Origin of the sequence: Flavobacterium sp. (genome assembly GCF_040402835.1) — a bacterium.
Classification (GTDB): domain Bacteria; phylum Bacteroidota; class Bacteroidia; order Flavobacteriales; family Flavobacteriaceae; genus Flavobacterium.
The window spans coordinates 1-45025 of sequence record NZ_JBBALW010000001.1; the positions used below are offsets into that span (position 1 = coordinate 1).

The window sequence follows — 45025 nt, forward strand, 5'->3', positions numbered from 1 at the left end:
TTTCTATCCGCCATAAGGCAAAGATAATTAATTGCGACCTAAACGCCTATACCTACTTAAATAATTACTTTTATTTCGTTTGAAAAGCAAAAATAATATTTTTATTCTGATTTAAATTCATTAATTACTAAAAAATTATTTTAAGCGTTTGATTTGTTTTTTATCGTACGTTTTTATCTTTTAACAGTAAGTTAAAAAATAGTAGTTCAAAAAAGGCAAAGATGTGTGATTTAATTAATTTCTAAATAGTGTATTCCAAAGTATCTTGACATCTCCAAATAGGGAATGATTGTAAAAATACGCCAAATTCATTTTAACTTTATCTGGAAAAAGTACCGTGTCGTTGTAAAGTAATGGATTTTCTTGATGTTCTAATATCTTGTCTTCATTGGCATATTTAATACTCGCTAAGCTGGTTAGCCCTGGTTTTAATTCCAATATTTTCCTGTTTTCTCCTTCCAAAACATCGTAATATCTGGCAATGTCGGGCCTGGGCCCTACGAAACTCATATTTCCCAGTAGCACGTTCCACAATTGAGGCAGCTCATCTAGTTTTGAATTTCTCAAGAAAGCGCCAATTTTAGAAACTGGTTTTATTTCTGAAAGTCCGAAGGTTCGGATTTTATAGATTGTAAATGGCAGACCAAATTGACCAATTCTCTTTTGAGAGAAAATTCCATTTTGTTTCGTGTCAATTGAAGCGATTAGGTATACAGGTAGTAGTATTGGAAAGGTTAATATCAAACCAAATGTTGCAAAAAAAAGATCAAAAATACGTTTTGGCATTGGGAAGAATTAATTTGGTAATTTGAAAATTTGAAAATTTGAAAATTTGAAAATTTGGTAATTTGATAATTTGGTTATTCGGTTAATCGTAATTAACAACTAAACGGTTAAACGGTTCAATTTTTTCAACTCTCAACTTCGGAAGTGTGGATTTGATTATTCGGTTATTTTAAAAACCGTTATTTACTACTTGCTACCGAAATAACAATTAAACGGTTAAACGGTTCAACTTTTTCAACTTTCTCAACTTATAACCTACAACTTTTTCAAACTCAATACAACAAACCAAACATCCATAAAGGTATAGTTTTCAGCATTGGATATTCAATATCATCTTTAACAACCCAAGCATTTTCTATTGCTTCAAGCTGTTTTTGCCCTTTGCCTTTGCCTCCTACTTCAAAAGTATAGCTATCATTAACATAAAAATCTCCTTGTTTAGGCAGTTGTACTTTATGCAAGGGTTGCAGCTGTGAAAGAAAAAAAGTTTCGCGAACAGTTCCTATATTCGGTTTTTGCTCCGCTAGTGCAGCTAATAATGTAGTATTGTTTAAGAATATTTTTTCGGGTTTTTGCAACACGGCAGTACTGTTTCCGGCTGGAAACAATAGCGATAGTATCTTGGCTTGCTCCAAATAATACAAATAATTGTTTAATGAATTTCTGTGAATACTTGTTTTAATAGCTAAGCTTGAAATATTAGGTTTAAAAGGTACTTGTTGTGCGATTACATAAACGAGTTGCAATAATTTCTTGGCATTGCGAATGTCAAAATCTTTTAATTCGGCCATATCTACTTCAACAACAGTTCGTATCAATTGATTGATTCGTTGGTGAATAGAAGAACTATCAACTATTCCGAAGGGATAATACCCGTAATTCAAGTACTTGTTAAAATGTTCTAGTGGACGAAAAGTATGCGGAATTTTTTTTTTGATTTCAGCACTGTTAAACAGTAATTCTTCTAATCCAATCACAGGAAGATTTATGATACCTAACATGGATAAGTATTCTCTGTAGGACAACCCTGGAAGTTCATACATTAAGGCTCTTCTACTTAAATCCCCTTCTTGTTTACTGATGTCAATTATTGAAGAACCTGTAAAGATGATTTTTAATTCAGGAAAAAAATCATAAATATTTTTAATTTCTATTGACCAATTTTTATATTTATGCACCTCATCTAACACTAAAACCAAACCTCCATTTTTATAAAATTGAGTTACTGTGTCTTTCAGTGAATGTTCCAAAAAATACAAGTCATCCAATGAAAAATAAGCTGCTTTTTCAGTGGGAAGATTTTGTTCCTTAATCCATTGTAACAAAAGCGTTGTTTTGCCTGTTCCCCTTGCCCCTTTTACACCAATTAAGCGACTATCCCATTGAATAGTATCAAATAAATAGCGTTTAAAGTTAAGGTTTATACTGCTTATTAAGCGTTCTGATTGTTCTAATAAAATATCCATTTTGCATTTTTTATTGTGCAAATATACAATTTAATTGCATATCTTAATGTTCATTTTTTATTTATTTTTTGATATTTGATAATCAAACAATTAAACGGTTCAACTTTTTCAACTCTCAACTTCGGAAAAAGTGGATTTGGTTATTCGGTTATTTGTTTAATTAAATATTGAATAATTTAAAAATTAATTTAACCGCAAAGAACGCAACGTTTTTCGCAAAGAACGCAAAGAGAAACGGTTAAAATCAACTTACAACTTACCACCTACAACTTACAACTTCCTCAACCTTCAGCTTTTTCAACCCACAACTTATAACCTGTAACTTCCTCAACCAAATACCCTACCTACCACTTTGGCAATTCTATCCCGGTCTTCGTTTGTTAGATTAGATCCCGAAGGCAAACACAAACCATTTTCAAATAGTGTTTCCGCTACTTTATTCCCGTAAAAAGGGTACTTTTCAAAAACAGGTTGTAAATGCATGGGTTTCCACAATGGGCGGGATTCTATATTGGCAGCTTCCAATGCCAACCGCAGGGTTTCTTGGGTGATGCCGTTGGTTTTTATTGGGTCTATTAAGATGGTACTCAACCAATGATTAGAAAAATAATCCGTATTAGGAGCTGTAAAAACAGTAACTCCTGAAATATCTTTGAATAATTCAACATAAAAATCATGCATCGCTCTTCGTAAGGCAACATGAGCATCTAAGACTTCCATTTGTCCCCTACCTATTCCTGCGCAGATATTACTCATACGGTAATTGTAACCAATTTCTGAATGCTGGAAATGGGGCGCATGGTCTCTAGCTTGGGTAGCATAAAAAATAGCTTTCTCTTTTTGGGCAACGGTTTTGGTAACGATGGCACCACCACCTGAAGTAGTAATAATTTTATTCCCGTTAAAGGATAAAACACCAATATCTCCAAAAGTACCACATTTTTGCCCTTTGTAGCTACTCCCTAAAGCTTCAGCGCTATCTTCTAAAATAGGAATTTGGTACTTATCTGCAATTGCTCTTACGGCTTCTATTTGATACGGCATTCCATACAAATGTACAGCAATAATGGCTTTGGGCTTTTTCGCTTTCTCGATTCTGTCTTTAATTGCTTTTTCAAGAGCTATAGGACAGAGGTTCCAAGTTTCTAATTCACTGTCGATAAAAACTGGGGTTGCTCCTTGGTATAATATTGGGTTTACCGATGCATTATGGGTATGGGTTTGCACCAATACCACATCGCCTTTGGAAACTCCTAAAAGTATTAATCCCAAATGAATGGCAGAAGTTCCTGCACTGAGTGCCCCAACAAAAACAGTTTCTTCAAGATAAGTCTCTAAATCCAATTCCAATCCATCTACGTTAGGACCCAAGGGAGCAATCCAATTGGTATCAAAAGCTTCTTGAATATATTTTTGTTCGGTGCCTCTCATGTGGGGCGAGGAGAGCCATATTTTTGAGTTAATCATTTTTACATCTATTTTTATTTAGCTACAAAAGAAAAATTTGCAACTAAATACTATTTAATCTTTTATCTCTGAATCTTTTATCTCTGAATCTATTGTCTAATTTCTCAACCAACACTCCAAATCCCACTTCTAATTCCCCCTTCGGGGGTTAGGGAGATTTTACCCTTCGGAGGTTATGGGGACAACTTCCTAAACAACTAACTCATGATTGATGACCGCAAAAACCATTTTAATCCAAATCTATTAAAATTGAAATATTTTCTTTAATTGTGTGAATTAATTCATTAGGTAGCATCCCCACTTTTTTCATCAAGCGTTTATTATCAATCGCTCTTAATTGATCAATCATTACATCACAATTTTCATGCAAATTTGCCATTCCTTTTTTTAAATGAACTCTTAGAATGCCCGAATCAATATGTACATTGGTTGTGATAGGACAAACAATAGTGGAAGGGTGTGGTATTTTATTAAGTAAATTCGACTGGACCACTAAAACAGGTCTTGATTTTCCAGCTTCAGTTCCAATTTGAGGATTTAAATCGGCAATCCAAATTTCATATTGATTAATTTGCATATGCTAAATTTTCAAATTCTTTCAATGTTTTCATTGAATCTTCTCCTACCATTTCGGATTCTACTTTTAATTTTTGTTCTAAAAGGTGCCTTTTTTGGGCTTTATTATAGTACGCTATAGCTTCATTAATATACCTGTTTCTAGGAATATTAATTCCGGAAAGAATTTTTTCGGTTTCTCCAAATATGGAATCGTCTATTTTTAGTGATACTGTTTTCATAAGTACATTTTTAATTCTTAAATAAGATATCACAAAGGTATGTCTTTTTGGTATATCAAAAATAAAATAATTGTTAAAATTGCTCGACACTATTAATTGAGAAGCAACGTTTTCAACCCACAACCTCCGCTGTAAAAAGTGGATTTGGTTATTCGGTTATTTGATTATTTGGTTAATGGTGATTTACTACTATTCTCGAATTAACGATTAAACAGTTAAACGGTTCAACGTTTTCAACATACAACCACCGCTGTAAAGAGTGGATTTGGTTATTCGGTTATTTGATTAATCGAATTGAAGTAGTTGGTGTTTAATTAAATATTGAATAATTTAAAAATTAATTTAACCGCAAAGAGCGCAAAGTTTTTCGCAAAGTTCGCAAAAAAAACGAATTTTTTTATTCGGTTATTCGTGTATACTAATCGGTATCGAATTAACGATTAAACGGTTCAACGTTTTCAACACATAACCCACAACTTCCTCAACCTAAAACTTACAACTTTCCCAACTTCCTCAATGCCCCACCCCATCACTTTTCAATACACTTGTAAACGTTTGTAAAATAATCTTCATATCAAACCAAAACGATTTTCGAGATAAATATTCTTTCTCTAACGCCACTTTTTCTTCCAATGAAATTTCATCTCTACCATTAATTTGAGCCCAACCCGTAATGCCCGGTTTTAATTTCTCAACGCCTGCTGAAATTCGAAGTTGCATTAAATCATCCTGATTGTATAATGCGGGGCGGGGGCCAACAAAAACCATTTGTCCTTTGATGATATTGATAAGATTGGGTAATTCATCTAAACTTAATTTTCGCAAAACCCTTCCGATTTTTGACACATACTGCGCTGGGTTATATAACAAATGGGTCGCCACATTAGGAGTATTCTTTTTCATACTTCTAAACTTGTAGATATCGAAAAAAGTATACTTTTCACCCACTCGCTTTTGAGTAAAAAATACAGGAAATCCATCTTCAAATAAGATAGATAAAGCAACCAAAATAAAAATGGGAGAAAGAACCACTAAAAGTACTATTGCAAAAATTCTATTGACCATTTGAGAACGATTGAAAGGTTTTTTTGAATCCTTCTTCAGCGGAAAAAGGAAGTGGCTTTCCTAATGCTTTAACTATTTTCTGATTGCTCACCACATAATTCTCGGTCAACTTTTGCAAACGTTCTGAGTTTAGGGGTAAATGTAAAATATCTCCAATTCTAGCCAAAAGAAAGATTATTTTTTTAGGAATCGCCAAAGTCTTTGGGAGTTTATTTTGAGATTTAGAAATTAAAGTTATCAATTCGTTGGTTGAAAGCGCTGCATCATCTGCTACATTGTAAACCCCGGATGGTATCGATTCCTTTTCCAACAATTGCTTAATTACAAAACATAAATTATCAATACTCAAAAAGGAGCGTTGATTTTCGAATGCACCCAAAGGCCACGGAAAACCCTTGCTGACCAAGCTGTATAACAAATTAAGATTTCCTTTATTTCCTGGACCATGAATCAGGCATGGCCTCAAAATATATACTTTTTTATCTCGCGGCAAATTGGCTAAAATATAGTTCTCAGCCAGTATTTTTGATTTTCCATAATGCGTTACAGGATTGGGAACTACTTCTTCCGTCAAAATACCTACAACAGTATCGGCAACCGCTTTCACGGAACTGATGTAAATAAACCGATGGGCATCCGATTGTAAGAACTGGTCATACAAACGTTTGGTTAACTCAAAATTAGCCTCGTAATAATCAGCATCGTTTGCTGTTTTCTTCAAGTCGTGGGCTTTACCTGCAAGATGAACTATGGCGTCGTAATCTCGCTTTTCCTGAAAGAAATTTTCATAATTTAAGCTAATTGAAGTTTCCCTTCTTGAAATTCCTTTCACATCAAAATCCTTGGCTAAATAAAGTGTGAGATTTTGACCGACGAAACCATTGATTCCTGTAATAAAAACTATGGAACGACTCATTTAAATATGTTTTTTTTATAGATTAATCGTGAGTAATCAGTCATCACGAGCATTCAGGCATTAGAAAGAATTTCAGTAGCTATTGAAATAACACAAATAGCGCTTCGTTATCTTTTAGCGATTGAAACAGTTAATCAAGTAAACGATTAAACTTTTAAACCCTTAACAAATAACCAGTTAACCCATACCTATTCTTCCAGCAAAGGCATATCCCTATAAATTTTAAACAAGGCTATAGCTTCTATCCGCAGTTTTGTTTTTACAAACTTCTTCAAATCTTCATCTAACAATTCGCCTAGTCCTTGAAGAATATTCCTGTCCGACATATTTTCTAAATAAACGATACAATCCTGAAAATAATCTGGTAAAGGTTTTTTCATTCTTTCCTCCACAATTTGTTTATTTATTGCTGTTTGCTGTTGCATAAAAAACCAACAATCGAACAAATCCCGATTAGTAAAAGAACTTCTATCTAAAAGTGCACAAACTTTGTGTGCAAACATATCAGGCCCAGTCATAACCCTCATACTGATTCCCAATAGATTTTTTATCTCATAATGATTATCAAACGGCCGGTTAGAAATCTCTACCTTCAACTTTCGCTCTCCAGAACCATAGTCCAGAACAATGATAAGTCCGAAATGTTTAACTGCTTCATCGTGAATTTTTCCATATTTCAATACGAGGGAACGAATTTTATCAAACGCTAAACCTTGCTGCTCCGGTTGAATGAGATGAAAATCTAAATCAACTGAAAATCGAGGCAACCCATAAAAAAACATCAAAGCAGTTCCTCCTTTGAAACCTAGCATATTTCCCAATTCGATATCATCGTAAATATCTTTTAAGATCCGTATTAGGTAAGATTTATGCTTAGTTACATTCATATTTCCAACAGTTTCATTACTCGTTTTTCAAGTGCCTTACTCTCATAAATAGGAAGTAATTCCTGCACTAATTTTGTATTTATGGTGTTTATGGAATCAAAATGCAACTCGCCCTTCAGGTAAAGTAAATCTAAAAAAGCCCTTTCTGTAGTGGCAACATTTAGACCATTGGGATTAGACAGAACACCAGTGGTATTGAATAAAATAGAGTCCTTTATTTTGCTATACTTAATTTTCCAACCATCAATTTCCAGAGCCCTACTCAAATAACTAACCGCCGTAATCGTACTATCGTATTGAAAAATGACACCTTCTTTTTGAAGCACATAATCTAACGATAAATAAGAGGGAGTGTATACCGTACAAGCTAAGACTGAGGGTTCATAAATGGGTTTAGTGTACAATCCTTTACGTGGATTTTTTAAGTTACCATTACCTACTTGATAATGTAATTTCTTGGTTAAAGAAATAGAATTTGTCTCCCCAGTAAGCAAGGCAACATCCGCCAATCCAAATACTGAACGAGGACTTTGGTAGATTTGCAAAAGCCAATTATTTTTTTTAATAAGTGAACTCATTATACGAATTATTAGTATGTTTAGTTCCCAAAGATATAAAAAGAATTAAAAGAAACAAATACAATTCCAAAAAAATAAAGATTAAATAGCGTGACAAATGAAACGATTAACGCTTTATACTGTCTTTTTACCTAAAAAACATTGTATGAAATCAATTCGTCACCCTTTTTTCTTGAAATGCCTTGTATCTCAAAAACCTCCGCTAAATAAAGTCGTAGATTTTGACCTACAAAACCTGAAGTACCCGTAATTGTTATTTTCATTTTTTATGAATTTATTCCCCTATTTCACTCAACCTTATCCTTAACCTCAACCTTAGTCTCATCCTCAAAAATTATTTCCTCAAAAAACCCACCATTTTCCAAACCCAACGCAGCTTAATTTTTAATGTTGAAAAAAGGATGCCATTCATTTCAAGTGCTTTTTGAATTTCTTTGGTAATTAATTTATAAGAACTGCTTCCCGAACTGCTCAAGCCACCAACTAACATCGCTGTAGTTGTGATACCCGAATAGTTCCAATTGATTTTATTTTTTAGAAAAAATCGAATAATCAATTCATAATCGGCACCAATAATGAATCCTAATTCGTAATTACCAAATTTGTCAAACAATTCTCTTTTAAAAAAAATAGACGGATGAGGTGGCATAAAGCCAATTTTTAGTTTTTCTGGAGACCAATATTTGGAGGAATATACCCGAACTACCTTGCCATTTTCCTGGTGCTGCATAATGTTTCCCACCGAAGCATCTATAGCATTCGCAGTATGAAATGCGGCAATTTCTTCTAGAATTGTATCGGAATAAAAAGTATCGTCTGAATTTAATATCCCAACAATATCTCCAGTCGCCATGGCAATTCCTTTATTCATGGCATCATACAACCCTTTATCCGGTTCCGATATCCAATGGGTGATTTTGTCTTCATGATTTTGTATTTTGCTTAATGTTTCATCATTAGAATTCCCATCAACAACAATATATTCAATGTTAGCATAGGTTTGTGCCGTTACCGATAAAATTGTTTTTTCTATCGTTGCAGCGCTGTTATAACATACGGTGATTAAACTTATTTTCATTTAAAGATTGTGAGACTGTGAGACGTGAGACTGTGAGACGTGAGACTATGAGACTGTGAGACTGTGAGACTGTGAGACGTGAGACTATGAGACTGTGAGACTGTGAGACGTGAGACGTGAGACTATGAGACTATGAGACTGTGAGACTGTGAGACGTGAGACTATTAGACGTGAGACTTTTAGACTTGATTATTGTTGGGGGGAAAGTTTTTTCATAAATGATCTTATCATTGAATTTATCTCGTAGGATTCTTGAATCAAATCATCTAAAGGAAATTGATTGTATTTTCCGGTATTTTTAACCAATGTCAATTGAGTTTCAAGTTCTGCTGCCGATCCACTTGAATATTCCAAAAAACGTCTGAATTCTTTATCAGAGCCTCTATCTGCTCCTTCTGCAATATTACTAGGTATTGAAATACATGAACCAGCTAATTGTTCTCCTAGTCGGTAAGGTCTTATTTCATCAACCAATGTCAATACATCGGAAGCCAATTTCATACTTCTTTGATAAATCTCTAACTTCCTAAAATTATGTCTGGTATTCATTTTTTTATTTGAGACTGTGAGACGTGAGACTGTGAGACTGTGAGACGTGAGACTGTGAGACTATGAGACGTGAGACGTGAGACGTGAGACGTGAGACTATGAGACTATGAGACTATGAGACTGTGAGACTGTGAGACTGTGAGACGTGAGACTTTTAGACGTGAGACTTTTAGACTTAGTTATTGTTGAGGGATAGTTTTTTCATAAATGATCTTATCATTGAATTTATCTCGTAGGATTCTTGAATCAAATAATCTAAAGGGAATTGATTGTATTTGCCCGTATTTTTAACCAATGTTAATTGTGTTTCAAGTTCTGCTGCCGATCCACTCGAAAATTCAAGGAAACGTCTGAATTCTTTATCGGTGCCCCTGTCTGCTCCTTCAGCAATATTTGAGAGCTCGAGAGGACGAGAGTTTGAGATAATTAATTATATTCTTTTGACAATTTGATCATGAATCCTCTAATCATTGCGTTTATTTCTTCGCACTCTTTAATCCATACTTTTATTGGATATTGATTATATTTTGCTGTTCTTTCTACTAATATTAATTGTGTAAATAATTCTGCTGCCGATCCACTTGAGTATTCCAAAAAACGATGAAATTCTTTATCGGTTCCTCGTTCGGCTCCTTCAGCAATATTTGATGGTATAGATATTGCAGACCCAGCTAACTGCTCACCTAAACGATATGGTTTAACTTCATCAACTAGTGTCAATATATTTTCAGCTAATTTTAAACTTCGTATATAAATTTCAAGTTGTTTAAAATCGTGTCGTCTCTTCATTTTTTTATTAATTAGTTCATATATTTAAACGACTCGCTTCTCGCTCTCTCGCACTCTCATTTCTCGCCCTCTCATCCTCTCGCCTCTCGCCCTCTAGCTTCTCATCCTCTCGCCTCTCATCCTCTCATCCTCTCGAACTCTCGTTCTCTCTAACAATAACACAATTTTCCAAAACCAACATATCCATTTGCGTTCTCAAAAAACAATCTAAGGCTTCTGCTGGTGTATTTACAATGGGTTCATTTTCGTTAAACGAGGTGTTTAGCAAAATAGGCACCCCAGTTTTTTCTCTAAACCTATCAATAAGAGCATAGTATCGCGGGCTTACGTCTTTGCTTACTGTTTGTAATCTACCAGTACCATCTACATGGGTTACTGCAGGAATTTCTGCCTGCTTTTCGGGTTTTATTGGGAATACTTTTTCCATGAATGGAACCTCCTCAACTTTGGTAAAATAGTCGCCCATATACTCTTTAAGAATACTTGGCGCAAAAGGTCGGAAACTTTCTCTGCGTTTGATTTTTGCATTCAATAACTCTTTGGCCTTATTGTTTCTGGGATCGGCAATGATGCTTCTTCCTCCCAAAGCACGAGGACCAAATTCTGCTCTTCCGCTAAACCAACCTACTACGCCAGGTTCTATTAATTTATCGGAAATTCTATCATACAATTCTGTATCTTCGAGTCGTTCGTATTTTATGCCACGTTCTTTCAAATAAATCTCGATTTCCTCATTGGAAAATTTACTACCCGTATAAGCATTATAAATAGCAGGTTGTCTCGGATTTTTTAAAATGTGGTTATAGGCATACAACGCACAACCCATACTAATTCCGGCATCATGCCCCGCAGAAGGAATGTATAAATTATCAAAGTCTGTTTTTTCTAAAATGATTCCATTGGCAACAGAATTTTGTGCCACACCACCTGCAATACACACATTTTTTAAACCCGTACGTTTTTGCAAATGATTCAATATATGAAGTATCAATTCCTCACATACTCTTTGTACGCTGGTTGCTATGTCTTTGTGTTTTTGCGTAAGTTCTTCTCCTTCTTTACGTGCGGGGCCAAATACTTCCACCATTTTTGCTCCAAAAAGAGTAGAAATTAACGGAATATGGGTGTCATAATCCAGTTTTATTTCATTGGGATTCACAAAATAATCAGCATCCCAACTAAATAAACCATCCTTGTTAAAATGTACTATTTTTCTAATTTCTTCCACATAATTGGGTTGGCCATAGGGCGCTAATCCCATTACCTTATATTCATCGCCATAATGTGGAAAACCTAAATATTGGGTAAAAGCCGAATAAAACAAGCCTGCACTCACCGGGAAATCAATAGAATCTAACACCTCAATTTGATTGCCTCTGCCTATTGCTATCATGGTAGTAGTAAAATCTCCGGAACCATCGATTGATAATAGGGCTGCTTCTTCAAATGGACTGGCAAAAAATGCCGATGCCAAATGACTTCTGTGGTGTTCTACATTGATAATTTTACTTTTTATTGCTGCTTCTTTACAATCAAAGTGTGCTGCAAATTCGCTTTCTAAACTTTTTATTTTCCCGCTATTTTTAATACGGTCGAAAATTAAAGTATTTTTTTTGGTAAGGCTTTTAAGCACGTATTTGGCTTTGTTCCAAACCTTGGCTTTTGGGTCGCGACCAATGCAAATGTGGTCTACTTGGTCTATGGTAATACCGGCTTCTTTTAAGCAAAATGCTATGGCCTCACTAGGAAATCCAGCCCAATGCTTGATGCGCCTAAAGCGTTCTTCTTCGGTGGCAGCTATCATTTTACCATCTACAAATAGGGCTGCTGATGAGTCTGCGTGGTATGCGTTGAGTCCGAGTATGATCATTATGAGGTTGAGGTTAAGGTTGAGAATTTGAGAATTTGAGACTTGAGACTTTGAGACTTGAGACTTTGAGACGTGAGACTTTGAGACTTTGAGACTTGAGACTTTGAGACTTTGAGACTGTGAGACTTTGAGACTTTGAGACTTTTGAGACTGTGAGACTTTGAGAATTGAGAATTGAGACTTCGAGATAAGAGACTTGAGACTGATTCTTTAATTATTATTTTTAAGTTTTAAAATTGGCTTTTCAAATAATTCATAAGATAGTATAGCAATGATAAAAACAAACAAAATGTTTAAAGGGTATTTTTGAAAGAAAAATATTTGTTTAGTAGCTCCAATTTTTAATAGAAAAAACTGTTGCCATATATATATTGAATACGATAAAATACCTACATATGAAATAAATTTGAGATTTAGAAAACGATAAATCAAAGTTTCTTTTTCTTGAATACAGTATATTAGAAAAAAAGCAATTAAAATTGACCCAAATCCCTTTAATAAAATAAATAAAGTGTAACCAATATTACCAAAATGTTGTAGACTATACAACAACAATAATGATATTATGGTATATAATACGGGGTGTTTAATACTTTTGTAATAGCCATAAAACCTAGGGAGTTTACCCTCAATAATTAATAAGCTAATATAGGAACCAATTAAAATTCCATCAAGAGAACCAATTAATGGATTAAATATAAAATCACTATATTCTTGATTAAATAATCCAATAAGTCTTAAAATAATAGCTAAGAAAAAAATAGTTAACGCTATTTGTGGTATATATTTTTTAAATTTATAAATAGTAAATGGCCAAATTAAATAAAATTGTTCTTCTACAGATAATGACCAAGTATGCCCTAAAAACCAATGACCTCCAAAAACTGCAAAATTAGAAAAGTAAAACAAAGGCTTAATAAAATCTAGAATTGTTAAATTATAGATATTATTTAAAAATAAAATAAAAATAACATATAAAAAAAACACTGGAAAAATTCTAAGAAATCTTCTGAAATAAAATCTTTTAAAATTAATGTTATCGTTGCGTTTTACTTCCGACAATAAAATTGTACTAATTAAAAAACCACTTATTACAAAAAAAACTTCTACCCCTAAATTACCATAACAAGTCCAACTAATAAGTTTTATTAAAAATTCAGGAACTCCGAAAGTATCTTTAAGGTGTGCAAACAATACAATGAAAATTGAAATTGCTCTTAAACCATTTAAAGAAGGTATATGCTTCATAATTTATTATTTATTTATAAAAACAATCTATACGGTTTTTGCTATTTTGTTAATACATGAAATTATAATCTATAATTTTTAGATTTTTAATTTTTTATTAAACAATTTTCTCTTTATAAATTAATTGAAAAGTGTTAAGTATTGTTTTTCGCAGATTTTTAAATCATCTAAAACTGGAAGTAAATGAATTGACTTATTGGTCTTAAAAATGTTAAAACAAAAATAATTATTATTGCATATTTAAAGGTATGAAAACTAAAACTTAACCATTTATATTTATTTAATTTAGGCTCTATTATTTCATTCGAATAATAAGTAATTAAAACTAATAATAAAATTACACCAGCTATTAAGTAATTATTTTCACGCATTGTAAAATATAAATATTGAGAGGGAGTAATCACTTTTTTAAACATGATAAAAGTATCTTCTAAAGTTTTTGCTCTAAAAGGAATCCAACTTAACATGGCTAACATTAAAGTAATTCCCCATGCTATAATTTTAAAATTTAGAAATTTAATTTTATCTCTCAATGGTTTAAGTTTTCTTTCTAAAAATATAATTGTTGCATGATATAAACCCCAAAATACAAAAGTCCAATTTGCACCATGCCAAAAACCCATTATTGCCCATGTGAGAAACAAAGCTTTTGTTTTAGCACCTTGTGAATTTGTTTTCTCTAAACCTTCGCCAATACCCCCTTTACCTGTAGTTTGTGTAACTTTAACCCCTGCAAGTGGAAGGTATAAATAATCTCTAATCCAAGATGAAAGGGAAATATGCCATCGTTTCCAAAAATCTTTAAAGGAAGTGGCTAAATAAGGAAAATTAAAATTTTCGGGTATATTGATTCCCATCAATTTAGCTGAGCCTACTGCAATATGGCTATAGGCTGAAAAGTCAAAATAAATTTGATAACCAAATAAAAACGCCATCATCCATATATCAATAGCAGAGAGACTATTAGGGTCTGCGGCAAATGCTTCATTTACAAGTGGACTAATGTTATCTGCAAGAAATACTTTTAAAAACAATCCGTATAAAATTCTTTTAATGCCCTCAGCTAAAAATTCAACTTGAAATGCAGGTCTGTTTTTTAATTGCACGAGCAATTCAGATGCCCGTTGGATAGGTCCTGCAACTAATTTTGGAAAAAAGGTAACAAATAACCCATAATTTAAAAAGCTACGCTCGGCTTTAATTAATCCTCTATAAACATCCATTGTATAGCTAATGGTTTCAAAAGTATAAAAACTTATCCCAAAAGGTAAAAGAACCTTAAACAAAGGTATATTTATATCTATGCCTACTAAAGCACCAAATGAATTCATATTATCAGTAAAAAAATACAAATATTTAAAATAACCCAATAAACCCAAATTAACCAATAATGTAATAGCCAATAATAGTTTTCGTTTTCGTTTATTCTCAATTGGTGTTTTTTCAATTTGTATGGCCGTAAAATAATCTGTTAATGCCGAAATAAACATTACACTTAAATATTCCCAACGCCAAAAGCCATAAAAAATACAACTCGCGATAAGGAGCATCCACATTTTAATTTTCTGAGGCAAGACCCAATACGCTAGAACTACAATAAATAAAAACAAAATGAAGGTTACCGAATTAAATATCATAGGTTTAATTTATTAATTTTAAATGATTGAATAAAGAATCTGCCAATATTTGGTGTCCTTTGAATTGAAAATGCATATAATCCATTTCTCGTTTTTCTAATAAATTAGTAGCCCCCTTAAAACCCCAATATCTTCCGGGAATTATGGTGTCAAAATCAGCATAAAATAATTTACTTTTCTCCTTTTTACAAATTTCCTTTATTTTATTTTTAAAATTTGAATATAATTTTTTTTCATAAGGAATAGGGACATCGCTTCGAATTGGGGGAATATATAATAAAACTTTAATGTCATTTTTTTTGCAATCATTCAATATTAATTCAAGTGCTTCAAGATTGTCTTTATATCTTTGAGGAATCATTTTTCTTATTGTGCTTGCATTAATTCCTAAAATCGTATTTCTGAATTGGTATAACCAAACAAAGAAATCTCCTCTTACATTTTCTCGGTTGTTCCAAGATTTACTATTTTTTTCTAAAAACAAGTTTAAATTATTTTCAACATCTTCTTGAACAGTTTCTCTTAATGCTTGATTATCATTTTTTTCAACGGAACTATTAGTTAGTTTTACCTCCTTTTTGCTTGACCAATAACTTTTTAAATTAGTATTTATTTTTTTTCCAATATGACTTAAAGAGTCGGATAATAAAAATCTATCATTAATAAGATTAGTGAAAAAAACATCTCTAATTCCGTCCTCCCTGAGATCATCAAAAAATAAAGGGATTACTAATACTTTGATATTTAATTTTTTTTTCCAATACATATAAGACAAATAAAACTCTTGCATCCCTGCATTAGGCATACTATGGCATAGGATTTCTGAATTAGAGTTGATTAATGTATCATGCAAAATTCTTATAAAATTAACCTCTCCATTTTTCATTTGATTGATACTGTGGGTTTGGGAATTACCCAAAAACAAAGTGACATTTTTATTTCCCCTTGTATTGTAATCATTTACAAAAACACCCTCTTCAGCTTTGTCTATATGAGTTAAATGAATATTTGAACCCGAAATATCTTTAGCCATATATGTTACAGTTTCCGTTCCTAGAGCTAATTCATCGAATTTTCTTTTTTCAGAAAACAATAATTGTACAATTACTAATGCAGTAATAAACCCTAATATTATTTGAACTAAAAGTTTGTTTAATTTCATGGATTCGGTTATCAAATTAATTTAAAGTAAATAATTTCAAATACTGCTGTTTTATTTCTTCTCTATGGATGGCATTTTCAGCATAGGTTCTTACCGCCTTTACTTTTTCATTGTATTCGTTTTGATTCAATGAAGCTGCATTTGCTATGGCTGTTGCCAATGATGCAGGTGATAATTCAACATTGTATCCTGCATTGTTTTCATTTAAAAAATTCCAAGGAGTATTGTAACTGGTTATAATGGGCTTAGCTGCTACCATGGCTTCGTATAAGGCGTGGCCAAAATTTTCACTTTCACTTGGTAGTATAAAAAAATGATACGTATGTAAAGTATGATAAACTTGTGTTGGGTTGATTTCTCCTTTGAATGTAACCGTAATATTGGAAGGTAATTTGTCAATTAATTCTTTACATTTTCCCCAATAATCATTGTCTTTTATGGGTCCATAAATATCCCAAATTACATTACTTTTTACTAAACTCAGTGCTTCTAATACCAAAGTATGGTTTTTCATAGCACTGATTAAAGCTATACTTACTAATTTAAGTTCTCCCGTATTTTTTGGTATAGGCGCTATTATTTCAAAACTTGCTGGAAAATTTTGCGCAATTTTTATATTTGTATTTTCTCCAAAAATAGCTTGTGTGTATTCTTTTTCCTTATTATCACTTACACAAAAAGTAATTTTTTTTTGAAGGCCTAAAAGTTTTATTCCGGTTAAAAACAATTTCTTTTTTAAAGGTTTTTGCGCCAATGCACCCGGGTGCAACATGCCTCTAACATGCATAATTGTTTTTTCTGGAAAGAAAAATGCAGGTGCAATACTGAATGGAATAGAATAAATACCATTTACAAATATTTTAGCTGGGTTTATATTTTCAATGAGCTTTTTGATGTAAAAAGCATTTGCATGTTCCTTACTTAAATAAATGACTTTTGCCTTTCCATTTTCAAAATCTTGCCAAACATTGGGTATTACATTGATTGACTCTTTTTCTCCAAATTCCGTATTGCTTGTGATTACAACTATTTCATAATCTTGATGCACATTCCTAATTAAATGCGCAATGGATTGAATAGGGCCTCCAGCTTTATAAGCAGGTAGAAAATAGTTATATAAAATTACAATTTTGGTTCTCAAAAAGTTACGTATTTTTTGAATCCGTTGCCGATAATAAAAACGTTTTCTTGAAAAAATATATAATAATAATCAAAAAAAAGGTGGTTTTGAATAAATGGTTTAGTGCCGTCACGGTTTCGCAATCAGGGCGCATGGGGAATACAAAAACTAAAACTGCAAAAAGAATTAGAATGGGATATTGCTTAGACCGAACAAAAAATTGATTTAAAATATACCCATACAGTAAGCCAAAAAGGAATGTATAAATAATGGCTCCAAATTGGCCAAATTCCAAGTAAGCATCCGTAAATAATCCCAAAGCAATAGAAGTACTTCCGCCAACGTTAATCCCTGCATATCTTTCTACATATTCATGACCTCCGGATTTTATTTTATCTTCATCAAAAAGCCTAGGGACTAGAGCCGCATAGAAATATCCTACTGTTAGCGCTCCATTGGTATGACCTACAATTCTAGGAACATTGTCAAGTGTACTTGCCAAAACCCACCCTTGGTTGATTCTAATGATATTAGGTCCCAAATTTTCCATACTAAACATTCCTCCATTATTGGAATTCACATCTCTAGTAACGTTTTTTACAATTGAAACGGAAGCGTCTTTATTATTAGTCCAAGTTTCTTCCCTTAACCCCCCTTTTATGGATTGAATAAAAATAGCAAAAATTCCAAAAACCACTAATCCTGTTACTTTATATTTTAAACTTGGCTTGTACCGATACGATAAAATTAGAGCTAGTATTATAATCCAAATCAATAAATCGTGGAACATACCCCCTTGAAAGGAACTAATTAAAATGGAACCATAAATCAATACCATTAAACCCGGTTTAATGGTTCTATAACTCATTAATAAAATGAAAATACCAATATATTTGAAACCCGATACGGAATAAAAAATAAAATCTAAACCACTAGGAAAAATACCCGCTGTAAAAGACACCAAAAAACCAATTATAATAAATGTATAGGGCAATTGAGGATGCTCGGTGACCCATTGGTTTATACTGTCTCGATTGATTATTAGGGCATCCTTTTTAGAAAAAATAGAAAAGCCAAGACAAAAACTAAGAAATACGGGTATGGTGTATATAAAATAAGTGTTGCTTGGAACTTTCATTTGATTTTCAAAGTAGTTGTACTCATCTATGCCATTATACGTCAAGGCAGCGCCAAATAAATACTGTAAACCATACAAACTTAAAAACAGCTCTTTGATTGGTAAGGAATCGTTTCCTCTTATCAGTAAAGCACTAATCCAATAGGCAAAAATACCCACTGCCAGCGCTGATAATAGGTCGTAATTGAACAAGCCACCAAACAATATCATGGTAGCAAGTGCAATAAAATAATTGAGGTGTTTTTTCATTATAGAGAAAATGTCGTGAAATGTAAAATTAAATAACAGCTCAATTTTGGGAACAGTTTATACATTTTGAAATAATTTAGTTAAAAGTGGGTCGTTTTCGGGAGCTTCATAGTTACAATTTAATTGTTTTAAAAATTCTGGAAGTTTGGGATTTTTACTATTGCTAACTTTATTTAATTTATCCGTTGACACTAAATCCTTACTGTACCATACTTCTAAACCACAAGCCAAATACTCATAAACCTTATTTGGCACATTATAAATATAATTGGGAATATGACCGTTATAAATAGTTACGCCAATGTCGTAATTAATTAAAACTTGCGGGAGCTCAAAATAGTTAATAGGTCCCAATAGCCTAACATAATTATTTTGCATGGTATCAAATACAACTTTGGCTTCGCTTGAAATGTTACTGGTATAAAAATCAATAGAATATTTACCTTTTTGCTCCTTAACCCAATCCAACATTTCCTTTACATACATGGTATCTAATCCAATGGCACCAACATGCACTAATTTTATTATACCTGTTTTGTTTTCTTTCTTATTTAACTTGGAAAATTCAATCCAATTAGTTGGTGGTAAATTTGGTACAGCAAAAGTCTTGTCTTTTTTGATATTTGGATAATCCTTTAAGAATAATTGGAGCCTATCGTCATTTGTTTGCGAGATAAATTCACAATTTGAATACAATTTTTTTTCAAAAAAATGCAGGATTTTAAAGTAGGCAGAAGCATTTTTTATTTCTTTTTTACTGGTATATTCATGGTAATGAATAAAAATTTTGCATGATTGAAATAGTTTTTTGTAGAAATAAACAGGCGCTATACTATACGTTTCATAAATAATTATAATGTTGGGTTTCTTAATAAGTAAACTAAAAAAAGTAATGGTATTAAATTGAATATAACACCAATATCTTAAAAACGAATTATTTTTATTGATTCCTATTCTTTTAATATTTACTTTATTGGCAGCAAACCAATTATTATTTTTATGTTTTGTTGTGTAAACAATGCTAGCAATATTTTCCATCGCACTAATGCTATTAATAACATTCATTACTGGCGGATATTTTTCTAAGGGCTGAAAATGAATAACGGCAATTGTAGTCATTTTATAATTTTTCTAAAACTTCCATTACTTGCATAGCCCTGTCTTTATAACTGTGCCTATTATTGATGGCTGCGGCTCGTGCAAAGACCCTAAACTCATTGGCTTTTGCGGTTGATAGTAATAGTAAATAATTTATTTTGGATACACACTCCTCCACATTTTTATATAAAAAAATCTCTTTGCCTTCTTCAAAAAACAATTGATGATCTAGTGTATTTGGTGCCAACTGAATTCCTCCAATACCGGGAATTTCAAAAGTACGCATGTTGTGAGCGTTTAAATTATGAGGACGCATTATGTTCAATTGAATTCTATACTTTCTTAACGTGTACCACAATTCATTATTGGAGACAGTATTAAAGCATTTGATATTTTGATGCTTTACAAATTTCTCCCAACGGTAGCCAAAAACATCAATTTCAATTCCTTTATTTGCAAGACTTTGTATTAACTTAGCCCTGAATTCATCTGGATTTCCTATAAAGCAAACCTTATGTATCTCGTCTTTATTTAAAGCTAAATTATAAACAGATTCGTCAATATCAAAACCAAAAGGCAGTATGGATGTCGGGATATTAAATTGCAAATCAATTTGTTTTTTTATATCCACACTGTAGGTAAAATGGTAGTCATATAAACCAATACTTTTGGTGATATTTGAATTACCACTACCTCTTCCAGAAAAAATAAAAGGATTGTCGGGATTGTAATTAATCAATTTAATTCCTTTCTCTTTAGCTAATAATAAGGATGTTGGAAATACCTCCATACCTTTGAAAATAAAAATTAAATCGGGCTGAAATACATCAATCTTTCTAACTAATTTTTTATTAATCTTATTATAAATAGCACTTATACCTAATTTGAATATTATTTTATTTAAACTATTTTTATTGTAATATTTGTAAAAAATATTCTGAGCTGGGAAGAATTCTACAGTAATGTTCTTTCCATGTGCCGACCAATATTTCAAATAAAAACGTTCAATAGCATAGTTGCTATCTGCTCCAATTACTAGTAATTTCATTTTTTTAGAAAAGAATATATTTTTTGTTTAAAGGTTTTATAAACAAATACCGGAAATAACATCGAAAATAAAGTGAATAAATAGTAAATCAAGTAAATCTTAATTTGAAAATACAAGGAAAGTATTTTTAAATCATTGTTTTTGCTTGGATGCATTCCAACACTTAAACCAAAAGCTTCTGGTAATGCATCATTTTGTTTGTAATCTAATATCCAATGTGGGTAGGTGATACTGTAAATTCTTTTAAAAACTGAATAAACTCTTTGCTGTGTTAATTGATCGGAATCATTTAACGCACCAATTAAAACATGAATAACTGAGGGCAACCCCCCATCTACAACCTTATAATTTTTCCATTTTTTTGCGATAGTATCTTTATAAGAATTGCGATGCTCATTTTCTAAAACAATATCTTTTAAAACAAGAGGCTCATGTATTGAAAATAATTGAGCTCCTGTATTAATTATATATACGCCTAAATACATTTGAGCATAAATACTTCCATCATACTTAGACGTGTTATATTTATCAAAAGTGTCTTTTTTGTATATTAATCCTCCAACAAAACTAAAACAATAATAATTTTTGAGAGCAACATCTACACCGGTTCCAATTAACTTGGTTGTTACAGCTCTATTAATTAATGTCCCTCCAGTACTTTCTTCTATCATATTACAGAAACCAATATCTGGGAAATTATTTTCATTCAAAAAATTCACTAAATATTGAATACTATTATTACCCAAAATACTGTCATCATTTCCAATTACAAATGCATATTTTCCAGATGCGAGCGAAATACAATTTCTATAATTGAAATCATAACCTTTATTTATTTCATTTTTGTGATAAATTATTGGGTATTTGTAAGTAGGAATAATACTTCTTATTTGTTCCTCCGTATCATCAGTTGAACAATCATCACTGATAACTATTTCAATATTTTCGTAACTTTGAAATGCAATGATTTCAAGGCTTTTTAACAAGTATTTTACTCTGTTATACTGAGGAATACAAATAGAAATTTTCATACTTATGGTTTTTTAGCTTCTAAATAAACGGACAAATATGACTCTTTACTCCCTTCTACATCTTTTATTTCATTGATATATTCACTTTCACCATACGATTTAATTTTTATTTGTTGAAATCCATATTGTTTAACTTTAAAAGTCAAGCTTTTATCATCATACATATATTTATGTTGATGAGGATAACCTTGCCACTCTAAAATTAATTTTTTGAAAAATCCAACATTTCCATATTGACCTTCTCTGTGCATATTAATTGCCCACATGATAAATTTAGTGCTTTCTGCTTCAAAACTATTTTGCTCATACTCCGCAATGTACTTTTTAGCAATTTGCAATAAATCAGGCACTACAATTCTAATTACTCCACCCGGCTTTAAAACTCTATTCGCTTCTTTTAAAAACAAATCGGTTGATTTTAAAGTTAAATGTTCAAACAAATGTGATGCATAAACTATATCAATTGAGTTATCATTGTACCTCCACTTTTTATTTAAGTTCATATACACAAAATTTTCACTTTTGTATTCAACGGGGTTGAATAATTTAGCAAAAGATTTACCAATAAAAGGTATCTTTTGAATATTTGCATTTAATGAAGAGTCGGTATTAATCCAACCAATTGGCCTTACTGAACCACAACCAAGATTTAGTTTTATCATGTATTTATTATTGATTTTTTTATTAAAATTTCCTATTAAAACCCCTTATCTGTTCCACCCTTTATGCTGACATCAGAATAATAATACACTTCTAAATCAACTTCTTTGGCTAATTCTTTCAGAAGCGGTGAAATGTATTGAATTGGATGCGAAATGAAGTAAGTGAGTTTTGGTTTCATAATTATTCCCCTTTGAGTTTATTTTTAATATAAATAGCATTTTCAAATCCAATAATGAATGAAAGAAATTTAAAGTATTTACCACCTACAAGGGGAAATTTTTTGTAACCTAAAATTTCATTCATTTGCTTTTTTACATCAAATATAATTATCGGATAATAAGAACCATAACTATATGCAATTTTTGCAAAATTTTTTGCTAGTGTTTTTTTTACTTTTGGAGTATAAATATATTCTAATATAATTTGAGTTTTTAATTCTACCGTTTTTAATGCCCCTTTTGCATGATGAAATGTTTTACCACCTGAAAGTAAATTTAGAGATTTTCTATAATAATTAATGGAGGTTTTGTCATAAATAATTTCATTGGAATGAAGTAATACCCTACAAAAAAACTCACTGTCGTCATCGGGTGACCTATTTAGTAAAGTTGACCAATGACCAGCTTTATTTATTATTTCTTTTGGAGTTAAATATGCATTTGGCTGTACCATTCCATCTTTTCCATTTACACCATTTAGATTGAGTAAAAACTCCATTGGATTAGTAGAAAATGATAAAAATTCAGTATCAATTTCAATTCCTTTATTTGCAAGACTTTGTATTAACTTAGCCCTGAATTCATCTGGATTTCCTATAAAGCAAACCTTATGTATCTCGTCTTTATTTAAAGCTAAATTATAAACAGATTCGTCAATATCAAAACCAAAAGGCAGTATGGATGTCGGGATATTAAATTGCAAATCAATTTGTTTTTTTATATCCACACTGTAGGTAAAATGGTAGTCATATAAACCAATACTTTTGGTGATATTTGAATTACCACTACCTCTTCCAGAAAAAATAAAAGGATTGTCGGGATTGTAATTAATCAATTTAATTCCTTTCTCTTTAGCTAATAATAAGGATGTTGGAAATACCTCCATACCTTTGAAAATAAAAATTAAATCGGGCTGAAATACATCAATCTTTCTAACTAATTTTTTATTAATCTTATTATAAATAGCACTTATACCTAATTTGAATATTATTTTATTTAAACTATTTTTATTGTAATATTTGTAAAAAATATTCTGAGCTGGGAAGAATTCTACAGTAATGTTCTTTCCATGTGCCGACCAATATTTCAAATAAAAACGTTCAATAGCATAGTTGCTATCTGCTCCAATTACTAGTAATTTCATTTTTTTAGAAAAGAATATTTTTTTTGTTTAAAGGTTTTATAAACAAATTATATTGTGCCCTATTTATATTCTACTTTTAATAAATTTAATAGGTGCACCCGCGTAAATAGAATCTTTTAATAAATGACCTTTAACAACACTATTTGCACCAATAACTACCCCATCTTCTATCATAGTTCCAGGTAAAATAATACAGCCTCTTCCAATCCAAACATTATTCCCGATATTAATTTCTTTTGAAATATCCGGATTATATTTCATAGACACTCCTAATTCTGAATAATCATGAGTAGTGTCTCTAATTGAAGTATATTCTCCAATTTGAACATCATTACCAATTGTGACTTTGTTTAAGCAACATAGTATTACACCAAATGAAAAAATAACATTATTTCCTACTGTTAATTTAGAATTCTCACACAATTCAAATTTACAAGCATCGTAAATATTGATGTTTTTCCCCATATTTACTTTTAAACAAAGGCCAGAAAGTTTGACGTTTTTTCCAATTATTAAATCTTTTGAACTAAAATAAAAAAAAACTCTAATTTTTTTTATAATTTTAATATTAATGGTTCTAAATAAAACAAAAATTATTTTTCTCATAAAGTCTACTAGACTTTGAGTTCTATAAAAAGCTATGATTTTATTTTCCATTATAAGTATTTATGATGTTTTATACTAGATTAAACTATATTTAAAAGCGATAAATTGTTTGTTTTCCAATAATTAAGTGTGTTTTTAAATTTTCTATTAAAAATATTTTTTATTAGATTTCTTACCAAGGATTTCTTTTCCCTATTGATTATTTTTATTTGATCCTTTTTTCGTAAACTTGATAAATTTAATTTTTCGATAAGTAGATTTAATGAATACATTAAATACTCATCTTTACCCTTAATTATTTCTTGATCTGGATGTTGTCTCCAATTCACTAAATTCATTTGCATTTCTAATAATGGATATTTTAATGCAATTCTCATAAAAAATTCAGTATCGCTTACACACCTTAATTCTAAAAATCCTTTTTCATTTTCAAAAATATCTTTTTTTATTATTGTTAGAGAAGGACTTAAATCTAAAATTCCTCTTTCAAAAAAATGAGTTCTGTAAGCAGTATTTGGGTAATGAACAGTAACATTGGTTAAACTCCTTGAGCTTATACCAAATGCACAATCAGGATGTTTCTCCATTTCTCCTACCATCACCTTCAAGCAGTTATTACTCATAGCGTCATCACTATCCAAATATTTTAAATATTTTCCTTTAGCATAACTTGCTGCCTTATTTCTATTTGGATAATCTCCCAAATTAGATTCATTAATATATACTTTAATGCGGCTATCTTTTGCTTCATAAGACTTTGCGATATCGACTGTTTTGTCTAATGAACAATCATCCACAATAATCAGTTCAAAATCTTGAAAAATGGATGCTAAAACGCTTTCAATGGCTTCGCCTATATACTTTTCGCGATTGTAGGCTGTCATTAGTACGGATACTATCGGCTTTTGGTTTACCATTTTAGGTTTCTTAAAAATTTAGTACTAAAGTTATGTATATACTTATTATCTAGTCGAGACATTGGCAAAGGGTTGGTGTTTTTTATTTTTCTTTTAAAAGAATCAAATTGCAAAAAAAGTTTAATGTAATTGTCCGCATTTTTTTCAATATCATACGCTTTTTTATATAGATCAAAGCAATTAATTTGCATTTGTTTTAATAAATTTCTATCCTCATGAAGTAACATAATAAAATTTGAAAATTCTTCAATGTCATTTAATTTGCACCTAAATCCAATGTCTTTTGTAACAATGTCTCTAATTCCTCCTGGTAAATCATTTACAATTGTTACTACTCCATTCGCTAAACACTCTAAAATAGAAACTGGTGTTCCTTCAAACGAAGTAGGAAAAATAAAAACATCTTGTTTTTCTAATATTTCATATACTTCATTGGTTGAATCAGGCTCAAAAAACTGAATATTTTTTTTATTTCGCCATTGTGTTTGAAGATTTTCCTTTTGCGGACCCTTACCGATAATCGTCCAATTTACTTCTATGTTTTTGTTTATTAATAACTGTTCTATTTCTAATAAATAATTAACCCCTTTTCCTTCGTCTAATCTTCCTAAAAACACTAAATTTAATTTATTTGATAGGGGTTTATTTATAAATAATGACGACCCCTCTTTTACTCCATAGGGAATGTAAAAGCTCCTGTTTGCAAAATCTAAAGGATTTGAAGCAAAAACAGCATCTGAAAAAAAAGAAGAATGGGCTATCGCAACATCAATTTTATTCCCAAAAGAAATATTTTGATTTACATAAAAAAAATCATGCAATAAATGAAAAATAGTTTTAGGATTATTAAACCTGTCTGCAGCGCTTAAAGTTAATGCGTTATCCGTAACTAATGCCCCAGACTCATTACCTAAAAGTTGATTCAATCTTTTTTGAACATAATATTGATTTTCTTTATCAGAATATTCAAATAAAATAACTTCATCAACCAAAAACTTATCTAAAAATGGCATTCTATTATCTTCTTTTGATTTCAATAAAATAACTTTAGAATGAAAATTATTTATTAAGGCACTGTAGTTGATTATATTGTAGTTGAAGCTAGATACACCTCCCATACAATTTGGAAACGTAAACACTATCGTTGGTTTATTTGGCATTTTTTAATTGTTTAAACCAAGTTATATAATTTGATACGCCATCTTCTAATATAACTTTTGGGCTATATCCTAAACTAATCATTTTATTTATATCCGCTTTCCAATTTAATGGGTCACCAATTTTTGATTTACCCGAAAAACTAATTTCTTTTCCAAGAAAATAGCTTTTAAAAATAATTGCCAAATTTTTAATTGTAGTTTCTTCCCCATTTGCAACATTAAATACATCACATTTAAAGGTGGCTTTTGAAATAATTAAATCTATAATTTGGACTAAATCATTAATATGAATAAAATCCCTACTTTCCATTCCAGTTCCAAAAAGTTCAATGGTATTGTTATTTTCTAATTTCTGACAAATGTCCCATAATAATTGTTTTTTTAGACCATTTCCATATACCGAAAAGGGTCTTATGATAGCAATTGAAATTCCAAAAAGTTGATGAAACTCTTTGCAAATAGTTTCACTCATTAGTTTATGAAATCCATAAGGTGAAAGTGGATTTGTTCCGTCATTTTCGTTAATGGGTAACTTAATAGGGTTGCCATATACAGCTGCACTTGAAATATGAAGGTATTTACATGAAGGTTGGTGTTTTTTTATGCAATCTAAAATTTTAAAAACTGCCAAAGAATTTGCTTCAAAGTCATTTAATGGATTTTCAATAGAATATCCAACATTACCACTGCCAGACGCATTAATGCAGACATCAAAAGAATTACTAATAAACAATTGTTCAAAATCAGAAGACAGAACTGATAATTTTGAATAATGATACTCACTAGAATCAAATTCAATTAAATCGCAGCCGAAAATAATATTTTTACTTTCGCAAAAATGTTTTATTATATGTGAGCCAATAAAGCCTTGAGAGCCAAGAATTAAAATCATATTTATAAAAAGTTTTATAAACTATTTAAGTTAAATTAAGTAAAATACAAAGGAAGTAAACGTTTAATATGTTTAGTACCGAATAAAACTAATTTGTAAGTTTTAAAATAAAATATAACTAAATTTTTTATTGATTTAATTGCACTTATTGGGTTGGTTTTAAGGTAATGTTTAAATGAACCTAAAATTTGCAATATTTCCAACCTTTTTAAGAACATTAACATAAATTCATATTCATTAGCAGTAATTATGCCTATTTCAACTTTTTCTTTCCATATTCCAATTACTTTTTCTACTGCTTTTTTATTCAAGACCTCATTTGAAGTAGCTTGTTTTCCGTGTTTTCTATAAAAATAAAGTTGTTTGTTATGGAAATAAATTTTACTTATCAAAGAAATTTCACAGAATAATAGAACTCCCTCTCCAATATTGCCTTTTCCTAATCCGAAGCGATCATCCCAACCGCTTGTGTTATTATAAATAGATTTGCGTATTAAAACCATTGGCTCAATCATCTTAGACCAGGAAAATATGGAACAAAAAGGCATATTCGGGTTAGTTTCCAATATTTTTTTTAACCAAAATCTTGTAGGATAATATCTTTGGCCATAATTAGGATGAGCTAAAAAAGAATCATATTCGTCAATTAATATATGGTCAGAATAAATCGCACCAATAGTTTGGTCATTTTGCAAAATATTTATTAAATCTTTGTAATATTTTGAATCTAAAATATCATCTGAATCCATAAAATGAATATATGAAGAGTTAATATTTATTAGTTTTAATCCGAATAATCGGGCACTAACATAACCTCCATTTGATTTTTTAAAAACCTTGATTCTTTTATCTTGTTTCATTATTGAATTTAATATTTCAGCTGTGTTATCGGTACTGCCATCATTAACTATTATTAACTCCCAATTAATATAAGATTGATTAATTATTGAATTGATTGTTTTTTTAACAAACAATTCAGAATTATAACATGGCATAACAATGCTGATTACTATTTGTTCTGCCATCTAAATATGTTATAATATATAATTATTCAATTTTCTTGGTTAAAAGTTTGCCTTTCAACTCTAAATATATTCCTTATTTAATCCAATGGTTAATTCACCAGAATTGAATATTAAAAAATTATGGGAAATTAGTATTAATTCCAATTCACTTTTTGACATTACATCTTCATGAACCTCTATGGCAATTATCTTTGTGTATTTTAAAAAACACATATTTGAACCTGATTTGAATAATTCTTTTTCATATCCTTCTATATCAATTTTTAAAAAATCAATATACTTCCATTTTTCATTCAGGATAATTTCATTAATGGTAATTGAATTAATCTTTCCATTGCAATCCTCAATTGTTGTATTTGACCAGTCTGATTTGTCTCGATAGTCTTGCGAATTTTCAAATTTTTTTGTACTATCATTCGAAAGTGCCATTTCTTTAATAGTTATGAAATTTTCCAGGTTGTTCAATTCTATATTCTTTTTCAATATTGCTACATTTTCTGGGCTTGGTTCTATTGCTATTATTTTTACATTCGTTAAGTATTTTGCAAAATATAAAGATGTATAACCAACGTTACTTCCTGCATCAATGATATTAAAGACTGATGTGTTGTATTGACTTAGGATATTTAAAACTATTTTATATTGTTCCTCTATAAAAACTTGGTCATAAACTAAAATATCACTGTGTTTATAATCTCTCATTGCGATTAAAAATTCTGAATCAAACTTTACAATATAAATTCCATCAACCTCTAAATGATTTTCATATTTTGGTTTCCATTGAATTCTTTTCTCAAAGTAATTATTTGTCAATTCATTTATCGGAAATAATACTCTAAATATTTTTTTAAGTTTTATAATATTTATTATTTTTTTCATGAAGTAAGGATTATAATATTTTATTTTCAATACTTATTATCTTTGTTTCCGGAACAATAAATCCAGCATGTTTAGGATAAATAATATTTCTATTTTTCATTGGGTTTTCTGAAATTTCAAATTGAATAATTTCTGGTAAATAATCTAATTCATTAAAATGATCTAATCCTAACCATATTCCAAGCATGTAAGTTCCTGGTATTAAACCAAAAAGATTAATTTCTATTTTAACTTTTTGAGTCATATTTTTTTCTTTGAAAAAAATATTTGAATAACCTGGTATACCTTCCATTAAGGGTTCCGAGTCATACGAGGATATGTATATAGCAAGGAAAGCCCCATTTTGGATACTTTCAATATTAGAAATGAGCAACTCTAATTGTAACACCAAATTTGGTTGATTACCAGTAATGCTTAAATTTACATTACTAATTTGAATATTTTTTTTCTGTTTAACAAACGAATCTAACTGCCAAAATAATGATTTGTTTTTTCCAAAATTATACTGAGCAATAACATTTTCAACTGTGGAAGAAATTTCTATACTTCCTTTTGTTATTAAAATTCCTTTATTGCAAAGATTACTAACAGCTGCCATATTATGGCTCACAAACAATACCGTTCTACCTTCTCCTTTCGAAATATCGCCCATTTTCCCCAAGCATTTTTTCTGGAACTCCGCATCGCCAACGGCAAGTACTTCATCTACTATTAAAATTTCACTTTCCAAATGGGCTGCTACTGCAAAGGCCAAACGCACATACATGCCAGAAGAGTAGCGTTTTACTGGGGTGTCAATATAGCGTTCCACACCTGAGAAATCTACAATTTCATCAAACTTGCGGTCTATTTCACGTTTGCGCATGCCCAAAATGGCACCGTTTAAGTAAATATTTTCGCGGCCGGTAAGTTCTGGGTGAAATCCTGTTCCAACTTCTAGCAAACTGGCCACACGGCCTTTAATATTTATTTTTCCGGTAGTGGGTGTAGTTACACGGGACAGAATTTTAAGTAAAGTGCTTTTACCCGCACCATTTCTTCCAATAATCCCCACGGCATCGCCTTGCTGTATTTCAAAATTCAGGTCTTGTAAACTATACACCAAATCGGAGCTTCCCTTTTGGCTACGGTCATTGCTTTCTCCAATTTTCAAAAAAGGGTCTTCTTTTCCCAATACATTCATTTTCACCCAACGTTCTAAGTCCCGGCTAATGGTGCCAGTGCCTATTTCGCCAAGGCGGTATATTTTAGAGAGGTTTTCTACTTTTATTGCTGTTGACATTAAGGTTGAGGTTAAGGTTGAGGTTGAGGTTAAGGTTAAGGTTAAGGTTGAGGTTAAGCTGCTAATCTTGAAATGATTTCTTTACTGTCAATATTTAATTTTGAGAAGGCAAACCATTTCTTCCCTAAATCTTTTAATGATGCTCCAATGTGATACACTTCTTTTTGATCAAGTATCAAAAATCGGTCATGTGCTTTTTTGAATAGGTTTACTTCAATAACGTCATACTGTAAATTGTGTTTTTCAATATCAAGTTGAAAAGCTGGATCTATTTTATTTAAGTATATACTTGCTTTTACCTTAGCTTGTCTTTTTGAAAGTAAAGTTAACACCGTTTCATCACAATAATTATCAATTAATACAATTGATTTCTTTGCTGATTTTATTAATTTATTTACAAAAACATAGGCATCAAAAACTTCCCCATCATAGAAAATACCTTGATTTGGCGGTAAATTAGTGTGGAGCAATAATTTTATTTTAGTATCATGGTCGTACAGTTTTTTTTCAATACTTTCAATTCTATCCTGAATAACATACCCTTTTAATAAATACGTTTTTAAAGTATTTGTTGCCCAAATGCGAAATTGAGTTCCCGTTTTGGACTTCACTCTATAACCAACCGATATAATTACATCGAGACTATACAACTTTGTTTTATATTTTTTGCCATCAGATGCAGTTGTCAAGGAATACTTGACAACTGAATTTTCTGGGAGCTCTTCTTCCTTGAAAATATTATTGATATGCAAACTAATATTTTGCTTTGTCGATTGAAATAACTCTACCATTTGTAATTGTGTAAGCCAAACGGTTTCATCCTCTATTAAAACATCAATATGTGTTGATAGATTTTCTGATTGATATATGACTATTTCGTTGGGTGACAATGTATTGAGGTTGAGGTTGAGGTTAAGGTTGAGGTTAAGGTTAAGGTTAAGGTTAAGGTTAAGGTTAAGGTTAAGGTTGAGGTTTTAGGTATTTGATAAGTTTATTGAGTTCGTGGTGGATTTCGTTTAGTTCGTTTTGTATATGATTGTCTTCAGTGAAATAATCAACCTTACATCCATATATATAATGACTTTTAGTTTCCAATAAACTTCCTTTTGCTATAATATAAAATCGTTTTTTGTCCATTGAAGTTTCTCTTCCAAATCCTTCTGCTATGTTAGCCGACACTGATAAACCCGCTCTTCTAATCTGACTGGTTAATCCATAATCCTCCGATCGTGGCAAACTTTTAGTAAGCTCAAAAATAACTACTGCCAAATCCATCGCTCTTTTCCAAACTGGCATGTCTTCAAAAGAGTGGTATTTCATGGTGGAGGTTGAGGTTAAGGGTTAAGATTTTAGGTATTTGATAATTTTGTTTAGTTCGTGGTGGATTTCGTTTAGTTCGATGAGAAGTTGATTGTCTTCAGTGAAATAAGCAACTTTACATCCATATATATAATGACTTTTAGTTAATAATTCAAGTTTACCCATTTTGCCAGCGTTAAATATCATTATGTTGTTTATCCGTAATTTTCCAGTGGCCGGTTTTAGACTCACCTTTGAACTCTATTTTATTTTCCTCTCTTAATAGTTGCATCCAACGTTCTATGGTTCTTTGCGTAACTTTGAAATGTTTCTCCATGGTTATAGCATTAGTTCTTGGATTATTTTCGATAAAAACAAGAAGCGTTTTACACCGACATTTACACCAACATTATCTCCGACCTTATTAGTGATATCTTCTGTGACATCTTCTGTGACATTATATTTATTAAGTACACTTTCATTAAAAACTGTTACCCGAAAACCATTTTGAAAATCTTCAAAAACAGGGGAAGCCAACCCATAATCGATAAAAGCATTGGTAATACGCTTTATTCCCGAACCGTATTTTTCAATAATCCCTGCTTCTCTAAAAAAATCGGCAATCTTTCTATTTCTGGCATACGAAGTATAGATACCTGCTTGTAATGCTGAAACCGTTAATCCGTTTCCCAAGCCGCCCGGGTTGTAAAATTCTATTTTGTGGTCAAATATTTTGATGATGGAATCTCCCGCATTTTGATAATCACGATGCACAATCATGTTTACCACAATTTCGCGCAAAGCCTCTAGTGGATACTCCCAACGCTCTTCTCGTTGTGGATCACCGGTAATTATATAGTTTTTATTGATATGTTTCCTGACAAACGCTAAAGTGGCATCCACCTCAGTAAATAAATCAGTCCGTAAAACTAAACTGTCTTTTATACGCTACGGTAAGATTCCCATAAAGCGTTCCTGGATTATAAAAGGTAATATAATTATCGAAAATTTTTATTGACTATCTATTTTACTTTTAGAATATTGTATCGCTTTTTTCAACTTTTGTTTTAGTAATTCGTTTGGAATAAACTGCGTTATATATTCGCTTACTTTTATATTTGAAACATCGAGTTGCAGTAGTTCAATTTGTTCCTTATTTCCTTCAGTACACAAAATTAGTCCAATTGGAGCTTCTTCCCCTTCTTGCATTTCGTATTTTTCTAACCATCGTAGGTAAAGTTCCATTTGTCCTTTAAAAACTGCCTCAAATTTCCCTATTTTTAAATCAATAGCTACTAATCTTTTTAGCTTTCGGTGGTAAAAAAGCAAGTCTAAATAATAATCATCATTATCTATTTGCATTCTTTTTTGTCGTTCTAAAAATGCGAAACCATTCCCTAATTCTAAAATAAAATGTTCAATTTCTCTTAAAATTGCTTTTTCTAAATCTTTTTCTTGATAAGTATCCTTTAATCCCAGAAAATCTAATAAATAGGGGTCTCTAAAAATCAAATCGGGAGTTAGAATATCTTCCTTTTTGAGTTGCTGTATTTCTAATTTTGCTAATTCTTCTGGTTTTTTTGATATGGCTGTTCGCTGAAATAATAAACCGTTTGTTTTTTTCCTTAGCGTTGCTACACTCCAATTTTCTATGCGACACATTTGAGTATAGAAATCTCTTTCCAACTCACTTTTTATAGGGATTAATATCTTGAAATGAGACCAACTCAATTGTCGCCACAGCGTAGCGACATTTTCAATGTCAGAAAATTGAATGGCAAATTGTATCATTCTGCGTAAGTTTTTCTCTTCATAAGTACGACCATACTCAATTGTCAATTGTCGTGACAGCGTAGCGACAATCTGTTTTCCATATTCGGCTCTTTGATTTTCAAGTATTTCAGTGTTTACACGACATCCTATTTTCCAATACATCACAGCAATATTTGAGGTGATCACTTTACTTACCGTTTCTTTTGTTAGATTGATGATTAACCTAATATCAGATAAGATTAACTCTTCTGTATTTTGTAATTGATTTTTCATTTTACCTTTTTTAGAATATTTTAATTGCTTTGTCCGTGGTTGGTGTCCTCACTAATCCACTCAATTTAGCCATTGTTTGTGTTTTAGCAAAGTGGTATTAACAATTTAAATTAAATTTTTCTTCTATCTTTTTCCTTCTTGTTGAACTGTCAAGTATTCCTTGACAGTTGAAAATTCGTCTAGTTCCCCTTCTTTGGAAATATTATTGATATGCAAACTAATATTTTGCTTTGTCGATTGAAACAAATCTACCATTTGTAACTGTGTAAGCCAAACGGTTTCGTCTTCTAATAGAACATCAATATGTGTTGATAGATTATTTGATTGATATATGACTATTTCGTTGGGTGACATGGGTTGAGGTTGAGGTTTAGGTTAAATGGTCGTTTTGCGTTTTGCGTTTTGCGAATAACGGTTAACGAATAACGATTAGCGATTAGCTTTTTTTGAATGGTTGAGCCTGCCTGCCGGCAGTCAGGGTTATTTATATCCTAGTTTTTTTCTGTTTTCCCAGTTTTTCTGTTCTGTTTTTTCATCAATAAATTGTTCCATAACTGCATAAATTTCCATCAATTGCACATCGTGTTCCCCAAGTCGTTGTTCTAAATTGTTTTTTAAAGCCATGATTTGTTCAGAAAGATGACTTTGCAAACTAATGGCCTTTCTGACTTCTACAAAAGCTCGCATGATAGCAATATTTACTAATGCCGCTTTTTCTGAACGCAATACCGAACTTAGCATTGCAACACCTTGCTCTGTAAACGCATAAGGCAAATACATTTTTCCTCTATGCTTTCTCGAACTGGTCACAAACTGTGACCAGTTCGATTCTAATTCTTCTAGTGTGATTTGAAACATAAAATCATCAGGGAATCTCACGCTATTCCTCTTTACGGCCTGATTTAACACTTTAGTTTCTACTTCATATAGTGATGCTAAATCAAAGTCAAACATCACTTTTACTCCTCGAAGTTCATGAATTGAGGTTGAGGTTGAGGTTAAGTCTGTCATTTAAGGTTAAGGTTATTTAGGTTGAGGTTAAGGTTAAGGTTAAATGGTCGTTTTGCATTTTGCGTTTTGCGTTTTGCGAATAACGGTTAACGAATAACGGTTAGCGATTAGCTTTTTTTGAATGACCTTTGCTGTAAATTTCTTGAAGTCTCTAATCAAATCAGACAATTTACCGTTTTCTGATTGGAGTATCAAATGTATGTGATTGGACATTATTACATATCCATATAAAATCATTCCTTTGTTTTTTATACAATATTCCAAACTTTCAATGATGCAGTCTTTATACGATTTCCTATAAAAAACATCTACCCAATCTACAACGGTTGCAGTAATAAAATGCAGTTTTGATTGATCGCGAATTAAATATCCTTCTTTGTCTTGCATTTGTTTGTTTTAATATTCAGTCGGAGACTGGAAATCACTACCTCAAAGTCGGAGACTTTGCGGAGCTGGGGCCTCACCTTAGTCATAACCTCAGCCTTAAATCGTATCCACAAATGTCTTCTCTGTTTTATTAAAAATCACAACTCCCAAAACCAGTGAAATAAAAGTTACTAAAGCAGAATATCCTAAACTATGTAAAGTCAATTCTCCTTGTCCTAAAAAGCCATAACGAAAAGCTTCTATAATACCTGTCATAGGGTTTAACTCAATTAAATGTTTATACTTTACAGGTGCTGCACTTAATGGGTAAATAACCGTAGTGGCATACATCATTAATTGTACCCCAAAGGTGATAAGAAATGCTAAATCTCTGTATTTAGTGGTTAAGGCGGTGATGATGAGTCCAAGTCCAAGACCTAGTAGTGCCATTAGTAAAACTAAAAAAGGAAACAAAGCAATAGCCCAAGTAAAATGAAAATTCGCCCCTTGAATGGCATAATAGCCAATCATAATTACAAATAATAATAATTGCACCAAAAAACGAACCAAATTGCTTGCCACAATACTCAAAGGCATAATTAAACGAGGAAAATATACTTTTCCAAAAATATTGGCATTGTCTTTAAATACCGTTGATGTTTTGGTAAGGCAATCGGCAAAATAATTCCAAGCCGTTATACCTGCCATGTAAAACAAGGGCTGTGGTAAACCATCAGTGCTTATTCCCGCAAGGTTACCAAAAATAAAAGTAAAAATAATAGTGGTAAATAAGGGTTGTATAAAGAACCATAATGGCCCTAAAATGGTTTGTTTGTAAAAACTCACAAAATCGCGTTTTACAAAAAGCCAAAGCAAATCTCTGTATTTCCATACATCATTTAAATTGAGTTTAAATAGGGAACTTTGTGGCTCTATAGTAAGGTCCCATTCATTTAATGCTTCTTCGTGGTTCATTTATTTTTTATTTTTTTACAAATCCACCACTGAACAATACCCATACTTGCGCAGAATATAAAAATGCTTAAAAACACATAATACCATAAAAGATAAAACTTTATAAGGTATTTTCTCAAACAAATATCATTTGCTTTTTTTTCGCCATAAACAAAATCAAGTCCTTTTTTTACTAAAGGGGAAAGTAGTGGAATTTTATTCCAATTGGTATAACGTACGTCTTGGTATCGGTATTTTTTAGGATAATTTGGGTGTAATTGCTTGGCATAAGTTGCAAAATTATTTTGCACTTCCTTGAAAGAGGCCAACGTGCTATCGGTTTTGTAAAAAGCTTGATTGAACAAAGGGTCCATGACCATCCAACGGCCGTTACTCCAAACTTCTACCAACATGTGCCCGCCAAAATGCCCATCGGCATACATTTGGCCTATGCGGGTAGGAAAGCCCATGGCCATATAGGTTCTGGTTAATACCATAGACGAACTGGCACAAGCACCACTTACGTCTAACAGGTCTAAATCGGTGGAGCGCATGTATTTGACTTTAAAACTATGAAGTTCATATTGAAATAACTCTTTTCTATTTTCTTTCTGTAAATTATAAATGGTATTCATTGCCCTTACGACCGTTTGCTCCGTATTTTCGTGTTTTAATTGGGATTCATGTAAAATAAATTTACCAAGTTGGTCAAAAAGTTCATTGTTATAATCGGCATTTATTTTAAAGAATAGCGTAGCCGAAAGAAAAAAACCAGCCGCAAATACTAATGTGAAGCGGTGTGGGATAAAGAAGTTGATAAAGCGTGTGCGTTTTTTCATTGAAATGGAGTTTAGGGGATTGGACTGTTTAATTGGTTAATAGTTTAATCGGTTATTTGGTTATTTGGTTATTTGTTGAATTGGTTATTCGGCAAAGGGGTTAATCGGTTAATTGTTGAATTGGTTATTCGGTTAATCGGTAATTTGGTTATTTGCAAAGGGGTTAATCGGTTAAACTTTTTCCTGATCGATTAAACTTTTCCGCTTAATTCTATACTATACAGCATTTGTTGAAACCCAGTTTTATTAATTTTGTTGTCATTCCGACGTAGGAGGAATCTCATAAGTTGCGCTCGTTATGTGATTCTTCGTTCCTCAGAATGACAAAAGCGGTAAATAATAGTATTAAGCCAACTTTTCCTAACCGATTAAACTTTTCCTAACCGATTAAACTTTTCCTAACCGATTAACCTATCATTATAACTTACCCAATAAATCCTTTGGGTCGATATTCAATTTAGATAAAGCAAACCATTTTTTGCCTAAGTCTTTTAAAGATGCTCCTATATGAAACACTTCAGTTTCATCAATTATCAAAAATCTGTCGTGAGATTTTGTGAATTCCTGAATATCAATGGAATCGTATTGCTTTTCAAATCGCACTAAATCTAGTTTCAACTGTTTGGTGATTTCTTTAGTATAAATTATAACTTTTACAGCTTTTGCTCTTTTCGATAATTGTAATAAAACCGTTTCATCTATGTAATTATCAAATAGAATGATAGATTTTGTTGCGGATTTAATGATATTTAAAACAAAAACGTGTGCGTCAAATAATTGTCCATCATAGAAAACTCCATGATTTGGAGGCAATTTAGTATTAATGACTAAATCAAATTCATTACTTTTCTCTTCTAGAGAATTTACTTTTTTTTCTAAAATATCCATTCGATGGTGAATGGCGTACCCATTGAGCAGATAGTTTTTTAGTATTTTATTTGCCCAAATACGAAACTGAACCCCTCTATTTGATTTTACTCTATAACCTAAAGACATAATCATGTCCAAATTATAAAATTCTACTTGATATGTTTTGCCATCACTTGCAGTTGTCGCAAATTTTGCGACAACTTGAATTCCTTCAAGTTCTTCTTTGAGTGCATTAGAAATATGCTTTCCTATAGTTTTAACATCTCGATCAAACAAATCAGCAAGTTGAATTCGATTCAACCAAACAGTTTCATCTTCAACCCTAACCTCCATTTGGCTTGTTAGAATTTCTGACTGATAGATAACTATTTCGTTTTGCATTGTTTTCTAGTTTTTTGGCGAAATGGTTGAGGTTGAGCCTGCCTAACGGCAGGCAGCGGTTAGGTTCAACTTTTTCCTAACCAATTAACCTTTTCCGCTTAATTCTATACTATACAGCATTTGTTGAAACCCAGTTTTATTGATTTTGTTGTCATTCCGACGAAGGAGGAATCTCATAAGTTGCTCACGTTATGTGATTCTTCGTTCCTCAGAATGACAAAAGCGGTAAATAATAGTATTAAGCCAACTTTTCCTAACCGATTAAACTTTTTTATCCTTATTTACTGCCAATTTCATTGTACAATAATGCATATTGTTTGGCTATAGTTTCGGCACTGAATCTTTTTGCATTTTGATAGCCATTTTGAATAAGACGTTCTCTGTAGGCGTTATTTTCAATTAATTTTTTGATGCCATTGTGAATGTCTTGAACAGCAAAAGGATCAACTTTATGGGCGGCAGTTCCTGCAATTTCGGGCATTGAGGTGGTATTGCCAGTTATACAGACTCTTCCTACAACATTGGCTTCTAAAATAGGCATTCCAAATCCTTCTAAAGTAGAGGTTAAACTCAAAATATCACACTTATTGTATTCTTCACGTACTTCTTCATCGGTTAATCTTCGGTCGTGAAGTTCTATATGAATTCCGTTTTCTTTTACTAACGATGTAATTTCTGTATCGATTTTGCCGATAACAACCAAGGTTGATGGAATCCCTTTAAGTGCTTGAATTAATCGTTTTAAATTTTTGTTGGCAGCGGTGCCTATTTGCAAAATTCTAGGGTTTTTAGAATTAAAAGATTTTTCATTTTGTTTAAATTCCGGTGAGATACAAACATAAATCACTTTAATTTTATCGGCTTTGCAATAATTCAATCTCAAAATATCCTCTTTCGTTGCATAGGAGTTGGCTGTGATTATTTTTGATTTTTTTATGGGTAATTTAAACCAAATGTATTTAAAAATATATTTTTTCAAACCCTTAGATTCATACAATATTCCACAATCATGAATAGTAAGTATAGTTTTAGATTTTTTCAAAAATGCGGCGACATAATGAATATCTCCAGTAATATGATTGACATCGCCTTGATTGACCATGCAATAAAGCGTATTGCGCAATCTATTTAAAAAACCATTGCTTTCAAAAGGCATAATTTTATTGATTATTTCAAAATCATTTTGTAAATAATCTTGAATTAATTTAAAATACATTTCGATACTGAAATTACCTAAATGTCGTGGCTTTCTGTTAAAAAAGACAACTTTTATTTTTTTATTTGACTTGATTTTTTTCAAAATATCAATTCAATTTTTGACTTAAAACTGTTGCCCAATACCTACTCCACGTATAATTTCCTTTTTTAAATTGAAAATACGAATACTCATTTTTATGCATTTTGGTAGTATGGTTAGGTTCTTTTGCATCGTTTATTTTACCATAACCAAGAAGCCAATCTTGAAAAGGAAAGGTAAATCCCATTTTTGGTCGGTCCCAAATTTCTTTGGGCAACAAATCGGTAAAAGCATGAATAAGCAAGAACTTTTTTGGTTGGGATGCTTTTATTTCGGGAGCTATTTCATGGGCAAACTGCAGTAATTCTTTGTCTAAAAAAGGAACTCTTACTTCTAAAGCGTGCCACATACTCATGTAATCGGTATCTTTTAAAAGCTGATTTTGCATGTAGAGATTTATTTCTAGAAATGATGCTTTATTGAAAGCTGCTAAATTATTGTATTTTTCAAGTTTTTCTACTTGAGTTTTATCATTATAATTAGCTAGCGACGTTAACAATTGCCATACTTTTTTTTCCTCGATAGCCAATATCTTACTGATTTCCTTGGGACAAAGAAGTCCTCTATGAAACAGATACTCCCCAACAGGACCCGGAATATTTAAAAAAGCGGCTTTTTGGTATTTGTCTTTATTGAAATATTGTGCGCATTTAAAAAAAGAGTTTGGAACCCATTTCTTAACTTGGGTGATTTTTTTTGAGTTTGCAAAGGAATTGTAACCTCCAAATAATTCATCGGCTCCCAAACCACTCAATACGGCTGTAAGTCCAGCTTCCTTGGCATATTTACAAATAAAATAGCTATTAATCCCGTCGGTACTCGGCTGATCCATCGCCTCCATTACATCAGGTAGTGCCGCAAAAAATTGTTCCTCAGAAACTGTAAATGTTCGATGGTTAGCAGCTGTTTTTTTGATAATAATTTCTTGGTATTTCCTTTCTGAATAGGCTTCTTCATCAAAAACTATGGATAGGGTTTGTAAGGTATCTTTTAGTAAGGGTTGTGCCAAAAGCGTCAATAAACTACTGTCTATCCCACCGCTTAAAAACAATCCTATAGGTGCGTCTGATATCAGGTGGCGTTCCACTGAAGCAGTTACAACTTCCTTCACTTTTTGTAATGTTTCTTTTTTATTGCTGATTTGAGATGTAAATTGAAAAGCTGAAAAACGTTCTGTAGTAACCTCAGCTGTAATGGTATTGAGGGTTAAAACAGTGCCTTTTTGCAAGGGCAAAACTCCTGATAAAGTTGTTATTGGCTCCGGCAAATGACCAAAAGCTAAGAAATAAATTCGCCAATCTGGATTTTCTTCGAAACGGTTTAAGGTTTTAAAAGCTCTGATTTCTGAAGCAAAATATAGTTTTCCTTCTTCTAAAAAATAATACAATGGTTTGATACCCGCATGATCTCGGGCTAAGGTCATTTCATTTTTGGCTGTGTTATAAATTGCCAAAGCAAACATTCCGTTAAATTTTTCGAAACAGCCATTACCCCATTTTTCAAAGGCTTTTAATAGCACTTCAGAATCGGTTTTGGTATGAAAAGTAACGCCTAAAGTTTCTAAAGTTGACCTAATTTCTTTAAAGTTATAAATCTCCCCATTAAATGTTAAAACCAAATTTTTATCTTCACTAAGCATGGGTTGGTGTCCTGCTGAAGACAAATCAATAATAGAAAGCCGTCTGTGTCCTAAAGCTACCGTTGCATTTATATAGACTCCAGCATCGTCTGGCCCTCCTCTGTGCATGGCGTCACGCATTTTCAGAATATCTTCCTGAAGTGTGGTGCTTTTGGGGTCTATAATTCCTGCTATTCGACACATTTTTTAATTCTTAAGTAACTGGAATAATTTTTTATACTTTAATTTAACAAGCTAAATAGGCTAAGGCGTTATTTTGATTTATTTAGAAACAAGGCTTATAATAACTGTCTTTTCAAAATTTCCAAATCACTGGCTACCATTTCTTTTACCAAACCAGCTAAGTCATATTGAGGGTTCCAGCCCAATTTTTTAGATTTACTTTCCACAACCTACTCCTTAATAAAGAAACCCAAATAACCAAAGCGGAATATTGTTGTCGTTACCTATCTCTATGTTGTCTTTAACTACATACGAATTGGGGATGTTTCTTAATTGAGTTTGTTTTTTATTTTTTCCTCCTACTTCAAAAGAATAGCGATTGTTAACTATAAAATCGACTTGTTTTGATGCAAATACCTTATTGCTTTGGCTTACTTGATTAAAAAAAAATGTTTCACGTATGCTTCCCTCATTAGGAATAGAAACTAAATTATACATCAAATTAGCGTTGTGTATGTAAATTTTTTCGGGCTTGCCTAAACTATTAATTCCTTTGTCTTCTGTATGCAACAAATTTAAAAGTTGTGCCTCATTCAAAAGGTTTAAATAATTTTTCATGGTATTTAAACTAATGCCACTGCGTTCACTTATAGCATTCATATTGGGCTTATACGGTACGGAACTACTGATGATTGCCATTAATTTTTTTAGCAAAATTACATTAGAAGGTGAAATGACTGCATATTGTGGAATATCAACTTCTAAAACGGTGAGCAGTATCTCACTTAATTTTTGATGAAACGATTTCTTATTTTCTAAATAAAACGGATAATAGCCATGGTGTAAATAATCTGTAAAATAATGTAGTGGTTTTACTTTTTGAGTTATTTCAATAGCAATTTCTACATGATTTTCTATAATTTGTTCAACAGTGTATCTGTTTAGAAGAACTTTGGTTTCAAATTGTATAAATTCTTTAAACGATAATCCAGGCATTTCATACACTACGACGCGCCTGCTTAAATCTGCCTTGGCTTGATGAATGTGCAACAAGGAGGAACTTGTAAAAACTAGCTTCAAGTTGGGCATGTCATCGTAAATATTTTTTATTTCAATGGCCCAATTGTGGTATTTATGTACTTCATCGATGGCTATAAATTCGCCCCCTTTTTTATAAAAATCAGCTACTAAATCGTATAATTTATTTTCAAGAAAATAGAGATTATCCAAACTAATGTATAAAACTCGCTTGTCTGGTTTGTAGTTTAATCTAATATATTGTAATAAAAGTGTAGTTTTTCCTACCCCTCTGCTTCCTTTTATACCAATAAAACGATTATCCCAATCTATAGTATCAATAAAACTACGTATCTGACTAGTGGATATGGTTGCGTATTTTTCATAAAACTGACTAACTAATTTTTCCATATTTAACTTTTTACAAAAATACTAAAAAATATCAATGTATTGATGTTTTTTAAATAATTTTATATCAATGGATTGACGTTTTTTAGAATTTTATTAATAAATGGATTAATTGGTTATTTTTTTAAGCGTTTAGCAGAATATTCGATTAATTGGTTAGCTGATACAAACTTAAATTACCCGATTAAATTTTTCCTAACCGATTAACCCGTTAATCCTTTACCTAACCCTTCTCATAATTTCCAAATCACTCGCTACCATTTCTTTTACCAATCCAGCCAAATCATATTGAGGGTTCCAGCCCAATTTTTTAGATTTACTAGGGTCTCCTTTCAATAAGTCAACTTCTGTAGGACGGAAATATAGTGGATCTACTCTAACCACTACTGTACCTAATGGTAATTGATATTCAGGATGGTTGCAAGCCACAATTTTGGCAATTTCATTTTCATTTTCTCCTTCAAAAGCTAATTCTATTCCAACTTCTGCAAAAGATAAACGCACAAAATCACGAATATAAGTGGTAACTCCGGTTGCAATGACATAGTCATCGGCAATCTCTTGCTGCAGGATTCTCCACATGGCTTCGACGTAGTCTTTAGCATGACCCCAATCTCTTTGAGAATTTAGATTTCCTAAATACAAACAATCTTGTTTTCCTAAAACTATGGCAGCGGTAGCCATTGTGATTTTCCGAGTAACAAAAGTTTCTCCTCTTCTAGGTGACTCATGGTTGAACAAGATGCCATTACAGGCGTAAACACCGTAAGCTTCTCGGTAATTTTTTGTTATCCAAAAACCATATATTTTTGCAACCCCGTATGGTGAACGCGGATAAAACGGAGAATTTTCATCATAAAAACCTGCAGCATTTTTGTTTTCTGCCAAACCTCCATATAATTCCGAGGTAGAGGCTTGATAGATTCTGGTTTTCTTTTCTAGACCAAGAATTCGCACTGCCTCCAATATTCTTAATGCACCTATTCCGTCGACATTGGCAACATACTCAGGTGAATCAAACGAAACTTTTACGTGAGACATAGCCCCAAGGTTGTAAATTTCATCGGGTTGCACTTCCTGTATGATTCTGATAATATTCATAGAATCGGTCAAGTCACCATAATGTAATTTAAAATTAATATGATTCTCGTGTTGATCTTGGTAAATATGATCAATTCGTTGGGTGTTAAATGAAGAGGCTCTTCGTTTGATTCCATGAACCATATAGCCTTTTTCTAACAACAATTCAGCTAAATAGGAGCCATCTTGACCGGTTATTCCTGTTATTAAAGCAGATTTTTGTTTAGTACTCATATTTGTTCGTTGTTTGTTGGTCGTTGGTCGTTAATCGATATTCGTTATTCGTTTTGCAATGGACGAAAAACGGTAAGCGACAAACGGTAAACGATTACTGCATTGATTTTATTAATTTATATAACATCATTTTTATTCTAATGCACATTTCTGACAATAATTTATAATCCAATTCAGAAATATATCCCAAATCCTTCGATAAAAATAAATGATAGTTTGTTTCTTCTAAGGAACCTTTTGCAATATATAAAAACTGGATGAATTCCTTTTTATACTGTCTAGCTTGACCTTCAATTATATTAGTAGGAACACTACTAGCACTTCTTCTGACTTGACTAATAAGACCAAATTGTTCTGCCTTAGGAAAAACTTGGGTTATTTTATAGACTTCAATAGTTAGTTGATGTGATAATTTCCAAACTTCTAAATTAGATTCCATTATATCGGTGTTCGTTATTCGTTGGTCGATATTCGTTTTGCGTTTTGCGATGGACGGTGACGGTAGACGATTTTAGTTGCTCGTTGTTCGTTTTGCGATGGACGGTGGACGGTAAACGATTTTAGTTGCTCGTTGCTCGTTTTGCGATGGACGGTGACGGTAGACGATTTTAGTTGCTCGTTGTTCGTTTTGCGATGGACGGTGGACGGTAAACGATT

General features: G+C 31.7%; 49 protein-coding genes. All 49 read right to left on the reverse strand.

The window, feature by feature from the left end; all coding sequences use genetic code 11:
* Positions 1-234: 234 nt before the first annotated feature.
* Entirely contained in the window at positions 235-786 is a 552-nt protein-coding gene (locus tag AC9UEH_RS00005; protein ID WP_509527163.1) for a sugar transferase, read from the reverse strand.
* A gap of 272 nt (positions 787-1058) precedes the next feature.
* Positions 1059-2252, reverse strand: coding sequence for an ATP-binding protein (locus AC9UEH_RS00010; protein WP_509527165.1), 1194 nt, complete (start codon positions 2250-2252; stop codon positions 1059-1061).
* 327 nt (positions 2253-2579) lie between these two features.
* Complete coding sequence (locus tag AC9UEH_RS00015; protein WP_509527167.1) at positions 2580-3719, reverse strand: DegT/DnrJ/EryC1/StrS family aminotransferase; 1140 nt, start codon at positions 3717-3719, stop codon at positions 2580-2582.
* A 229-nt stretch (positions 3720-3948) separates the two neighbouring features.
* Positions 3949-4296, reverse strand: coding sequence for a type II toxin-antitoxin system PemK/MazF family toxin (locus tag AC9UEH_RS00020; protein ID WP_509527169.1), 348 nt, complete (start codon positions 4294-4296; stop codon positions 3949-3951).
* A complete protein-coding gene (locus AC9UEH_RS00025) occupies positions 4286-4516 on the reverse strand; it encodes a hypothetical protein (protein ID WP_509527171.1) in 231 nt (76 codons plus the stop codon). Before AC9UEH_RS00025 ends, AC9UEH_RS00020 begins: the two co-directional genes overlap by 11 nt.
* A 513-nt stretch (positions 4517-5029) precedes the next feature.
* On the reverse strand, positions 5030-5581 hold the full coding sequence (locus AC9UEH_RS00030; RefSeq protein WP_509527173.1) for a sugar transferase: 552 nt from the start codon (positions 5579-5581) through the stop codon (positions 5030-5032).
* Entirely contained in the window at positions 5571-6497 is a 927-nt protein-coding gene (locus AC9UEH_RS00035; protein ID WP_509527175.1) for an NAD-dependent epimerase/dehydratase family protein, read from the reverse strand. Before AC9UEH_RS00035 ends, AC9UEH_RS00030 begins: the two co-directional genes overlap by 11 nt.
* 188 nt (positions 6498-6685) lie before the next feature.
* The gene (locus AC9UEH_RS00040; RefSeq protein WP_509527177.1) at positions 6686-7384 is read right to left on the reverse strand and encodes a nucleotidyl transferase AbiEii/AbiGii toxin family protein; all 699 of its coding nucleotides are present in this window, start codon (positions 7382-7384) and stop codon (positions 6686-6688) included.
* The gene (locus tag AC9UEH_RS00045) at positions 7381-7962 is read right to left on the reverse strand and encodes a hypothetical protein (protein ID WP_509527179.1); all 582 of its coding nucleotides are present in this window, start codon (positions 7960-7962) and stop codon (positions 7381-7383) included. Before AC9UEH_RS00045 ends, AC9UEH_RS00040 begins: the two co-directional genes overlap by 4 nt.
* 131 nt (positions 7963-8093) lie before the next feature.
* On the reverse strand, positions 8094-8225 hold the full coding sequence (locus AC9UEH_RS00050; protein WP_509527181.1) for a hypothetical protein: 132 nt from the start codon (positions 8223-8225) through the stop codon (positions 8094-8096).
* 71 nt (positions 8226-8296) lie between these two features.
* The gene (locus AC9UEH_RS00055) at positions 8297-9040 is read right to left on the reverse strand and encodes a glycosyltransferase family 2 protein (RefSeq protein ID WP_509527183.1); all 744 of its coding nucleotides are present in this window, start codon (positions 9038-9040) and stop codon (positions 8297-8299) included.
* A 189-nt stretch (positions 9041-9229) separates the two neighbouring features.
* The gene (locus AC9UEH_RS00060; RefSeq protein ID WP_509527185.1) at positions 9230-9589 is read right to left on the reverse strand and encodes a four helix bundle protein; all 360 of its coding nucleotides are present in this window, start codon (positions 9587-9589) and stop codon (positions 9230-9232) included.
* A 175-nt stretch (positions 9590-9764) separates the two neighbouring features.
* Complete coding sequence (locus tag AC9UEH_RS00065; protein ID WP_509527550.1) at positions 9765-10016, reverse strand: four helix bundle protein; 252 nt, start codon at positions 10014-10016, stop codon at positions 9765-9767.
* Positions 10016-10378 carry a four helix bundle protein gene (locus AC9UEH_RS00070; protein ID WP_509527187.1) on the reverse strand — a complete coding sequence of 121 codons (363 nt, stop codon included), beginning with the start codon at positions 10376-10378 and terminating at the stop codon, positions 10016-10018. Before AC9UEH_RS00070 ends, AC9UEH_RS00065 begins: the two co-directional genes overlap by 1 nt.
* A gap of 124 nt (positions 10379-10502) precedes the next feature.
* Positions 10503-12248: a carbamoyltransferase family protein gene (locus AC9UEH_RS00075; RefSeq protein ID WP_509527189.1), complete on the reverse strand. Its 1746-nt coding sequence runs from the start codon at positions 12246-12248 to the stop codon at positions 10503-10505.
* 210 nt (positions 12249-12458) lie between these two features.
* The gene (locus AC9UEH_RS00080; protein WP_509527191.1) at positions 12459-13496 is read right to left on the reverse strand and encodes an acyltransferase family protein; all 1038 of its coding nucleotides are present in this window, start codon (positions 13494-13496) and stop codon (positions 12459-12461) included.
* Positions 13497-13663: 167 nt separating this feature from the next.
* The gene (locus AC9UEH_RS00085) at positions 13664-14986 is read right to left on the reverse strand and encodes an MBOAT family O-acyltransferase (RefSeq protein WP_509527193.1); all 1323 of its coding nucleotides are present in this window, start codon (positions 14984-14986) and stop codon (positions 13664-13666) included.
* 151 nt (positions 14987-15137) lie between these two features.
* Positions 15138-16295, reverse strand: coding sequence for a hypothetical protein (locus AC9UEH_RS00090; protein ID WP_509527195.1), 1158 nt, complete (start codon positions 16293-16295; stop codon positions 15138-15140).
* 16 nt (positions 16296-16311) lie between these two features.
* Positions 16312-17436, reverse strand: coding sequence for a glycosyltransferase family 4 protein (locus tag AC9UEH_RS00095; protein ID WP_509527197.1), 1125 nt, complete (start codon positions 17434-17436; stop codon positions 16312-16314).
* 4 nt (positions 17437-17440) lie between these two features.
* Complete coding sequence (locus AC9UEH_RS00100; protein WP_509527199.1) at positions 17441-18802, reverse strand: hypothetical protein; 1362 nt, start codon at positions 18800-18802, stop codon at positions 17441-17443.
* A gap of 57 nt (positions 18803-18859) precedes the next feature.
* On the reverse strand, positions 18860-19921 hold the full coding sequence (locus tag AC9UEH_RS00105) for a glycosyltransferase family protein (RefSeq protein WP_509527201.1): 1062 nt from the start codon (positions 19919-19921) through the stop codon (positions 18860-18862).
* 1 nt (position 19922) lies between these two features.
* On the reverse strand, positions 19923-20948 hold the full coding sequence (locus tag AC9UEH_RS00110; protein ID WP_509527203.1) for a CgeB family protein: 1026 nt from the start codon (positions 20946-20948) through the stop codon (positions 19923-19925).
* Positions 20945-21979 (reverse strand): glycosyltransferase family 2 protein, encoded by a 1035-nt coding sequence (locus AC9UEH_RS00115; protein WP_509527205.1) that lies wholly within the window; start codon positions 21977-21979, stop codon positions 20945-20947. The genes AC9UEH_RS00110 and AC9UEH_RS00115 overlap by 4 nt, the downstream gene beginning before the upstream one ends.
* 2 nt (positions 21980-21981) lie before the next feature.
* On the reverse strand, positions 21982-22641 hold the full coding sequence (locus AC9UEH_RS00120) for a class I SAM-dependent methyltransferase (protein ID WP_509527207.1): 660 nt from the start codon (positions 22639-22641) through the stop codon (positions 21982-21984).
* A 35-nt stretch (positions 22642-22676) separates the two neighbouring features.
* Positions 22677-22820 carry a hypothetical protein gene (locus AC9UEH_RS00125; protein ID WP_509527209.1) on the reverse strand — a complete coding sequence of 48 codons (144 nt, stop codon included), beginning with the start codon at positions 22818-22820 and terminating at the stop codon, positions 22677-22679.
* 2 nt (positions 22821-22822) lie between these two features.
* Entirely contained in the window at positions 22823-24004 is a 1182-nt protein-coding gene (locus AC9UEH_RS00130) for a CgeB family protein (protein WP_509527211.1), read from the reverse strand.
* 63 nt (positions 24005-24067) lie between these two features.
* The gene (locus AC9UEH_RS00135) at positions 24068-24661 is read right to left on the reverse strand and encodes an acyltransferase (protein WP_509527213.1); all 594 of its coding nucleotides are present in this window, start codon (positions 24659-24661) and stop codon (positions 24068-24070) included.
* 29 nt (positions 24662-24690) lie between these two features.
* Entirely contained in the window at positions 24691-25527 is an 837-nt protein-coding gene (locus tag AC9UEH_RS00140; protein ID WP_509527214.1) for a glycosyltransferase family 2 protein, read from the reverse strand.
* Positions 25521-26564 (reverse strand): glycosyltransferase family 4 protein, encoded by a 1044-nt coding sequence (locus tag AC9UEH_RS00145; RefSeq protein WP_509527216.1) that lies wholly within the window; start codon positions 26562-26564, stop codon positions 25521-25523. Before AC9UEH_RS00145 ends, AC9UEH_RS00140 begins: the two co-directional genes overlap by 7 nt.
* 112 nt (positions 26565-26676) lie before the next feature.
* Positions 26677-27579 carry an NAD-dependent epimerase/dehydratase family protein gene (locus AC9UEH_RS00150; protein ID WP_509527218.1) on the reverse strand — a complete coding sequence of 301 codons (903 nt, stop codon included), beginning with the start codon at positions 27577-27579 and terminating at the stop codon, positions 26677-26679.
* A gap of 35 nt (positions 27580-27614) precedes the next feature.
* Entirely contained in the window at positions 27615-28604 is a 990-nt protein-coding gene (locus AC9UEH_RS00155; protein WP_509527220.1) for a glycosyltransferase family 2 protein, read from the reverse strand.
* Positions 28605-28664: 60 nt separating this feature from the next.
* On the reverse strand, positions 28665-29483 hold the full coding sequence (locus AC9UEH_RS00160) for an FkbM family methyltransferase (RefSeq protein ID WP_509527222.1): 819 nt from the start codon (positions 29481-29483) through the stop codon (positions 28665-28667).
* 10 nt (positions 29484-29493) lie between these two features.
* Positions 29494-30765, reverse strand: coding sequence for an ABC transporter ATP-binding protein (locus AC9UEH_RS00165; RefSeq protein WP_509527224.1), 1272 nt, complete (start codon positions 30763-30765; stop codon positions 29494-29496).
* Between the two features lie 53 nt (positions 30766-30818).
* A complete protein-coding gene (locus tag AC9UEH_RS00170) occupies positions 30819-31655 on the reverse strand; it encodes a virulence RhuM family protein (RefSeq protein ID WP_509527226.1) in 837 nt (278 codons plus the stop codon).
* 70 nt (positions 31656-31725) lie between these two features.
* On the reverse strand, positions 31726-32085 hold the full coding sequence (locus tag AC9UEH_RS00175; protein WP_509527228.1) for a four helix bundle protein: 360 nt from the start codon (positions 32083-32085) through the stop codon (positions 31726-31728).
* A 318-nt stretch (positions 32086-32403) separates the two neighbouring features.
* A complete protein-coding gene (locus tag AC9UEH_RS00180) occupies positions 32404-32967 on the reverse strand; it encodes an ATP-binding protein (protein ID WP_509527230.1) in 564 nt (187 codons plus the stop codon).
* Between the two features lie 108 nt (positions 32968-33075).
* Positions 33076-34110 carry a PDDEXK nuclease domain-containing protein gene (locus tag AC9UEH_RS00185; RefSeq protein ID WP_509527232.1) on the reverse strand — a complete coding sequence of 345 codons (1035 nt, stop codon included), beginning with the start codon at positions 34108-34110 and terminating at the stop codon, positions 33076-33078.
* 123 nt (positions 34111-34233) lie between these two features.
* Complete coding sequence (locus AC9UEH_RS00190) at positions 34234-34464, reverse strand: virulence RhuM family protein (protein ID WP_509527234.1); 231 nt, start codon at positions 34462-34464, stop codon at positions 34234-34236.
* 126 nt (positions 34465-34590) lie between these two features.
* A complete protein-coding gene (locus tag AC9UEH_RS00195) occupies positions 34591-35121 on the reverse strand; it encodes an ORF6N domain-containing protein (RefSeq protein WP_509527236.1) in 531 nt (176 codons plus the stop codon).
* Between the two features lie 39 nt (positions 35122-35160).
* On the reverse strand, positions 35161-35508 hold the full coding sequence (locus AC9UEH_RS00200) for a transposase (RefSeq protein ID WP_509527238.1): 348 nt from the start codon (positions 35506-35508) through the stop codon (positions 35161-35163).
* 96 nt (positions 35509-35604) lie between these two features.
* Positions 35605-36462: an ABC transporter permease gene (locus AC9UEH_RS00205; RefSeq protein ID WP_509527240.1), complete on the reverse strand. Its 858-nt coding sequence runs from the start codon at positions 36460-36462 to the stop codon at positions 35605-35607.
* The gene (locus AC9UEH_RS00210; RefSeq protein WP_509527242.1) at positions 36459-37280 is read right to left on the reverse strand and encodes a transglutaminase domain-containing protein; all 822 of its coding nucleotides are present in this window, start codon (positions 37278-37280) and stop codon (positions 36459-36461) included. The genes AC9UEH_RS00205 and AC9UEH_RS00210 overlap by 4 nt, the downstream gene beginning before the upstream one ends.
* A 417-nt stretch (positions 37281-37697) precedes the next feature.
* Positions 37698-38531 (reverse strand): virulence RhuM family protein, encoded by an 834-nt coding sequence (locus tag AC9UEH_RS00215; protein ID WP_509527244.1) that lies wholly within the window; start codon positions 38529-38531, stop codon positions 37698-37700.
* Positions 38532-38808: 277 nt separating this feature from the next.
* A complete protein-coding gene (locus AC9UEH_RS00220; RefSeq protein ID WP_509527246.1) occupies positions 38809-39831 on the reverse strand; it encodes a glycosyltransferase family 4 protein in 1023 nt (340 codons plus the stop codon).
* Positions 39832-39835: 4 nt separating this feature from the next.
* Positions 39836-41650, reverse strand: a complete 1815-nt coding sequence (gene asnB, locus AC9UEH_RS00225) for an asparagine synthase (glutamine-hydrolyzing) (protein ID WP_509527248.1) — start codon at positions 41648-41650, stop codon at positions 39836-39838.
* 216 nt (positions 41651-41866) lie between these two features.
* A complete protein-coding gene (locus AC9UEH_RS00230) occupies positions 41867-43057 on the reverse strand; it encodes an ATP-binding protein (RefSeq protein WP_509527250.1) in 1191 nt (396 codons plus the stop codon).
* 216 nt (positions 43058-43273) lie between these two features.
* Positions 43274-44368, reverse strand: a complete 1095-nt coding sequence (gene gmd, locus AC9UEH_RS00235; RefSeq protein ID WP_509527252.1) for a GDP-mannose 4,6-dehydratase — start codon at positions 44366-44368, stop codon at positions 43274-43276.
* Positions 44369-44462: 94 nt separating this feature from the next.
* Positions 44463-44807, reverse strand: coding sequence for a four helix bundle protein (locus AC9UEH_RS00240; RefSeq protein ID WP_509527254.1), 345 nt, complete (start codon positions 44805-44807; stop codon positions 44463-44465).
* Between the two features lie 14 nt (positions 44808-44821).
* Positions 44822-45025: hypothetical protein (locus tag AC9UEH_RS00245; RefSeq protein ID WP_509527256.1), on the reverse strand; the 204-nt coding region annotated here is incomplete at its 5' end.

Coding starts and splice junctions, on each gene's coding strand:
- AC9UEH_RS00005 (WP_509527163.1), bottom strand. CDS start 786: ATGCCAAAACGTATTTTTGATCTTTTTTTTGCAACATTTGGTTTGATA.
- AC9UEH_RS00010 (WP_509527165.1), bottom strand. CDS start 2,252: ATGGATATTTTATTAGAACAATCAGAACGCTTAATAAGCAGTATAAAC.
- AC9UEH_RS00015 (WP_509527167.1), bottom strand. CDS start 3,719: ATGATTAACTCAAAAATATGGCTCTCCTCGCCCCACATGAGAGGCACC.
- AC9UEH_RS00020 (WP_509527169.1), bottom strand. CDS start 4,296: ATGCAAATTAATCAATATGAAATTTGGATTGCCGATTTAAATCCTCAA.
- AC9UEH_RS00025 (WP_509527171.1), bottom strand. CDS start 4,516: ATGAAAACAGTATCACTAAAAATAGACGATTCCATATTTGGAGAAACC.
- AC9UEH_RS00030 (WP_509527173.1), bottom strand. CDS start 5,581: ATGGTCAATAGAATTTTTGCAATAGTACTTTTAGTGGTTCTTTCTCCC.
- AC9UEH_RS00035 (WP_509527175.1), bottom strand. CDS start 6,497: ATGAGTCGTTCCATAGTTTTTATTACAGGAATCAATGGTTTCGTCGGT.
- AC9UEH_RS00040 (WP_509527177.1), bottom strand. CDS start 7,384: ATGAATGTAACTAAGCATAAATCTTACCTAATACGGATCTTAAAAGAT.
- AC9UEH_RS00045 (WP_509527179.1), bottom strand. CDS start 7,962: ATGAGTTCACTTATTAAAAAAAATAATTGGCTTTTGCAAATCTACCAA.
- AC9UEH_RS00050 (WP_509527181.1), bottom strand. CDS start 8,225: ATGAAAATAACAATTACGGGTACTTCAGGTTTTGTAGGTCAAAATCTA.
- AC9UEH_RS00055 (WP_509527183.1), bottom strand. CDS start 9,040: ATGAAAATAAGTTTAATCACCGTATGTTATAACAGCGCTGCAACGATA.
- AC9UEH_RS00060 (WP_509527185.1), bottom strand. CDS start 9,589: ATGAATACCAGACATAATTTTAGGAAGTTAGAGATTTATCAAAGAAGT.
- AC9UEH_RS00070 (WP_509527187.1), bottom strand. CDS start 10,378: ATGAAGAGACGACACGATTTTAAACAACTTGAAATTTATATACGAAGT.
- AC9UEH_RS00075 (WP_509527189.1), bottom strand. CDS start 12,248: ATGATCATACTCGGACTCAACGCATACCACGCAGACTCATCAGCAGCC.
- AC9UEH_RS00080 (WP_509527191.1), bottom strand. CDS start 13,496: ATGAAGCATATACCTTCTTTAAATGGTTTAAGAGCAATTTCAATTTTC.
- AC9UEH_RS00085 (WP_509527193.1), bottom strand. CDS start 14,986: ATGTTTATTTCGGCATTAACAGATTATTTTACGGCCATACAAATTGAA.
- AC9UEH_RS00090 (WP_509527195.1), bottom strand. CDS start 16,295: ATGAAATTAAACAAACTTTTAGTTCAAATAATATTAGGGTTTATTACT.
- AC9UEH_RS00100 (WP_509527199.1), bottom strand. CDS start 18,802: ATGAAAAAACACCTCAATTATTTTATTGCACTTGCTACCATGATATTG.
- AC9UEH_RS00105 (WP_509527201.1), bottom strand. CDS start 19,921: ATGACTACAATTGCCGTTATTCATTTTCAGCCCTTAGAAAAATATCCG.
- AC9UEH_RS00110 (WP_509527203.1), bottom strand. CDS start 20,948: ATGAAATTACTAGTAATTGGAGCAGATAGCAACTATGCTATTGAACGT.
- AC9UEH_RS00115 (WP_509527205.1), bottom strand. CDS start 21,979: ATGAAAATTTCTATTTGTATTCCTCAGTATAACAGAGTAAAATACTTG.
- AC9UEH_RS00120 (WP_509527207.1), bottom strand. CDS start 22,641: ATGATAAAACTAAATCTTGGTTGTGGTTCAGTAAGGCCAATTGGTTGG.
- AC9UEH_RS00125 (WP_509527209.1), bottom strand. CDS start 22,820: ATGAAACCAAAACTCACTTACTTCATTTCGCATCCAATTCAATACATT.
- AC9UEH_RS00130 (WP_509527211.1), bottom strand. CDS start 24,004: ATGAAATTACTAGTAATTGGAGCAGATAGCAACTATGCTATTGAACGT.
- AC9UEH_RS00135 (WP_509527213.1), bottom strand. CDS start 24,661: ATGGAAAATAAAATCATAGCTTTTTATAGAACTCAAAGTCTAGTAGAC.
- AC9UEH_RS00140 (WP_509527214.1), bottom strand. CDS start 25,527: ATGGTAAACCAAAAGCCGATAGTATCCGTACTAATGACAGCCTACAAT.
- AC9UEH_RS00150 (WP_509527218.1), bottom strand. CDS start 27,579: ATGATTTTAATTCTTGGCTCTCAAGGCTTTATTGGCTCACATATAATA.
- AC9UEH_RS00155 (WP_509527220.1), bottom strand. CDS start 28,604: ATGGCAGAACAAATAGTAATCAGCATTGTTATGCCATGTTATAATTCT.
- AC9UEH_RS00160 (WP_509527222.1), bottom strand. CDS start 29,483: ATGAAAAAAATAATAAATATTATAAAACTTAAAAAAATATTTAGAGTA.
- AC9UEH_RS00165 (WP_509527224.1), bottom strand. CDS start 30,765: ATGTCAACAGCAATAAAAGTAGAAAACCTCTCTAAAATATACCGCCTT.
- AC9UEH_RS00175 (WP_509527228.1), bottom strand. CDS start 32,085: ATGAAATACCACTCTTTTGAAGACATGCCAGTTTGGAAAAGAGCGATG.
- AC9UEH_RS00185 (WP_509527232.1), bottom strand. CDS start 34,110: ATGAAAAATCAATTACAAAATACAGAAGAGTTAATCTTATCTGATATT.
- AC9UEH_RS00190 (WP_509527234.1), bottom strand. CDS start 34,464: ATGTCACCCAACGAAATAGTCATATATCAATCAAATAATCTATCAACA.
- AC9UEH_RS00195 (WP_509527236.1), bottom strand. CDS start 35,121: ATGACAGACTTAACCTCAACCTCAACCTCAATTCATGAACTTCGAGGA.
- AC9UEH_RS00200 (WP_509527238.1), bottom strand. CDS start 35,508: ATGCAAGACAAAGAAGGATATTTAATTCGCGATCAATCAAAACTGCAT.
- AC9UEH_RS00205 (WP_509527240.1), bottom strand. CDS start 36,462: ATGAACCACGAAGAAGCATTAAATGAATGGGACCTTACTATAGAGCCA.
- AC9UEH_RS00210 (WP_509527242.1), bottom strand. CDS start 37,280: ATGAAAAAACGCACACGCTTTATCAACTTCTTTATCCCACACCGCTTC.
- AC9UEH_RS00215 (WP_509527244.1), bottom strand. CDS start 38,531: ATGCAAAACGAAATAGTTATCTATCAGTCAGAAATTCTAACAAGCCAA.
- asnB (WP_509527248.1), bottom strand. CDS start 41,650: ATGTGTCGAATAGCAGGAATTATAGACCCCAAAAGCACCACACTTCAG.
- AC9UEH_RS00230 (WP_509527250.1), bottom strand. CDS start 43,057: ATGGAAAAATTAGTTAGTCAGTTTTATGAAAAATACGCAACCATATCC.
- gmd (WP_509527252.1), bottom strand. CDS start 44,368: ATGAGTACTAAACAAAAATCTGCTTTAATAACAGGAATAACCGGTCAA.
- AC9UEH_RS00240 (WP_509527254.1), bottom strand. CDS start 44,807: ATGGAATCTAATTTAGAAGTTTGGAAATTATCACATCAACTAACTATT.